This window comes from Streptomyces sp. NPDC058239 (genome assembly GCF_042882185.1).
Taxonomy (GTDB): domain Bacteria; phylum Actinomycetota; class Actinomycetes; order Streptomycetales; family Streptomycetaceae; genus Streptomyces.
Map to the genome: position 1 here is coordinate 54,270 of NZ_JBHVWS010000012.1, position 56,386 is coordinate 110,655.

A 56,386-nucleotide genomic window follows, 5' to 3' on the forward strand; every position below is an offset into this window, starting at 1 on the left:
CTCTGCCGCACCACTGCTCCGCGTGAATGCGCCTTCCGCGACCTCAACGACGGCGCGACCACCTCCAAGAACTTCCTCGGGGTCTCCTACGGCACCGACAACGGCGGCGTCCACCTCAACTCCACGATCTACTCGGGTGCCCTCTGGGACATCCGTCAGGACCTGGGCGCCGACCTGGCAGACAAGATCGCGTACAAGGCGCTGGTCGAGTACATGACGCCGCTGGACGGCTTCACCCAGGGACGCAACGCCACGATCGCGGCGGCCAAGGCACTCGGCGTGACCTCCAAGCAGCTCGCCGTCGTCACCCGTTCGTTCAACGCCCATGGCATCGTGCCCGGTTGGGAGCAGGCGCTCGGCGTCGACTCCGACAAGCTCCTGGGCAGGCTCAACACCTACTCCACCGGGACCGGCGCGGGTGGCGGCTGGTGGGCCGCCTCCCGGTCCAACGACGACGGATCGGAACCGTTCTCGGTCTGGGCGGGCAGGACCACCGGCGGCGGCCTGCGGATGATCAGCTCCAACGACGGAAACTTCAACGTCTACCCGGCGACCGACGGCAAGACCGTCGTCTGGGCCTCGTACGGCACGTCGAGCATCGATGTCTACACACGGCCGATCTCGGGAGGGCTCCCGAAGAAGGTCTGGTCCTCCTTCACCTCGCTCAGCGGGCTGAAGATCGACGGCGACATCGTGGTCTTCGAGGAAACCGACCCCTTCGGCCGCCGACACGCCGGATACGTCAACATCAGGACCGGCCGGCAGGCCTACGTCGACGGAGGCTCGTACTCCAAGAGCTCGGCGCTGCCCTCGGTCAGGGGCACGACCCTCGCATACGGAAAGGTCTGGCCGGACGCGTCCGGCTACCACCTGGGCATCGAGACCCTCGACCTGTCCACCGGCAAAACCACACTGATGCCCGGCATCGACCAGGCACAGTCGATCGGCGGGACCGGCCTCGACGGTACCCATGTCGTGTGGCTGGCGGACGACGACGCCGACGGCACGCTGGCGGTCCGCCGGGCCCGCTACGACGGCTCCAAGCTGCTCGACCTGACCCCCGAGTCGGGCAACGGCGCGCTCTACGCCTTCGACCTGACGGTCAGCGACACCTCGGCGACGGTCACCGCCCAGGTGCCGGACACGGTCTGGCGCAACGAGTCGCTCTCGAAGCTCTGGCAGGTCCCGACGGACGGCACGGGCCCGGCGGTGCGCGTCTCCTGCAACCGCGGGGAGCAGCTCTACGCGGCAGCCGACGGCGGGCAGCGGGTGGTGTGGATCGACGGGACCACGGGCTACACGGACCTGGTGACGCGGGAGCGTCCGGCGGGCCGGTGTGCGTGAGCAGGTAATGGCCGGCATGTAGTGATGGCCTGTATTACGGGCATGGCGGAGCCCTCTACGCGTCCTCGCGTCGGGGGCTCCGTCATGCCGCGGCCCGTGATGCCGGTTCAATCGTTGGCCCGGGCCAATCCGGCCCCGTACGCACGTTGCTTGTCGTTTGAGTCCCCACCCGCTGGGAGGCCCGGACTTCCGGACATGAACGACGACGGCCCTGAGAGGAGCGGCCAGAAACGCTTCGGAGGGTTCGCGGAGATCGACGGGATGCCGGTGGTTCTGCCGAATCAGGGCTGACAAGGGGGCGAATTCACGGGCCGACCCCCGTGGACCGCGCCCCGGCCTCACCTTGCCTTACCGGCGGCCACTGGCGGAACGTCGGGGTTAATCCCGCCGCCCTGCATGACTATGCCGCGCCATCGTCGCCCCCGCACTGCTTGCCAAGGAGGTACTCCCTGATGAGCCGCCCCAGAACATCCCCCTCATGGGCGCGTTCGTTGAAGACGGCTCGTCGGAAGGCGTCGTGCTCCTCGCGCTCCAGGAAGGCCACCATGTGCTTAGTCTTCGGGTGCTGGTAGCCGCAGCACATCAAGCGGGTACAGACGTTCCGAGACGTGCCGAGCTTCGGTGTGCGCCAGGGATGGTGCGGGTACCCCCGCAACTCCGCCTTGCAGCGTGCAAGGATCTCGGACAGCTCGGTCTTGTTCTGATGCCTCTCATCCCCATAGTGCTGGCGGAACCACTCGCGGCGATCCATGTCCGCTATCTCCCGCTGCACACGCTCCACACGCCTCGTGATGCCAGCGTAGACCGCGGGCCGCATAGCCCGCGTTGCAAAGCCCGCCTTCGGATACCTGTGGTGCAGGTCCATGTCCGCCGCCCAGCGTCTGGCGCTGCGGCCCTTCTTCCAGCGATTGCAGTCGTCGCAGGCCGGAACGAAATTCCACCAGATGTCCGCTCCCCCGTCAGCGATGGGCTCTTCGTGGTCGATCGTCGTAGCAGCCGACCGGCCACAGTAGGTACACAGCCCGCGCTGCGCTGTCAGGACCATGAGCCATTGCCAGGTCTTCTGCTTACCCCGCTCGCCGCGACGGATTACGTCCACCACACGCCCTCCCTCTGCTCAATCGCGAGGATCGTAAGGGGAGGCACTGACATTCGACGCGCGTGCAGGCTGTCGCAGGCCCTGTACGAACTCGGTCCAGGTGCTTCGTTGGACGGCGATTCGCGGCCCTTGGGGCTGCTTCGAGTCGCGTACACCGATGGCGGATATCAGGTCGGCGACCTCGACGCACTCGGTGCCGCTACCGCCGCTGTAGGACGACTTGAACCAGTGCGTGCGTTCGTGATCCATCAAAGCTCCCCACAGACCTGGTCCAGGAGCGCGGCAGACAGGTCGATATCCAACGCCTGCGCACGCAGGTACTCGAACGCCAACTTATAGCGTGCGAGTTCTTGCGGCTTCTCCATGAAGAGTCCGCCACCGATGATGTCCACGTACACGACGTCGAGTTCGGGTGCGGGGCCGCCGAGGACGACGAAACTGCCCACCGCAGCGGCGTGAGCACCCGCTTCGAACGGCAGTATTTGAACGGTGACGTGGGGCTGGGTGGCCTGTGCACTGAGATGCTTCAACTGCTCGCGCATGACGGCGCGGCCACCCACGATGCGTCGGATGACCGCTTCGTCAATCACTGCCCAGATGTGCGGAGGTTCGACCCGAGCGAGGAGCTCCTGCCGCTTCATGCGGATGTCCACCATGTGGTGGATTTCCTGGTCCGTACACCGCATCTCTGAGGCGCGATGAACCGCTTCTGCGTATGCGCGCGTCTGGAGCAGGCCAGGCACGTACATACAGGCGTAATGGTCTTCACTGACCACTTCGTCTTCAAGAGTCAGCATGAGATTCATCGACTCGGGGATTGGATCCGCGAGGGACCGCCACCACCCCTGGATCCGTGCGCCCTTGGCCAGCTCGACCAACGAGGCACGTTCCTGATCCGAGGCGCCGTACTCACGACAGAGGGCGTCGACTGCTGGCCACTTGACCGTGCCTTCCTTCGTCTCGTATCGACTCAAGGTTGCTTTGGAGATGCCGACCCGTGCCCCGGCCTCTTCCAACGTGAGGCCCTTGTGCTCGCGGAGGCGGCGCAGATCCGCGCCGAGTTGGCGTCTACGGGTGGTTGGTCCGACTGGCATGGCTGTGGTCCTTCACGTTGATCCCCAAGAGCGTGCATCGTGCGGGGTGCATCGAGCAAGACAGCGCACTCCGGGGGCGTGCGCCAGTTCGTGTGCTCCCGTTGCTTCCACATGAGAGTTCCATTTTGAGAGTTTCACTGCCACCGTATGAGAGAGAGCGGGCACACACAGTGACCAACTGATGGTGGAGGAGTGGTCGGCTTGGATGAGTGTCGTTTCGGCGTGGACAGAAAAGCTTGGGATCTGGCGTTTCTGGCAGAAGCGGAGGAACTCGCCGGCCTGCGGCGAGTGATGCGGTTACATCTGGAGCTCTGGGGATTGCCGGGAGTCGTCTACGCGGCGCAGGTCTGCGTTACGGAGCTAGTCACAAATGTGGTCAAGCATGTAGGCCCCGGCACCCCGTCGTGTCTAGCCGTATCCATGAACGGAGACCGTCTTCGCATCGAGGTAAGCGATCCCTATCTGCAAGCGCTCCCTACGCTCATCACGGCAGCGGGGGAGAGTGAGACGGGGCGGGGTATGGCCCTTGTGGACGGTATTGCAGATCGCTGGGGCGTCATCCTGCGCGGTGACTCCAAGGTCACCTGGTGCGAGCTGGCCACCGGCCTCCGGTCATCAAACGATCACGTCGATGGTCCCCAAGTCGCGAAGGCGGAAGCACTGCTGGGGCTTTGCGGACTCGGCGGCCTCCCGTCGAACTCCCGTCGTGAGCGGCTGAGCCTGACCTTGGGGAAGGAGATGGCGATCGATCTCATCGTCGACCTCCTCCATTGGCTCCGTGCTCACGGCTGCGATCCGGACGACGCTCTCGACCGCGCACAAACGCACTTCGAAGCCGAGGTGGCTGATCCGGCGTGAAGCAGCCTTCGCCTGAGGAACTTGTTGAAATCGCCGAAGAGCTGGATGACTTGGAGGGGGACTGCGACTGGACAGAGTCGTACAACCTGTGGTGCCTCGTGTGCGCTGCACAGCATTGTGGCCTCTTGCCCGGAGTGTCGGTGTACCAACTGATGCCCCTCGGTCGGCGGGACGACTTCTTTCTCATCACTGTTGAGGTGACGCCGACGATCGTGTTGGCAAGGGCCCCCATCCACTGGCGTGAAATCGAACCTCCAGGTCCGGGTATGGGGGCAGAGGCAATTAGCCATCTGTTGGCGAGGATCGGCGAAGAGTGTTCGAAGTTGCTCGTGGCCTTTCACGAGAACGCTGCGAGTCGTTCCAATGGGTAGTCAAACTGATCGCCGATCTCCCTACTGGATGTGCTCGCGGCCATGGCCTGGACTAGGTGCCGGACCAGGCTCGGTAGGTGGTCATCTTTAGGCCAAGTGTAGGAAGAATTCAGCCACTTAGCACCACGAAGTGGCAGGAGTGATCGAAAATGATCGAATGGCCGGAAGTATGTTCGCATGGCTGCGTACAGAGCTTCCTTCGGGCATGTGGATGAATTTCTTCCGGGCGTCCATTTTGAATCACGGCAAGCTGTCAAGGATGCCAAGCTTCACAAAGAGCGCGAGGCGGGCATCTCGTGGGGGCTTGATGCCGACGGGGAGAGAGCTGCCGATGCGATCGTGCTGAATCAGGGCTATGAAGATGATCTCGATGAGTGGGATGAGGTCATTTACACAGGTGCTGGTGGTCGGGATCGCAACACTGGTCGGCAGATGGAGGATCAGACTTGGGAGAACCATGGGAACGCGGGTCTCCGGAGAAGTCGGATATTGGGCAACCCTATACGGGTCATCCGGGGCAGTAAAGGTGAGCGAGATTATTCGCCTGTAAGCGGGTACCGGTATGACGGCCTTTACCAGATTGTCGAAGAGTGGACCGAAGGCGGTAAGGCCGGCTTCCAGATCTGTCGGTTTAGGCTGCGTCGCCTCCCAGCTGAAACGCAGGAACTTACGCCCGTTGAGCAGCAGGTCCGAGACATCCTCGACCGGCAAGACCAAGGCGCGGCCGATGAGAACAGTGCTGGCGTGCCTGAGGTGGCTACGCAGCGACGGAAGGCCACGGTCGAACGTATCGTCCGTGACACGGCTGTTGTCCGTCGGGTCAAGCGGTGGCACGAGTACACGTGTCAGATCTGTGCTCTGGCGCTGACAGTGGGGGCCGGGGGTAAGAGCTATGCCGAGGGAGCGCACATACAAGCACTCGGGGGCTCGGCAGGGGGCCCCGATGTCGAAGGGAATGTGTTGTGTCTATGCCCTAACTGCCACGTGCGACTTGATCGTGGTGCCCTTTATCTGACCGATGATTTCCATGTTGTGGATCGCTATGCAGAAGGTCTGACCTCGCGGACGGTTCCGTTGAGGACGGTGGAGCAGCATCGCATTGGGAAGCGATTCCTGCGAGCGCACCGTCGCTTCTGGCGTATAAGTAATCTGGATCGCTAACCCGCAGCAATCGTTGAGTAGGTCCATACATCAGCAGGCATCTCATGGCGGAGCTTCCATACAACGCCCATTGGCTTGCTGCCTTGGTGCTTCTCGTACTCGGCGGGGCCAAGAAGTATCCACGGCTGCGGCCCGCCGATATCCGTCTTCTTGTAGCGGCGAACGAAGAGTAGGACGTGAGTGTCCTTCTCCTTGTGGGTCTGGTAGCGGATGCCGGTGGGGGATGCCTCGGAGGTCTGGTTCTGGGATTCCCAGTGGAACAGGGACTCGTTGAGGGCGTAGTCCTTGTAGCGAGTCTCTGGCGAAAAGTCCTTCTCGTCCTTTTCGAGGGTGATGAGTAGCGCGTCAGTCTGGATGTTCTCGCACCACTTCACACCTTCGCGGAAGTGTCCCGGCATGAAGCCGCCCACATGGGACTGCCCCAGCGCAGGGAGGATCTCTTCGCGGCTGTACGAGGAGTGCACTGTCAGCGGCAGGCTTGCATGCCTGCCGAGCAGCGGGACGGGTACGTGGTCGGCCTGGTCCAGGGCGTGAGCGAAGACCTGGCGGAGCTCGTCGCGGAAGGCGTACTGAGGGCGAAGGGTGTTGAAGCCGTCCTGGTAGCTGTTGAAGTCGCCGCCCAACGGCCACAGGCAGAAGAAAAACATGCGGGCATACGCCTGTTCCTGCTCGCTGAGGTCGTCGTATGTGGGGGCCTCGTCAGCGAGGAGCTTGCTGTACGCGGCGACTCGGAGCGGATCATCGACGTGAAGGAACGCCGATACGCGCTTCAGCAGCGAAGCTTCTCCCTCCGGCCCGGTCTCGGGTAGGAGCTTGGCCCGGCGGAGCAGACCCGTCCATGAGTTCCCGTTGCCCCGGTAGAGCTCCTTGAGCTCGCGACCGCTCTCCTTGAGGTAAAGGGCGAGCCGAGGTTCGGCGTAGGCGGCGACCTCGCGTGCAAGCTGAGTGACGTTGACGCTGATCTGGCTGCGGATGTTGTCAATGATCAGCTCTTTGGCCTTCGACTCAAGGATGATCTGGCAGCCAGATGGCAGCTGCGGAAAGTCATGCTCGATGTTGGCGAGCAGGCGATTGCGAGTGAGGTTGGTCAGCGCGCGGAACTGCTCCTCGAAGCGGAACTCCTTGCGGTGCTGACCGATGAAGTCCAGGACAGTGAGGACGGCCTTATCTTCGGTCCGACGCAGGCCTCGTCCCAGCTGTTGGAGAAACACTGTGGCGCTGGAAGTAGGGCGCAAGAGGAGCAGGGTGTCGACGTCAGGGATGTCGAGACCCTCGTTGAACAGGTCGACAGAGAAGATGACCTGGAGCGCGCCTGTCTTGAGCTGATCTAGGGCGTCCTTGCGCTCATGACGTGAGGTCTCGCCGGACAGGGCGACCGCGTTGAGGCCGGCTCGACGGAAGAAGTCGGCCATGAAGATGGCATGCGTGACTGAGACGCAGAAGCCCAAAGCGCGCATCGAGCCCGGGTCGGCAATCTTGTCCTTCACGGCTTGCACGACGAGCCTGGCCCGAGCGGCATTGCCAGTGAAGAGATTACTGAGGGCCGTGGCGTCGTACGACCCTCGCTTCCAGGAGATGGCGCTCATGTCGGTGTTGTCGGTGACACCGAAGTAGTGGAATGGACTGAGCAGGTCGTTCTCCAGGGCTTCCCAGAGACGCATTTCTGCGGCGATACGGCCCTCAAAGAACTCGTCCTGGATGTTCAGCCCATCCATGCGTTCTGGGGTAGCGGTGAGTCCCAGCAGTTCCTTTGGCTCGAAGTGATCCAGAATCCGGCGGTACGTGGGGGACGTGCCGTGATGGAACTCGTCGATCACGATGACGTCAAAGTGATCTGGAGGGAAGCGGTCCAGCACACGTGAGTTGAGCGACTGGACGCTGGCGAACACATGCGTCCAGCTATCAGGGATCTCCCCACCGACGAAGAGCTCGCCGAAGTTCGCGTCAATCAGCACGTTCTGGTAGACGCGCAGAGACTGCTCCAGAATCTCCTTGCGATGGGCGACGAAGAGCAGCCGCGGGTCACGGCCCAGCGTCCCCCGCAGACGCTTGAAGTCCAGAGCTGCCATCACGGTCTTGCCTGTGCCGGTCGCGGCAACGAGGAGGTTGCGGTGCCGATCGTGGACGGTGCGTTCCACTTCTAGGCGCTCCAGCATGTCGCGCTGGTGCGGATAGGGGCGGACTTCAAGTCCGGAGAGCGTGATGGTGGTGCTGCCGTTTTGGCTGGATCCGCCAGCGTGAGAGAGCGCATCGTCCAGTCGTTGCGCGTCGATGTCGGGGTCGTATGGCTCGAAGGAACGCTCACTCCAGTACGCGTCGAATGTCGCCTCGAACTTGCGTAGGACTGATGGCGTGGCAACCGACGACAGTCGAACGTTCCATTCGAGCCCGTCAAGAAGCGCGGCCTTGGACAGGTTCGAGCTGCCGACGTACGCCGTGTCGAAGCCGCTCTCGCGACGGAAGAGCCAGGCCTTGGCGTGAAGGCGTGTTGAGCGGAGTTCGTAATTGACCTTTACCTCGGCACCGAATTCGCGGACGAGGCGATCTAGCGCGCGACGTTCTGTGGCTCCGATGTAGGTCGTTGTCAACACACGGATGGGTACGCCGCGATCGCGTGCGGAGGAGAGCGACTGCTCAAGGACTCGGAGTCCGTGCCACTTCACAAAGGCACAGAGGAGATCAACACGGTCCGCTGTAGCCAACTCGGCGCGCAGCTCAAAGCCCAGGCTCGGGTCGTCAGGCGAGTTGGTTATCAATGCTGTCTCGGAGAGGGGTGTCGCCGGGCGAATTGCGTAGACGCCAGGAGCTTCTTGCTCCGCGACTGCGAGCAACTGTCGAGGGCCCTCGATGACGAGATCGACCCACTCGGTCGCACCTTCGATAGTGTTGAGTGAATCCAGGATGTGGTTGGCGGCGACCACCTGCTCCGCAGGTGAGAGGCCCTGGAGGACCCGCCGCACGACACTCCCGATGTGCCGTGACAGCACGTGAGGTACAGATTCAGGGCCGACCATTTCATCGATGGAGCGCCAGCCCGTGGAGTCGAGTTGCTTCATTCGCTCTTCGAGACGATGGGTGATCAGCGTCTCGTAGAGCCCAGCAACCGGAGCTGCTTCGCCTGCAAAGTCGTTGGGCATCGCCGAGTCCCCCTCATCTCGCCAGCTATGCGTGCAGTTCTATCAAGCGGGGCTGACAAAGCCGCTCTCGCATACGCCTGCCCGTGTTGGGGGGAGGGGCTTCAGAAGGGCGTCGTGATCAACTCAAGACTGCAACCGCCGACGGCCGCACTCCACGCCCGGCTGCCGAAACCCGCCCGAAGCGCCTCAAGTAGAGTCACGACATCGCCCTCGCAGCGTAGGGATCGAGTGTCCACTCCGCTGGGGAGCTTCACCGGGTGGAAACACCGCACTTGAAGGAATCGCGAGACATGAGCGACAACCGCACCATCACCAACTCTGCCGGGCTGCACGACCCCACCCCGTTCGGTTACAGCCACGCCGCTTCCGCACCCGGCGAGCTGGTGTTCATCGGTGGGCAGTACGCCTCCGACGACGCCGGCCAGGTCGTACCCGGTGACTTTGCCGCACAGGTCGAGCGGTCCTTCGGCAATTTGCGCATCGCGCTCGCCGGTGTCGGTCTCGGCTTCGAACATGTCGTACGGCTCGGCACCTACATCGTCGACCATGACCTGGAGAAGCTGGAGATCCTCGGCGAGGCGCTGCACGGCGCCTGGGGCGACCGGCTGCCCGCCCAGACGCTCAGCGGGGTCGCCTCGCTCGCGCTGCCCGGGATGCTCTTCGAGATCGACGCTGTCGCGGTCCGTCCGGCCGACGGGCCCGAAAGTTAGCCACAGCCGGGATCCGCCGGAACAGGGTTCGTCTGCCGCGCAACACCGTTACACCCCGCGCTCGCACCCGCGTTCCTCAGAGCTCGGCGCTCCCTCGGGCCTAGCCCGTAGTGCTCCGTACGTAACCGAGCGCCGGGCGGTCGTTCAGCAGGAGTTCTTCTCCGGTGGGGACGAACCCCGTACGGGTCAGGACCGCGCGTGAGGCCGTGTTGTCGAGCGCGGCTGCCGCGCGCAGTGCGGTCAGGCCGTACTCGGTGGCGGCCAGGGTGCAGATCCGGCGGACGGTGGCCGTGGCCAGGCCTCGGTGGGTGGCCTTTTCGGCTATACGGAAGCCCAGTTCGGCGGAGCCGTCCGCGACGTCGACCAGGTTGAACCGGCCCAGGATCTCGCCCTCGCCGTTGGAATCGGTGTCCACCAGGACGTGGAAGTGGCAGACTCCCGCGGCCTGTTCGGCGAGCAGCGCGGCGAGCCGGGCTTCGAAGTGGGCGAAGTAGTCGTCGCCGCGGTCCGGTACCGACGCGGCGAAGAAGGCGCGGTTCTCCTGCTCGAACGCGAGCAGGGCCGGGACGTGATCGGCGCGGAGGCGCTGGAGTTCGGGCATGGGAGAAGGGTACGGGGGGCTGGGGCCGGAGGTCCTGCCGTGGCGGGAAGGGACGTGGACCTGCGATCGGGGGCCCTGCCGTGGCGGGGCCCCCGATCGGCCGGGGCCGTCACGCCGCCCCGTGGCACTCCCGGTAGGTCCGTCCCGATCCGCACCAGCAGGGCGCGCTGCGGGCCGGGGGCCAGGGGACCGCTCGGCCGCGGGCGGCGAGGGTGGTGGCGTACTGGGGGAGGAGGTCCGGATCGGCCGGGGACGTGGCTTCCGAGGCGGCGAAGGCCTCGTACGACGGGACCGTGCCCGTCACGATGCCGAGGTTCGGGGTGCCGGCCTGGTGGAGGTCGCGGAGGGCGGCTTCCAGGCGGGCCAGGTGGTCGGCGTGGGAGGGGTACTCGCTGCGCAGGACCGGGTACGCGCTGAGGAGTTCGTCGAGTTCGGTGGCCGGCCAGTGCAGCACCGCCACCGGGAACGGGCGGGACAGCGCGGTGCGGTACGTGCCCAGTTCGGCGCGGAGGCGGGTGATCTCGGCCCGGAGCTCGCCCGGGTCCGAGGAGCCGAGCGCCCACAGGCGCTTCGGGTCGTGCAGCTCGTCCAGCGGGACGGAGGCCGCGTGGACGGTGTCGGCCAGCTCGTCCCAGACGTCGTGCTCGACGCCCATCAGCCTTCGCACACGGTGGCGGCCGATCAGCAGCGACTGCGTGGCGTACGGGACCTCCTCGCCCGGTGTGAGGAGGAGCGTCAGCGCGGTCGTGAAGTAGTCGTGGGCCGCCTCCAGCTCGTCGTGCGATTCGAGGGTCTCGGCCGCGATCACCCAGGGCGCCGGGTCGAGCGGGCCCGCGGCACGGATGCCGTCGATGATCGCGCGGGCCTCGGCCTCGTGGCCGTACTCCCACAGATTGGCCGCGTTCAGGGCCTTGACCAGGTGCGGGTGGTCGAGGTCGGGGGAGCCGAGCAGTTCGTCGTAGAGGGTGGTGGCGCGGGCGCGGTCACCGGCGAGCTCCAGATGGGCCGCGGCCTGGAGGAGCAGCGGCTCGCGGTCCTCGGGGTACTGCGCCGCGGTGCGCAGCAGGCGCTCGGCTTCGGTGATGTGGTCAGCAGGCGTGTCGGGGCGCATGAACCACACCGTACTGCTGTACGGCACCTGGACGGAGGGTTGTTCCGGCCCTGGAGAGTTACGGCACATGGCCCTATCGTGCGGGCCGTGCGGGAGCGGATACCGGTCGTGATGCAGCGGAACTCGCGAGGGCGTCGGGTCGCCGCGCGCGGGTTGTGGACGGGCGCCGAGGTGGTGGTGACCCTGGGCGTCGTCCTGTTGTTGCTCGTTGTTCATCAGCTGTGGTGGACCAACCGGCAGGCCCGCGCCGACGCCCAGCACAAGGTGCAGGCCCTTCAGAGGGAGTGGGGAGAGCCACAGGGGCAGCCACAGGAGCAGCCGCCACAGCCACAGGGGTCGCAGGGCGGTACGGAGAGCAGTGGCGGGTCCGGCCGCGGGGCTCCCGGCGGGGGTGCGTCCGGGGGCCGCACCGCACCGACCGCGCCCCGCTGGGATCAGGCATACGCCGTCATCCGTATCCCGCGGCTCGGGCTCACCGCCCCCGTCGCCCAGGGCATCAGCAAACGCGGCGTCCTCGACAAGGGGTACGTCGGGCACTACCCGCGCACCGCACAGCCCGGCCAGGCCGGGAACTTCGCGCTCGCCGGGCACCGCAACACGCACGGCGAGCCCTTCCGGTACATCAACCGGCTGCGGCGCGGGGACCGGATCGATGTCGAGACCCGGGACGCCGTCTACACGTACACCGTCGACCGGACGCTCGGGCAGACCAGCGCCCGTGACAGCGGTGTCATCGCGGCCGTCCCGCGCAGCAATGTGAAGCCGTACGCCGGGTACAGCACGGCCGCCTCCTATGTGACGCTCACTACGTGCACGCCCGAATTCACCTCCCGTTACCGGCTTGTCGTATGGGGGAAGCTGACGGGGGTCCGGGCGCGGTAGCGGTGCCGCACTAAGGTTCCCTGACGTGCTCAGACGACGTCCGCAGTTGTTGTGGTTGCTGGTCCCCCATGTCCTGTACCTGGGGGTGCTGCCGTTCGTGAACCGGGTCCATCCCGTGGTTCTCGGGCTGCCGTTCCTCTTCGTATGGCTGCTCGGGGCGACCCTGCTGACACCCGTCGCCGTATGGCTGACCCGACGGGGGGACCGCCGGTGAACGCCGCAGTCGCGACCTCCGTCTTCGGGTTCTTCATGGTCGTCACCGTTGCCCTCGGGCTGCTCGCGATGCGCGGGCGGCGGAGAGGGAGCGGGGACGGTGGCGGGCTCGCGGAGTGGTCCGTGGGCGGGCGCAGCCTCGGGACCGTGTTCATCTGGGTGCTGATGGCCGGCGAGGGCTACACCAGCTTCAGCTACCTGGGCGCCGCGGGATGGGGCTACAACTACGGGGCGCCCGTGCTCTACGTGGTGGCGTACATGTCCTGCGGTTACGCGCTCGGCTACGTCGTCGGGCCGACGCTCTGGGCGTACGCACGCAAGCACGGGCTCGTCGGGATCACCGACATGGTGGCGCACCGCTTCGGACGGCCCTGGCTCGGTGCGCTGGTCGCCGTCCTCGCGACCCTCTTCCTGCTGCCGTACATCCAGCTCCAGATCACCGGCATGGGCGTGGTCGTCTCGACCATCTCCTACGGTGCCATCAGCCTGAACTGGGCCTACTTCATAGCCTTCGCCGTCACCACCGGCTTCGTCGTGGTGAGCGGGCTGCGCGGCAGCGCATGGGTGTCCGTCCTCAAGGACATCCTCGTGATCGCCACGCTCGGCTTCCTCGCCATCTACGTACCGATCCACTACTTCGACGGCTACGGGCCCTTCCTCGACCGGCTCGTCACCGAGAAGAGCCAGTGGCTGACCTTCCCCGGGCACGGGGACAGCGGGCTCGGGCAGGCATGGTTCATCACCACCTCGTTCCTCAACTCCCTCACCGTGGTGATCTTCCCGACGACCGTCGCCGGCTATCTCGGCGCGAAGAACGCCGACGTACTGCGCCGCAACGCGATGTGGCTGCCCGCCTACAACGTGCTGCTCTTCGTGCCGATGCTGCTCGGTATGGCCGCTCTCTTCGTCGTGCCGGGGCTCGTGGGCGCCGAGTCCAACCTGGCGCTCTTCAAGCTCGTCGTGGACTCGCTGCCGGCCTGGGCGGTCGGCGTCATCGGTGTGGCGGCGGCTCTGTCGTCGATCGTGCCGATGGCCGTCTTCATGCTGGTCATCGGAACGATGTGGGGGCGCAGCGTGCTGTCGCTCGTGCCGCGGTGGGAGCGGCGGCAGAAGGGCGCCGCCCAGACCGTCGTGGTGGCCGCGGGTGTGATCGCGCTCGTGCTCACGTACACCGCGCCGAACACCCTCGTACGGCTCTCCCTCATCTCGTACGAGGGGATGGCGCAGCTGCTCCCCATGGTGCTGCTGGGGCTGATATGGCGGCGGCTGACCCTGCTCGGGGCGATGAGCGGGCTGGTCGTCGGCGTGGGCGCGGTGTGCGGGTTCGTGTTCACGGAGAACGATCCGGTGTGGGGGATGAACGCGGGCATCGTGGCGCTCGGCGCCAACCTCGTCGTCGCGCTCGCCGTGACGTACGCGGGCCCGCGCGAGCGCGACGACCGGCCGGACAGCGAGGTGCTCGCGCGGGACGAGATCGGGTCTCCGGAGGAGGACGCGGAGCTCAGCGGCGTTCCCGCAGGAACAGGACACTGACCGTCGCCGGCAGGGCCGGGCCCACCGACAGCAGGCCGCGCCCTGCTCGCGCCGCACCGACTGCTGCGGCCGCTGGAGACCGATCGCGCCTGAGCGCGGACGGGTGTGCCGGACCCATCGTGTATAACGGCTGGAGAGCCGAACGCACACCTGCGCGAAAAGTGCGGCTGCGTGAGCCCGGCCGTCAGGCCGCGAAGGGGAAGAGGGGAGGGGCCGATGAGCGGTGACGTGAACCGTCTGCGCGGTGGCCTCGCCCGGCTGCTCCGCCCCGTGGGGCTGTTGCTCTTCCTCGTCACCGAAGTCCTCCTCGCCGAAGGCGGCAGCCTCTCCGCCGCCGTCGCGCTCGCCGCCACGGCGGCCGCCGGCTCCGCGCTCGTCGCCGCCTCGGTCATCAGCGCCCGCTGTGCCGTCCCCGTGCCCCGCACCCGGGTCCGTACGGCCATACGCGACCGGGAGAAACGCACCGCGTTCCTGCCACAGCGAGACCCGGACGCCAAGGGGCGCAGACGCCCCCGAGCCCCCGGCCGCGCCCTCCCGACGGCCGCGTAGGGGCTCACACCAGTAGTAGGCACCCCTCGCGGTTCGTCATGCCGAGTTCGCTCCTCTTCCCGGCAAGACGAGACCCCCGGAGGGCTCACCCATGTCCGTCTTCATGTCCGCATTCGCCGACCTGGTCGGTGCGCTGGCCGATGTGCTGCACCCGCTCTTCCAGACCGCGTCCACCGCCGCCGCGATCGTGCTGTTCACGGCGCTCGTGCGGCTCGCCGTGCACCCCCTGTCGCGGGCCGCGGCGCGCGGGCAGAAAGCCCGCACCAGGCTCCAGCCGCAGATCGCCGAACTGCGCAAGAAACACGGCAAGAACCCCGAGCGCATGCAGAAGGCGCTCATGGAACTGCACAAGGAGGAGAAGGTCTCGCCGCTCTCCGGCTGCCTGCCCAGCCTCCTGCAGATGCCCGCCTTCTTCCTCCTCTACCACCTCTTCTCCAGCCAGAAGATCGGCGGCGACCCCAACGCGCTGCTCGGCCACCAGCTCTTCGAAGCCCCGCTCGGCGAGCGCTGGCACAACGCGCTCGCGCACGGCGGGCTGTTCGGGGCGCAGGGCATGGTCTACCTCGGCCTGTTCGCGATCGTCGCCGCCGTGGCCACCTTCAACTTCCGGCGTACGAAGCGGCAGATGGCCGCCAACCCCGTCACCCCGACGACCGGCCCCGACGGACAGCCGGTCCCGGGCATGGGTGCGATGACGAAGCTGATGCCCCTGATGTCCTTCGCCACCCTCTTCACCGTGTCCGTCGTGCCGCTCGCCGCCGCGCTGTACGTCGTCACGAGCACCACCTGGACCGCGATCGAGCGGGCCGTCCTCTACCGCGACATGCCGGCCGCGGGCGCCGCCATGGCCACCGCGGCGTAATCGGGGCGGCGAGTGCGCCGGTCCAGTGTGTGAACAGGGTCTTGCGGAGTGATCGGATGTCTTGGACGATCGGACAAGCCTGCGATGGCCGCCACCCATCCGACGGGCCCGATCTCGACCAAGGGGAGATAGACCGTTGAAGCTGCTTCGTGTGGGTACGGCAGGCGCGGAACGACCAGCACTGCTGGACGAGGACGGAACCCTGCGTGACCTGTCGGGAATCGTCACCGACATCGACAGCGCGCTGCTCGCCGACGAGTCCGCGCTGGCCCGGGTACGGGCCGCCGCGGCCGCGCCCGGCGAACTGCCCGAGCTCGACGCCGAGGGGCTTCGGGTCGGGCCGCCGCTCGCCCGGATCGGCAAGATCGTGTGCATCGGGCTGAACTACCACGACCACGCCACCGAGACCGGTGCGGCGATTCCCGCCGAGCCGATCCTGTTCTTCAAGGCGCCGGACACCGTCGTCGGGCCCGACGACACGGTGCTGGTGCCGCGCGGCAGCGTCAAGACCGACTGGGAGGTCGAGCTCGCGGTCGTCATCGGGCGCACCGCTCGCTATCTGGAGTCCGCCGATGAGGGGCTCGCGCATGTCGCCGGATACGCGACGGCGCACGATGTCTCCGAGCGCGAGTTCCAGATCGAGCGCGGCGGCACCTGGGACAAGGGCAAGAACTGCGAGACGTTCAACCCGCTGGGGCCATGGCTGGTGACGGCGGACGAGGTCGCCGACCCGCAGGCGCTGCCGCTGAAGCTCTGGGTCAACGGTGAACTGAAGCAGGACGGCACGACGGCCGACCAGATCTTCCCGGTGGGCGAGGTGGTCCGGTATCTCAGCCACTTCATGACGCTGTACCCGGGCGATGTGATCAACACCGGGACGCCGGCGGGGGTCGCTCTGGGGCAGCCCGAGCCCAAGCCGTATCTGAGGGCGGGGGATGTCGTGGAGCTGGAGGTCGGGGGGCTGGGGCGGCAGCGGCAGGAGCTCAAGGACGCGTAGCGGTGGTGTCGGGTGGGGCGGTCTGCCGGGGCGTCCGGGGCCGCTCTGTCCTCAAGCGCCGGACGGGTTTGATTTGACCGGTCGCAAAGATCGGAGGGGTGGGGTGCTGTGCAAGCAGCACCCCACCCCTCCTTCCCGTCACGCGCCGATCGTCGTCGCGAAGTGTTCCAGCGCCTCGACCACCAGGGCGTGGTCCTCCGCCTGGGGCAGGCCCGAGACCGTCACCGAGCCGATGACGCCCGCGCCCTCGACCGCGATCGGGAACGAACCGCCGTGCGCGGCGTACATGTCCGGGTCCAGGCGCGAGGACTCGTCGAAGGTCGTCCCCTTCGACCGGAACCGGGATCCGACCAGGTACGAGCTCTCGCCGTACCGTTCCACGACCTTGCGCTTGCGGTCGATCCAGGCGTCGTTGTCCGCGCTCGATCCCGGCAGCGCGGCATGGAACAGCTGCTGCGCGCCACGGCGGATGTCGATCGCGACCGGGGCGTGCCTTTCCCGGGCCATCGAGACGAGCAGGCCGCCGAGCGCGTACGCGTCGTCGTAGCTGAAATGCGGCAGCGTCAGTCGGCGCTCCTGAGCGATGAGCTCGGAGATGGTCGGAGCGGTGGGGTTCATACGGTCTGCTCCTCGGTATCGGTATCGGCGGAGGCGGACGGGGTTGCGGCCTTCAGGGACACGGTGACGCCCTCGCGGGCCGAGCGGCGCGCGGCCTCCAGTACGTCCAGGGCAGCGGCGGCCTGGAGGGCGGTCACTGGATTGTCACCCTTTCCGCGCAGTGCGTCGGTGACCGCCGCGTAGTACGCGGGGTAGTCGCCCGGCACCGTACGGACCGGGGCGCCGCCGCCCGTCAGCGGGGACTCGCCCGAGCCGATCCGGCCCCACAGCTCCTCGGGCTCCTCGCCCCACGGCCGGTTCGCCGTCGGACGCGCGCCCGCGCGCAGGTCGGCCTCCTGCGGGTCGAGGCCGTACTTCACATAGCCGGCGGTCGAGCCGAGCACCCGGAAGCGCGGGCCGAGCTGGGCCGTGGTGGCGCTGACATAGAGATGCGAGCGGACCCCGTTCGCATGGGTGATCGCGAGAAACGTGTCGTCGTCGGCGGCGGCGCCGGGGCGGCGCACATCGGACTCCGCGTACACCTGTACCGCGGGTCCGAACAGGACGAGCGCCTGGTCGACGACATGGCTGCCCAGGTCGTACAGCAGCCCGCCGATCTCCTGCGGGTCGCCCGACTCGCGCCAGCCGCCCTTCGGCTGCGGGCGCCACCGCTCGAAACGGGACTCGAAGCGCTGCACGTCCCCCAGCTCGCCGTCCGCGAGCAGGCGGGCGAGAGTGAGGAAGTCGTTGTCCCAGCGGCGGTTCTGGAAGACCGAGAGCAGCAGCCCGCGCTCCTCGGCGAGGGCCGCGAGCTCCCGCGCCTCGGCGGCCGTACCGGCGATCGGCTTGTCCACGACGACCGGCAGACCGGCCTCGATCGCAGCGGTCGCGATCGGGACATGGGTCCTGTTCGGCGACGCGATCACGATCAGATCGAGTTCGTCCGCGCGCCCCCACAGCTCCTTGGGCGACGCGGCGAACCGTACGTCGGGGAATTCGGCGCGCGCCTGCGCCCGCCGCTCCTCGTTCGAGGTGACGACCGTGTCGAGGACGAGGCCCTCGGTCGCGGCGATCAGCGGGGCGTGGAAGACGGAACCCGCCAGGCCGTAGCCGACGAGTCCGACGCGCAGGGGGGTCTCGGACAGCCCGGGCGTCTCGTGAGTCGCGTTGCCAGTCATGGCTGCCACTTAAGCAACGCTGTTGCCAAAGTGCAAGCGACAGGGACAATGGGGCTGTGAACAGGAGTAATAGCGGCGCGAACCTGCCGACGCTGCGCAGCCACAATGCGGCGTTGGTGCTGGATCTGCTGCGTGTGGCGGGCGAGCGCGGCATCAGCAGGCTCGAACTCGCCGAGCGTACGGGGCTCACGCCGCAGGCCGTCAGCAAGATCACCGCTCGGCTGCGCGCCGAGGGCCTGGCGACCGATGCGGGCCACCGGGCCTCCACCGGGGGCAAGCCGCGCACCGTGCTGCGGCTGGTGCCGGACGCCGGGTACGCGGTCGGCATGCACCTGGACCGCGACGAGCTGACGGTGGTGCTCGTCGACCTGGCCGGCGCGGTTGCCGCCAGCCGTACCGCCCCGCTGGACTTCGGCGCCCCGGCGGACGAGGTGGTCGCGGTGGCGGCGTACGCGGTCGCGGCGGTACAAGACAGGGGCGCACAGCCTGTGGACCTGCCGGTGCTCGGGGTCGGCGTGGCGGTGCCGGGGCCGCTCGATCACCGGGGCGGGGTGCTGCACCGCGTCACCGGGTTCCCGCAGTGGGACGGGTATCCGTTGCGGGACGCGCTCGCCGCGAGGACCGGGCTGCCCGTCGTCGTCGACAAGGACACCAACGCCGCGGCCCTGGGCCTGGCCCTGCGTGCGGCGGGCGCGGGCGATTTCGCGTATCTGCACCTCGGGACCGGGCTCGGCGCCGGGCTGGTCCTGGGCGGGGGGCTGCATCGCGGGGCCCGTACCGGGGCCGGTGAGTTCGGGCACCAGACCGTCCAGCTGGACGGGCCGGTGTGCAGCTGCGGGGGGCGCGGCTGCATCGAGGCGCTCTGTCTCGCCGCCGTCGCCCGCGGTGATGTCGCGGAGGCTGCACGGGTGCTCGGAACCGGCGCCGCCAACCTCGTCGGGCTGCTCGACATCGACCGCGTGATGCTGGGCGGCCGTACCGTCGCCGCCGACCCCGATGCGTACGTACGAGGCGTCCGCGCCGTGATCGAGGAGCGCGCCCGGCGGGGCGGCATCGACGCGCCCGTGCCGGTCACCGCCGCCGGGGGAGGGGACCGGCCGGTCGCGGAGGGGGCGGCGCAGCTGGTCCTGGCCCCGCTGTTCGGGCGGGTCGCAGGTGTGGACGTCGGAGGTGCGGACGGGGGCGCGGTCCTGGTCCCGTGACCGCCCGGCGGCCGAGGGCGGCGGGTCCGGCTTCGGTCCGGTGCGCGCCCGGCGGCCCGGGGCAGAAGCGCGTACGCGGGGCGCACTGAGCCGATCGAGCGGTTCCGGGCCGCCGGCCGGGCGGCCCCGCGGCATGTCGGTGCCGGTCGCCTCGCGCGCGCGTGGCAGCGTCGCGGCCCAGAACCGGTGAACTCCGGCGCACGGGGCGAGCCGACCGTCTCGCGAGCAGCGAAGGGTGCCCCCACATGCCCCCCACACCGCCCCCGTCCGGCAGTCCTTCCGCTTCGAACCCTGAACCCATCCCCGCGGCCGGTCCTGTGCCCGTCCCTCTGTCCGCCGCCGCTTCCGTTCCCGCATCCACCGCCCCGGCACATCCCCCTTCGCCCCCGCACCCGCTCCCCGGGCGTACGCCGCACCGGCTCGCGCTCGGGCTGGCGGCGGCGAGTGTGGTCCCCGTCGTCCTCGGCGGCGCATCCGCCGCACCCGCCTCTGCCGCACCTTCGGCCACCCCGGTCTCGAAGCCGGACTCCGCCACCGCCGACCAGCAGCCCACCTGCGGTGATCCCGAGGCGAGCGACTTCCCGATCAGCACCCGTATCCACGGTGGCCCGGACACCTACGCATCCGGCGGCGGCTACAGAACCTGGTTCCTGGACCTCACCAACACCACCACCGAGTCGTGCCGGGCCATCCATCCTGTGCTGGTCCTCACCGACGAGGACCGGAAGCTGACTTCCGACCAGATCCAGTTGGAGTTCTCCGAGCCGAGCCGTCCCGATGTGGAGTACCGCGTCATCTGGGAGACCACCGACCAGGACGAACACATCGGCGTCTTCGGCGGCGACGGTGCCGACTCCTTCGACGGCTTCACCGTCCCCGCGGGCCGTACCGTCACCGTCCAGGTCCGGATGGCGTTCACCTCGGACACCAGCCCGGGCCGGATCACCGCCAACGCCGCGATCGTCCAGCGGCAGGGCGCAGCGAGCGGCGGGACCGGAAAGGACGACGGGGTCTGGGTCGGCGAGTCCGGCGAATACCCCTTCGCCGTCGTCGACGACAGCGGCGAGACCGGAGAGATCGACGAGCCGGGGGAGGTCGACGAGCCGGGAGAGATCGACGAGCCCGGGGAGGTCGGCGGGACGGGAGAGGTCGGCAGGGCTGGGGAGGTCGGCAGGGCTGGGGAGGTCGGCAGGACGGGGGAGGTCGGTGGGACCGGGGAGGTCGGCGACACTCCCCGCGACACCCTGCCCGACGAAGCCAGGTCCAGCGCCACCGCCGGCACCGGTGACACCGCCGGCACCGGCACCGGTGATGCTCCGCGGCCGCTCGTACCCGGCCGGGCCCCTGCCGGCAGCCACCTCCCCGAGCTGGCCGCAACCGGCCCGGCCACCGGTCCGTACCCCGGCATCACCGTTGCCGGGTTCCTGATCGGTGGCGGGGCCATGGTGGTCTGGTCCCGCCGCCTGCGCCGCCGCCCCCGCCCCTGAACCGCCCCTTCCGCACCCGTCGCCAGGCCCCTCCGCGCCTGGGCGTTCACAGGTGTTCATGTCCGTCTGCCACCATCGGGCCGTGGACTACCCGTACGACCAGACACCTGGCGCACCCATCCGTTCCGGCATCCCGGAGCACGGCCGTATCCCCAAGTACTACGCCGTCAAGGCTCATGTATCCCTCCTCATAGAGGAGTTGGGTGAGGGCGGCATGCTGCCCACCGAACGCGATCTGGCCGAGCGCTACGAAGTCTCGCGCGAGACGGTGCGCCAGGCACTGCGCGAACTCCTGCTGGAGGGGCGGCTCGCCCGGCAGGGGCGCGGCACCGTGGTCGCGGGCCCCAAGCTGGAGCAGCCGCTCTCGCTGGCGAGCTATACGGAAGGCGTACGCCGTCAGGGCCGCACCCCCGGCCGTCACCTCATCGGTCTGGAGCGGTTCCCCTGCCCCGAGGCGCTGGCCGCCGACATCGGGGTGGGGCGCGGCGAACCGGTCTGGCACCTGGAGCGGGTGCTGCTCGCCGACGACGACCGGGTCGGTCTGGAGAGCACGTACGTCTCCGTCGCCCGCGTGCCGGATCTCGACAAGGGATTCGACCCCGACTCGTCCTTCTACGCCTACCTCCGCGACCGGCTCGGGATCTCCTTCGGCGACGCGGACGAGCGGATCGAGACCGTGCTCGCGACGCCGCGCGAGGCGCTGCTCATCGGTACGCCGCCCGCACTGCCCATGCTGCTGATCCACCGGATCTCGCGCGATACGGGCGGGAAGCCGCTGGAGCGCGTACGGACCCTTTTCCGCGGGGACAGGTTCTCCTTCACCGCACACCTGGGCGCCCAGGGCGGACGCTGAACGACCCCGGACGGCAGCCGTCGATCGACTCATCATGATAACGAGAATGTAACGGGTCTAGTCCAAGTTTGGGGCCCAGTTCACCCTCCCGTTGCCGTGCCGATCCGTGCGGGTCACCGGCCCCGAGGAGCGTAGCCGTCGTGAGAGTCATCGTCGTAGGAGCCGGCGTGGTGGGAACCATGCACGCCTGGCACGCAGTGAACCGCGGCCACGAGGTCGTACAGATCGAGCGCGAGAGTGAGGCGCGCGGGGCATCGCTCCGCAATTTCGGACAGATATGGGTCAGCGGCCGGGCCGGTGGCGAGGAGCTGGAGACCGCACTTCGAGCCCGTGAGTTGTGGGAGGGCATCGGGGCCCGGGTCCCCGGCCTCGGTTTCCGGCCCTGCGGCTCGCTCACCCCGCTCCGCACCGAGCTGGAGACCGCCGTCGCAGAGGCGGCCGTCGCCCGCCCCGACGCGGCGGCCCGCGGCTACAAGCTGCTCACCGCCGACGAGGCCCGCGCGATCAACCCCGCGCTGCGCGGCGGCTTCACCGCCGCCCTGTGGTGCGAGCGGGATGCGGCGGTCGAGCCGCGCACCGCCCAACTGGCACTGAAGCAGGAGCTGTTGAAGTCCGGGCGGTATACGTACCTCGGCGGGCGTGAGGTCCGCGAGGTGATGGGTGCCGCCTCCGTCCGCGACGACCACGGCGATGTGCACACCGGTGACGCCGTGATCCTGGCCACCGGAGCCTGGCTCGGCGGACTTGTCCGCGAACTGGCCGGCCCCGATCTGCCGGTGCGTCGCGTACGCCTCCAGATGATGCAGACCGACCCGCTCGGCGAGCCGCTCACCACCTCCGTCGCCGACGCCGACAGCTTCCGCTACTACCCGGCGTACCGGAGCGAGGCACTGGACACCCTCAACGCCCGGCAGGCACAGGCGCCGACCGCCGCCGAGCACAGGATGCAGCTCCTTATGGTGCAGCGCCGCGACGGCGGACTGACCATCGGCGACACCCACGAGTACGAGCACCCCTTCTCCTTCGACACCGTCGAGGAGCCGTACGAGCACCTCACCGGGGTCGTCGAATCCTTCCTCGGCCGCCCGCTGCCGAGGATCCGCCACCGCTGGGCCGGGGTTTATGCCCAGTGCACCGACACCGGCCGGGTCGTCCACCGCCAGCAGGTGCGAGACGGCGTCTGGCTGGTCACCGGACCGGGAGGCCGCGGCATGACCTGCTCACCCGCAATTGCCGAAACGACCGCCGACGAACTGGGCTGGTGAAGAAGTTGACCTCGCAGAACCCCCTCAACCTGATCGTGCTCGACATGGCCGGCACCACCGTCGCCGACGGCGGCCTCGTCGAGCAGGCCTTCTCCGCCGCGGCCCAGCGCCTCGGCGTGGAGCCCGGCTCCGCCGACCACGCCGGGAAGCTCGACTACGTACGCGCCACCATGGGCGAGTCCAAGATCTCCGTCTTCCGCCACCTCTTCGGTGACGAGGACCGGGCCCAGCAGGCCAACACCGCCTTCGAGGAGGCGTACGGGGAGCTGGTCGACGGCGGCCTCATCGCCCCGGTCCCCGGCGCCCGCGAGACGATCGAGGAGCTGAAGTCGGCCGGCCGCACGGTGGTCCTCACCACCGGGTTCGCACGCGTCACCCAGGACGCGATCCTCGCCGCACTCGGCTGGCAGGACCTGGCCGACCTGACCCTGTGCCCCGCCGACGCGGGCGGGCGCGGGCGTCCCCACCCGGACATGGTCCTCGCCGCTTTCCTGCGCACCGGTGCGGTGGACGGCGTCCAGCAGACCGTGGTCGCCGGGGACACCTCGTACGACATGCTCAGCGGTATACGTGCCGGGGCCGGGATCGTCGCGGGCGTGCTGACCGGCGCACACGACGAGGACCAGCTGACCCGCAACGGGGCCACGCACGTCCTTCGTTCGGTCGCCGGGCTGCCGGACCTCATCGCCCGGGCGGAAGCATGACCGGCGGGGCCACCGGCGGGATCCGTTTCGATCAGGTCAGCGTCGCGTACGGCGGGAACACCGTCCTCGACCGGCTCGATCTGACCGTCGAACCCGGCGAGGTCATGGCGCTGCTCGGGCCCTCCGGGTCCGGCAAGACCACCGCCCTGCGCGCCGTCGCCGGATTCGTGCAGCCCGCCTCGGGCCGGGTGTACCTCGGCGACCGGGATGTCACCGGGCTGCCGCCGCACAAGCGCGGCATCGGCATGGTCGTCCAGCAGTACGCCCTCTTCCCGCACATGCGGGTCCAGGACAACGTCGCCTTCGGACTCAAGGCCCGCAAGGCGGCGAAGGCGGAGATCCCCGAGCGGGTCGCCGAGGCCCTCGAACTCGTCGGCATGGCCGCCTACGCCGGGCGCTACCCGCGCGAACTCTCCGGCGGCCAGCAGCAGCGCGTCGCCATCGCCCGCGCGCTCGCCATCCGCCCCGGCGTGCTCCTGCTCGACGAGCCGCTCTCCGCGCTCGACGCCCAGCTGCGCTCCGGAATGCTCGCCGAACTGGCGCGACTGCACCGGGAGCTGCCGGACGTCTCCATCCTGTACGTCACCCACGACCAGGTCGAGGCGCTCACCCTCGCCGACCGGATCGCGGTCGTGGACAAGGCGCGGCTGCAGGACTGCGGCACCCCGCAGGAGCTGTACCGCCGTCCGCGTACGGAGTTCACCGCGTCGTTCGTCGGCAATGCGAATCTGCTGCCGGTCACCGTCGCCGACGCCGCCGACACCGTCGACTTCGCGGGGCGCGCGCTCGACGTACCGACCGGCGAAGCGGCCGGCGGTGCCACCGCCACCCTGTGCGTCCGGCCCCATCTGGTCGGGCTCGGCGACGGGCCCAACGCGCTGAGCGGCACGATCGCCGAGGTGCAGTGGCGCGGCTCCACCCACCGGCTGTACGTCGACGTCGAGGGGCACCGGGTCAAGGCGGATCTCCGCGAGCTGCGCGAGACGCCGGTGCTCGGAGACACGGTGACGCTGCACTTCGCTGCGGAGGATGCGGTGCTGCTGCCTGCGGGCACGGCACCGGGAGCCGGGGGAGGGGCGCATGCCTAGCGCGCTGACCGCGGACGTCCGCCCGGGACCGTCCGGCGGCCGCTCCGTCCTCAAGCGGCGGACGGGCTTGACCGCCGGCCCGCGCAAGCCGGTCGAGGGCCCGGACCGGGGTGCGGGCGACCGCCGAATCCCCCGCTTCGTCTGGGCGCTGCCGCCCGTCGCCGTCCTCGCACTCGTCTTCCTCTACCCGCTGGCCCTCGTCGTTCAGCAGTCCGTCAGCCCGGACGAGGGCGGCACCTCGCTCGCCCCGTACGGTGACGTGTTCGCCTCCGAGTCGTTCCGCTCCGCGCTGACGACCACCGTGTGGCTGGCGGTCGGTTCGACGGTCGGATGTCTGGTGCTGGGCTTCGTCCTGGCCATGGTCATCGCGTTCGTGCCGTTCCCCGGAGGCAGGGCGGTCGCCAGGTTCATCGACGTCTTCCTCTCCTTCCCGTCGTTCCTGATCACGCTCGCCCTGCTGTTCATCTACGGCAATGTCGGCATGGCCAACGGCCTGTGGACGGACGTCACCGGGGCGTCTGGCGGGCCCTTCGACTTCCTCACCACCCCGTGGGGTGTGCTGCTCGCCGAGGTCACGTACTTCACCCCGTTCGTGATGCGCCCGCTGCTCGCCGCGTTCTCGCAGCTCGACACCGCGCAGCTGGAGGTGGCGTCCTCGCTGGGCGCCAGGCCGGCCCGGATCGTGCGGCAGGTGATCCTTCCCGAGGCGCTCCCCGCGCTCGCCGCGGGCGGCAGCCTCGTCCTCGTGATGTGTCTCAACGAATTCGGCATCGTGCTGTTCACCGGCGCGAAAGGGGTCACGACCCTGCCGATGCTCGTCTACAGCAAGGCGATCCTGGAGTCCGACTACCCGGCCGCCTGTGTCGTCGCCGTCGTCAACATCGCGATCTCCGTGGGTCTCTACAGCCTGTATCGGATGGTGAGCCGCCGTGTTGGTGCATAGCCGTACGGGGAAGTGGGCCGCCTGGGCCGTGTTCTTCGTGCTCTTCGTCCCGCTGTTCGCGGTGCCGCTGCTGGTCATCCTCGCCGCGTCGTTCACCACCAACTGGTCCGGCGCCTTCCCCTCGGGGCCGACCACCGAGCACTACGCGGCCGCGACCGGCGGCGACTCCCTCCAGGCCCTGACCACCAGCCTGATCACCGCCGTCAGCGCCAGTCTGCTCGCCCTCACCGTCGGCTCCTGGGCCGCGCTCGCCGCCGCCTCGCTGCGCAGGCGCGGCAGGAGATTCCTCGATGCGCTGTTCATGCTGCCGGTCGCCGTGCCGTCGGTCGTCGTCGGCCTCGCCGTGCTCGTCGCGTTCAGCAAGCCGCCGATGCTGCTGAACGGGACGCGCTGGATCGTGATCCTGGCGCACACGATTCTTGTCACGGCGTTCGCCTATTCGTCGGTTTCGGCAGCAATAGTGCGTATCGACCCGATGTACGAACAGGCGGCGGCCAGTCTCGGCGCCCGACCCTCGTACGTCCTGTGGCGCATCAAGCTACCGCTCCTGCTGCCGGCCCTCACGGCGGCCGCAGGGCTCTGCTTCGCGCTGTCCATGGGCGAGTTGAGCGCCACGATGATGCTCTACCCGCCGGACTGGACACCGCTCCCGGTGCAGATCTTCGCGGCCACCGACCGTGGCTCGCTGTTCACCGGAGCGGCCGTCGCCGTGGTCCTGATGGGAACGACGCTGCTCGTGCTGCTCGGCGTCGCCCGAATCCGCACCAGGGCCTCGTACCGCTGATCCGTGGATCGGCCGATACCCCCGTACCGACTCCGGCCGGCTTCCGGCCGACATCCAGGAGATACGACTGCCATGCGCAAGAACCACCTCAAGCCCATAGCCGCCGTCACCGGCTGCCTCGCCCTCGCCGCCACCCTCTCCGCCTGCGGCGGCTCCTCGGCCGCCTCCGACGAGAAGGTCGTCACCGTCTACAGCGCGGACGGCCTCAAGGGCGAGAACGGCGACGGCTGGTACGACAAGGTCTTCAAGGACTTCGAGAAGAAGACCGGCATCAAGGTCAAGTACGTGGAGGGCGGCTCCGGCGAGATGGTGCAGCGCGCCGTCCGCGAGAAGTCCAACACCCAGGCCGATGTGCTGGTCACCCTGCCGCCGTTCATCCAGCAGGCCGACAGCAAGGGCCTGCTCACGGCGTACGCACCGGCCGGTTCCGACAAGGTCGACGGCGCCGACAAGGCGTCCGATTCCAAGTGGACCTCCGTCGTCAACAACTACTTCGGCTTCATCTACAACAAGAAGGAGCTGAAGTCGGCACCCACCACCTGGGAGGAGCTGCTCGACGGAAAGTTCAAGAACAAGATCCAGTACTCCACCCCCGGAGTCGCCGGTGACGGCACGGCCGTACTGATCAAGGCCATGCACGACTTCGGCGGCAAGGAGCCGGCGATGGAGTACCTGAAGAAGCTGCAGGCCAACAACGTCGGCCCGTCCGCCTCCACCGGCAAGCTCGCCCCCAAGGTCGACAAGGGCGAACTGCTCGCCGCCAACGGCGACGTCCAGATGAACTACGCACAGTCCAAGGACATGCCGAACCTCGGCATCTGGTTCCCCGCGAAGGAGGGCGGCAAGCCCACCACCTTCGCTCTGCCGTACGCGGCCGGCCTGGTCGACAAGGCCCCGCACAGCGCCAACGGCAAGAAGCTGCTCGACTTCATGCTCTCCGAGCAGGCCCAGAAGGACGTCAGCGCCGTCGGCGGCGGCTTCTCGGCCCGCAAGGACGTCGAGGCCACCGACGCCAACGCCACCGAGCTCGCCGAGCTGATGGACGGCGTGGAGATCTTCGAGCCCGACTGGTCGGACATCGGCACCAACCTGGACACGTACGTCGAGGCCTGGAAGTCGGCCACCGGCAGCTGACCGGCGGCCGGCGATTCACCTTGAGGGAAAGGGACTTCGGCGGATCATCGCGCAAAGGTAACGGGTCTGGACCGTCCCGAAGGCGGCGCCGGGTGACCCGCTGCCGGTGATCCGGCACCGGGTGGTCTCGGTACCGGGCGTTCCGGCCGTATCGGCTGGTTGAACGGACGGCCTAAAATCGGGGATGTCGGCGCTGCACAACGCGGTGCCGCCGGCGTCCCCGCACACGGCGTACGGCAGGAGTCCCACATGGCAGAGCGCAAGCCGATCTCATCCTGGCTCACCGACATGGACGGAGTCCTGATCCACGAGGGGACGCCGATCCCCGGAGCGGATGCCTTCATCAAGCGGTTGCGGGACTCGGGGCTGCCCTTCCTGGTCCTCACGAACAACTCGATCTACACCGCGCGCGACCTCCACGCCCGCCTGGACCGCATGGGTCTCGACGTGCCCGTGGAGAACATCTGGACCTCCGCCCTGGCCACCGCCCAGTTCCTGGACGACCAGCGGCCCGGCGGCACGGCGTACGTCATCGGAGAGGCCGGGCTCACCACCGCCCTGCACGACATCGGCTACGTCCTCACCGACCACGAGCCGGACTACGTGGTCCTCGGCGAGACCCGCACGTACAGCTTCGAGGCGCTCACCAAGGCGATAAGGCTGATCAACGGCGGCGCCCGCTTCATCTGCACCAACCCGGACGAGACAGGCCCGTCCGCCGAGGGTCCGCTGCCCGCCACCGGATCCGTCGCCGCCCTCATCACCAAGGCCACCGGCAAGGACCCGTACTTCGCGGGCAAGCCCAACCCGCTGATGATGCGCACCGGACTCAACGCGATCGGTGCCCACTCCGAGTCCAGCGCCATGATCGGCGACCGGATGGACACCGATGTGCTGGCCGGCTTGGAGGCGGGGATGCAGACGTTCCTGGTCCTCACCGGTCTCACCACAGTGGCCGACATCGACAAGTACCCGTTCCGGCCGTCCACGGTCGTCGATTCCATCGCCGATCTGGTCGACCTCGTCGACGCGGGCTGAGCACGGCGGGGCACCGGCCCCAGGGGGCGGGGGAGCGTTCCGGGCGGTCCTTGCCGGCCCGCCCCCGTGCTCCTGCGGATGCGAAAAGCCCGGGCAGGCGTGAACCTTCCTTAAGGAGGTTCACGATGCGTTTGATACCCCTCACGTTCTGTGCCGTCGCGGCCGTCGCGGCGACTCTGGTGCCGGCTTCCGCCGCACTGGCCGAATCCGGGTCCGACCAGACGGGCTCGGACTCCCGCACCACACTCTCGGTGACCCCGCCCTCCGCCGCCCCGGGCGGCGACGTGGCCCTCAGGCTGGACGCCTGCGGGGGCAAGGAGGCCAAGGGCAATTCCGACGCCTTCGTCTCGGAGGCGCGCTTCTCACCCGCCGCGGACGGGGGCCTCTTCGCGCAGGCCCGGATCAGCTCGGACGCCTCCCCGGGCGACCACGACATCCAGATCGTCTGTACGGACGACAAGGGCACCAAGACATCCGGCAGGGTCACCGTCATCGACCGCGACCAGGCCACGCCCCTCGCGCCGGTCAGCGCGGGAGGCGGCGGCACCGCCGTCCTCACCGACAAGGAAGCCCATCAGAACGGCCCCGGCGTCGTACAAGCGGTGATCGGTCTGGCCCTGGCCGCCGTCGCGGCCGCCGCCGTTGCGTTCCGCAGCGTGCGCCGTCGCCGTCCGGCCGAGGACTGATATGTCCGCCCCCGACCGCCCCGAGGGTCACGGTCGGCTGCTCACCGGAGTGGCCTGGGCCGTCCTACTGATGGGCCTGTGGCTGTGGGGCCGCGACATCGCCGACGGCTCCGGCGCCAGCTCAGCTCCGACCACCGGCGACATCGCCGCAGTCGGGCGCCCGCTCGGCGTCCCGCTGCCCCCGGCTCACGACCCGATCGAGGGCGCCGCGCCGGAGCGGGTCGAGGTCCCGTCGATAGGCATCAAGGCGCCCGTGGTCGCCCGCGGCCTGGACAAGGACGGGGCGATCGAACCACCTCCGTTCGACACGCCCCAGACCGTCGGCTGGTACGGCAACGGCATCGAGCCCGGAGCGAAGGGCCCCGCCCTCTTCGTCGGCCATGTCGACACCGAGACCGAACCGGCTGTCTTCTACGGGCTCAGCGCGGCCCGCCCCGGTGCCAAGGTCGAGGTGATCCGCGCGGACGGCAGGGTCGCCGAATTCACCATCGACGACGTCCAGGTCTTCACCCGGGAACGCTTCAACGCCGACAAGGCGTACGGCCCCCGCAGGAACGGCCGCGCCGAACTCCGCCTGATCACCTGCGGCGGCACCTACGACCGGGCGTCGCGCTCGTACGACGCGAATGTGGTCGTCTCGGCCTACCTGACCGGCGAGAAGTCCGGGGGGAGCGGCAGCGACTGACGACGGCGGTATCCGGCCCGGCCGGCAGCCCTCTTCCCCCGGGGCGCCGACCGGGCCGGTCCTCGACCGCGGCGGGCGGGTGCGGGAGTAGCCGGCGCCGACACGGGAGGCCAGGGGTGGACCGTGCCCGACACTCTAGGGCGGCGAACCGCCTTGGCCCAGAGACTTTCTGACGCACCGTCGGTAATCGGTCACTCTCGGCTTCCGGGTGAACGGACAGAAGCCCTGTGCCAGGATGAAGGGGACGCGGCAGTGCACCGCCGTCGCACCCGAGGGGGAGTGGATGTACGGCAGCTACAACGGCCGGTCGGGCATGAGACGGGCGGGCGCGGTGGCCGCGGCCGGGGCCGTTCTGTTGCTCGCGGGATGCTCCGCCTCGTCCGGCTCCGGCGGCGCGGGTTCGTCCGGCTCGTCCCCCGGCTCCGGCGGCGCGGGGAAGAATGCCGGTGCCATCGGTCAGCATCCCCGGGGCAGCGACCCGTACTGGGTCAACCCGGACGGGAACGCGGCCAGGCAGGTCGCCGCGTACACGAAGGACGGCGACGGGGAGAACGCCGGTCTGATCGAGAAGATCGCGCGGCAGCCCGTCGGCGAGTGGATCGGCCCGGACGATCCGGAGGCCGAGGCGAAGGGCTTCACGCAGGCGGCCGAGAAGGCCGGCCGGGAAGCGCTGCTGGTCCTCTACAACATCCCGCACCGCGACTGCGGGCAGTTCTCCAAGGGCGGCGCCGCCGACGGCAATGCGTACCGGGCCTGGCTGGAGGGCGTCGCCAAGGGCATCGGTGACCGGCGCGCCACGGTGATCCTGGAGCCGGACGCGTTGCTGCACATGGTCGACGGGTGCACGCCGCAGGAGTTCCACGAGGAGCGGTACGACCTGCTGAAGGGGGCCGTCGAGCGGCTCAAGCAGCAGCCGGACACTCGCGTCTACATGGACGCCGGCAACGCAGGCTGGCGCACCCCCGACGCGCTCTTCCAGCCGCTCCGGCGGGCGGGCATCGAAGCGGCCGACGGATTCGCCGTCAACGTCTCCAACTTCCGTACCACGGCGGACAGTACGGACTTCGGCAAGCAGCTCTCGGCGAAGATCGGCGACAAGCCGTTCGTCATCGACACCAGCCGCAACGGCAACGGCCCGTACAACGGGGGCGCGCCCGAGGAGAACTGGTGCAACCCGCCCGGCCGCGCGCTCGGCGAGACGCCGACGACCGACACGGGTGACGAACTGGTCGACGCCTACCTCTGGGTCAAGAGGCCCGGCGAGTCCGACGGCGACTGCAAGGGCGGTCCGAAGGCGGGCGATTGGTGGCCCGAGTACGCGCTGGGGCTGGCCCGGGCGACGAAATAGGGTGCGGGGCGCCCGGAATCACCGGACGCCCCGCGGAACCCGCACCTACGGCACCTCGACCCACATCCCCTCGGACGGCGTCCCTCTGCCGTCCGTCACGAACAGCATGTACCACCCCGACGGCACCAACGCGCGGTTCCCCGGCACCGTCACCGTGATCCCGCCCGCCGTCCTCTTCAGGCCCAGCGCCACCGACCGCTGGTCGGTGTCCGTGACATGGGTGACCGCACTCGGCCGCATCAGCTTCGCCGAGGTGATCGTCGACCCGTGCGCCGTCGTGAACCTGCCCGCACTGCCGCGTCGGATGCTCTTCGGCCCGGCCGTCAGCTCCGGGCGCGAACCGCGGTACAGATACGGCGGCGTGTAGATCTCGATGCGCTGCTCGAAGACGCCCGGCCGGGTGTTCGCCCGGTCCGCGTAGAGCGAGTCCGAACCGAAGACCATGACCCGGCCGTCGGGCAGGAGTACGGACCCCGAGTGGTAGTTGCGGCCCACCGACGGGTCGGCGACCCGCTCGTACGTGTCCGTCCCCGGGTCGTACAGCCGGGCCTGCAGCACATTGGACCCGCCGCGCCCGCGGTAGTCGTCGGAACCGCCGGTGACCAGCAGCGAGTCGTCGGGGAGCAGGGAGGCGCTCGGATAACGGGTGCCTTCCTCCAGCGAGGCGCCGTCCCGGAACCTCGGGGCGGGGTCCTTCAGGTCGACCAGACGTGACTTCGCGCTCGACCTGTCGGACTCGCCGACCCCGCCACCGCCGATGACCACGAACTTCTCGTCCTGGGCCGGGGGCAGCCGTACCGTCGCCGAGGTCTCCATCTCGTCGGCGTCGCCCAGGCCGGGGATCTTCCTGAAACTGTTCGTCGCCAGGTCCCAGATGCCGGGCTCGCGGCCGACATCGGCGGGGCCGTATCCGGCGTTCGAGCCGGAGTAGAAGAGCCTCCCGTCGTTCAGCAGGAAGACCGCGGGGTATGTGGGGAACCTCCGGACGATGCCGGTGTACTGCCACTTCCTGGTCTTCGGGTCGTAGATCTCGTCCTTGCCGGGGACGATCTGCCCGATCTCGTCCAGCCCGGAGAGGGCGAGGACCCTGCCGTCCTGGAGGGTGGTCAGCGTCGGGTACCAGCGCGCCTCGTTCATCGGGTCGACGGTGATGTACTTCTCCGCCACCGGGTCGAACTCGAAGGCTTCCCGGATGCCCTGGAAGTCCTTCTTGTCGAGGGCGAGCTTCTGCGCGATTCCGTACACGTTCCGCGCGTCGGAGCCGGTCAGGCCCGCGATCCGGTAGCTGTCCTCGGCGCCCGTCCCGTACTCCGTACCGGATTTCCGCGCCTCTACATAGATCCGGCCGAGGCCGGCGTCGTTGCGCAGGAACGCGCCGGTCCTCCTGTCGAAGACCTTGGTGGCCCTCTCGATCAGCACAGGGTCCTTGGAGACGAACGTCCTGCCGTTCGCACTGCCCGTGAACCGGGTGCCCGCGGGCAGGGTGATCGGCTTGTCCGGGTCCTCGTTGTGGACGGTCATCAGGCCGCCGGCCTTGGTGACATCGCCCTTGAGCTTCTCGTAGCGCCTGGTGCCGCCGGCTATGAGCAGCTTGCCGTCGGGCAGCTGGGTGTGACCCGAGCAGAACAAGTCCTTGGGCGTGGGCACGTTCTTGAACTCATCGGTCTTCGGGTCCCACAGCACCGACCGGAAACTCTTCGCGTCGAAGTTCTCCCGGTTGTTGCCGGAGCCCGCGACGAGCAGCACCTTGCCGGTGTGCAGCAGCGCCGCGTGGATCGTATTGATCCGGTACCCGGAGGGGATGTCCAGGATGTCCCAGTGGCCGTTCGCGGCCTTGTAGTCAGGCTTGTTGATCGTGTACTCGTGGTAGCGCTCGCTGCTGAAGCGGTACACCCACGGCCCGTTCGCTCCCGAGAGTGCCAGAACCACCGCCGTACTGATCGCCATGCGGCGGGTACGGAGGCTCGGACGGTACTTCATCGTTCACGTCCCCCAAGAGCGATCTGCATGGTCTGCCGGTCGTCGGCCCGCTCGGGACCGGGCCGTATGTGTGCCGGCTGCGAGTGCGGTGCGGCGCGGCGCTTCCGCTTCTCCGTGCGGGCGGTGTACTGCCAGCCGAGGATCGGTGCCGCGGTGATCAGCAACGCCATGGCGGCCCAGGTGAGCATCGCCGGATGGCTGTGTCCGAGTACGAAGGAGGCGGCGATGGAGCCGCCGAAGACCAGGACGAAGAAGAGATGGATCCGGAAGGTGCCGAAGAGGGTGTCCGGGCTGGACGAGTCGCCCTTCGGCGTCACCACGAACGAGCTCTTGCGGCGCAGCACGGCATCCAGCAGCGAGCGTGCGTAGACCGGGGCGGAGAGCGCGGACATCATCATGCCGGCCAGGCCGCCGGAGCCCTCGGGCTCGTGCGGTGAGACATTGTGCCGCCGGTTCCAGATGTACAGGCCGATCTGGAGCGCCGAGGCATTGCCGTACAGCATCATCCAGACCGTCGGGTCGATCTGCACACCCGAGGCGCCCATCCCCAGGAACAGTGCGCAACTCAGTGCCGCGAGGATCCAGTTCAGGGCGGACATCGGGTAGAAGATGATCATCATGGTGTAGTTGAAGAGCTTGCCCACGGGGAGCGAGAAGAAGCCCTTCCAGTACTGCTTGAGGATCGTCTCGTACGTCCCCCGCGACCAGCGAAGCTGCTGGGTGAAGAAGTCCGTCCACGCGGTCGGGCCCTCGCCGACGGCCAGCACGTCAGGGGTGTAGACCGAGCGCCACTTGCGGCCGGTCCGCGGATTTCGGGCGCGGTGCATCTCGAAGCCGGTCGCCATGTCCTCGGTGATCGAGTCGTACAGACCGCCGATCTGCTTGAGGGCCGAGATCCGCACCGCGTTGCTGGTGCCGACGAACATCGGGGCGCCGTAGCGGTTGCCCGCGCGCTGGATCAGCGCGTGGAAGAGGAACTGCTGGGACTCGGCGGCCTTCGTGACGAACGTGTCGTAGTTGCCGTAGACCTGCGGGCCGATGACGAAGCCGACGTCCGGGTCGCGGAAGTAGCCGAGCATCCGCTCCAGATAGTTGGGCAGCGGTACGTGATCGGTGTCGACGGAGGCGAAGAAGTCGTACTCGCCGCCGTGCGCGTCCAGCCAGGCGTTGTAGTTGCCGTGCTTGGTCCTCGCGCGGTGCGCACCCTCGGGACGGTTCCAGCGCGCGACGCCCTTGCGGGTGAAGTGGTGCACCCCGAGCCGGGCGCAGACCTCCTTCACGGCCGGGTCGTCGCCCTCGTCGAGCAGCCAGACGTGCACCGTCCCGCGGTGCCGGATGCGGACCGCGGCCTGAAGGGTCTTCGTCGCCATCTCCAGGGGTTCCTTGCCCGGGACGAAGGAGGTGAGGAAGGCGACCCTGGTGCCGGTTTCCGGTACGACCGGGACCGGGTCGCGCGCGACCAGCGTCGCGTGCGCGTTCGACAGGACGTTCAGTGTGCGGAAGAGCTCGATCAGGCCGATCGAGACCAGCATCACGATGTCGAGGACCAGCAGCGTGTCGTTCTTGGGATTCGGGTCGCGCCGCGTCCAGTGATCCGGCTGCATGAGCCAGGCGAACAGGCCGAGCGAGACGAGGGGCGCGGCGCCCAGCAGGAGCGCCGCGCGGATTCTGTGCGGCTCCTGCGAGAGCAGCGAGCGGTACTGCACCCGGTACGGTCTGCCCGGACCGGGCCGGGTCAGTGGGCCGGCGAGCCGGCTGTAGTGCTCGTAGTCGTAACGAGGCAATGCATCCCTCGGCTGCCGCCGTTGTTCCCCGGTCCTCGGCTGCGCCGGAATCCGGAGCTGAGTGGTCCGGGAAAGGTCGTTGTTCTGTTGCCGGGCGCCTGTCGGCGTCGACGTCATGGGCCATCCCCCTGCACGCATGGTCAGTGCGTGACTGGTCGGTCGTCTCGGCCACGGCGATTCCCCGTCGGTCGCCGCGGACGACATCAATGGCGGGCGACCTTCCGCTCAGATACGGAACGGCGCCCTTCCGGCTGTCTGATGCCTCCCCGACATCTGTCCCCGAGCGGGGCCCCCACCCCACGTAGCGGACAACCGGAACTTCCCCCTCTGCATCCCCCAACTGGACGGCGCATCAGCCTGGTTGGAGCTGACGGCCCCTAGACAGGTTGTCCGACCCCGGTCCCGATCGCAAGGGTGAAAAGGGTGGGTTGCCAGTCATACGTGCGATTTGTGGAACCCTTGCGGAGGGGGCGCGCGGAGACGTATGCAAGGGCTCTTCGAACCTCTGAGTGACGAAGCAATGACCGTGTGACAGCCATGTGCCGCCCGGGCCCGGCCCGTGAACGAACAAGGCCCCCTCACGCGTGGTGAGGGGGCCTTGACTCTGCGTGCGCCGCCAGGGACTCGAACCCCGGACCCGCTGATTAAGAGTCAGCTGCTCTAACCAACTGAGCTAGCGGCGCCTGCTGACCCGGAGAACTCTACCTGAAGGCGAGGTGTGCTCCTGACCATTTCCCGTCCATCACGGCCTGTCGGATGGTCGTTTTTTCTCTTCTGTCCGTCAAAATGCGATATGTCAGGAGAGTTGAGACACTGGCGCCCGTGCGGATGCGCCCAAAGATCTTGACGAGTGCGGAGGGGAATCGCATGACTGTGCCGGCTTTCGAGGAGTACGTACCCGCCAGCGACTGCACCTGCGCGGGGTGCGCCGCGCAACGGCGCACCGCCGCCGGCGCCTTGCCCATGCGGTTCGGAGGTCATCCGGCCGCACATGGTGCGCGCCGCGCGCTGGTGCTGGTCACCACGGCCGGAGTGGTGCTGAGCACCGGCGTGGCCGAGGCGGCGAGCGCGCCGGGCGACCGGGCGGCGGAGGCGGCCGGAGCCGCCCGTACGGACGAGACGGCGGTGTCGGTGGACCCGGAGACCCCGGCCGACGAGGGCGACCCGCTCACCCCGGCCGAGCCGGATACGGACAGTCCGCAGGGCGGGCCGGGGCCGCTGCGGGGCGCGGGGGCCTCGGGCCCGCCCTCGTCCACCGGGACCACCACGCTGCGCAAGACCAGCCGAACCGCGATCGTCAGCCGTGCGAAGAAGTGGGTGTCCGCGCAGGTTCCGTACAGCATGAGCAAGTACTGGTCCGACGGTTACCGGCAGGACTGCTCCGGCTATGTGTCGATGGCCTGGAACCTGCCCGGCAACGAGTGGACCGGCAGCCTCGCCAAGTACGGGCAGAAGGTCGCGCGGGAGAAGCTGCAGCCCGGCGACATCCTGCTCTTCCACAATCCGGCCAACCCCTCGAAGGGCTCGCACGTCACGATCTTCGGTGGCTGGATCGACTACACGCACACCCACTACACGGCGTACGAGCAGACGAAGCCGCACACCCGCAAGCAGACGACGCCCATGGCGTACTGGACCAACTCCGGCAAGTACGTCGCGTACCGCTACAAGGCGCTCAGCAGCGGAAGCGGAGTGTCGACGAAGGCGTTCCCGGGCGCCGGGAAGTTCGGCCCCGGCGCCAGCAACGAGCACGTCACCCAGCTCGGGAAGATGCTCGTGGACCGGGGTGGCAAGCGCTTCTACAAGGTCGGACCCGGGCCGGGCTGGGGCGATGCCGACCGGCGCGCGACCCAGGCGTTCCAGAAGGCCCAGGGCTGGAAGGGCAAGGAAGCGGACGGCGTCCCCGGCCCCTACACCTGGCATCACCTGGCCAACGGGACCGGCCGCGACATCCCCGCCACCGGAAGCGGGAGCGGTAGCGGCCAGGGCGATTCGAACGCGGCTTCGAAGTTCCCCGGGCGGGGCCATTTCCGGCCCGGTCGGTCAAACAGCCATGTCGACAAGCTCGGCAAGCAGTTGGTGAAGAAGGGATACGGCAAGCACTACCTGTCGGGACCGGGGCCCCGGTGGACCGAGGCGGACCGGCGCAATGTCGAAGCTTTCCAGCGGGCCCAGGGCTGGCGGGGCGGAGCGGCCGACGGCTACCCCGGCCCGGAGACCTGGCGACGGCTCTTCGCGTGACAAAACAGACATGACGGAGGCGGGAATGGGATCCACGGTGTCGGACAGCTCCGGAACCCCGGAGAACGCGGGGGAACGGGAAGGGGAGCAGGAGCAGGGGGAGATGTCGGTGCGGGTGTGGAGTCCGGACCGGGCGAAGGCGCGCGACGGGGCTGGGGGTCCGGGCGAGGGGACAGCTCTGGATTCGGGGAACGGTGCAGGCCCGGGGGCGGCATCGGGTTCGGTCAGCGGTGCGGGCCCGGAGGAGCCGGGTGCCGGTCCCGACTCGGTGGTCGACCTTGTGCTGGACCTGGTCCCGGGTGAGGACGTGGACTGCGCAACCCTCGGCGCGACCTCGGCCTCGGTATCGGTCCCGGCTGTGGACGCCGCACCTGTCCCGGACGCCGCGCCCGTCCCGGCCTCGGCCGGCCACCGCACCGGGCCCGGTTCCGGCACCCCGTCCCCACCCTTGCCTCCGTCCCCGTCCCCGTCCCCGCACCGGACCGCCCCCGACGCCGCCCCCGACGCCGTCTTCGACTCGCTCCCCGTCACCGGGGGCGCCGGGGCCGAGCAGTCCGGCGACGCTCCGTGGAGGACCGGGCGGCATCGCGCGGTCATTGCCAATGAGCGGACCGCCACCATCCCCGTACACCTGCTCTTCCGCGAGAATCCCGAGAACCCCGAGAACCCCGAGCACACCGACGCGGCCGCGCTCCCCGCCGGTGACCAGCCGGCGGTGTCGGGGGTGCGTCGGCCGCCCGTGCCGAGCGGGCCGCAGGTGCAGCCCTCGACGCGGCCGGCGCCGGTCGGTGATCCACAGCTTGCCGAGCGGTCGGGGCCCGCGCTGCCCGGCTGGGTGGCGCTGCTCGCCGGGCTGGCCGGGATCGTTGCCGGTGGCGCCGTCCTCTGGTGGGTCGGCGCGCTGCCCGCCGTCGTGCTCGCCCGGTTCGGGATCGGCTCGCGTCCGTACGACGGGATCGGTTCCGGTGCCTGGGCGGCGCTCGCCGCGCTGGTGACGGCGGTGCTCTTCACGCTCGGCGGCCTGAGCCGCGGACGGGTCGGGTACGCCTGGGTGCTGACGCTCTTCGGCGAGTACCGGGGAAGTGTGCGGCGGACGGGGTTGATGTGGATCAGCCCGCTTCTGCTGCGACGCCGGGTCGACGTACGCCTGCGGCACTGGCGCAGCGAACCGCTCCCCGCCGTGGATGCCAACGGTACGGCGCTGCGCGTCGTCGTTCTCGTCGTCTGGCGGATCAGGGACACCGTACGGGCGACGCTCGGGGTCGCGGACCACGAGGCGTATCTGCGTGAGCAGGTCGAGGCGGCGATGGCCCGGGTCCTCTCGCAGTTGCCCGCCGACGCCTTCCACGAGGACGCGCACACCCTGCGCAACGCGGAGGCCGTCGGTGACGCGCTGACCCGGATGCTGAAGGCGGACTGCGAGCCCGTCGGCATCGAGGTGTACTCCGCGCAGCCGACCGGAATCGAGTACGCACCGGAGATCGCCGCGGCCATGCAGCGACGCCGGATCGCAGCCATCGACGCCAAGCACCGCGACAGTGTGCTGACTTCGGTGGTTGACGCGGTGGACGACACTGTCAACCGGCTGACCGCGAGAGGGCTCGTGGAGCTGGACGACTACGAACGGAAGGCGCTGGTCAAGGACTTGACGGTGGCCTTCTACACCGGACGCAGCGGCGGGGAGGGCGCCTGAGAGCTTCGGAGGGCGCTCCGGCGGCGAAGCGGAATCCAACTCCCATTGGTCTGGACATGTTCATATCGCGTCAATAATCTAAGGCTTGGTCTAGACCGCAGCACATGCGCGCAGCAGGGCTCATGGAACCTCCCCCACGTTCTTGAGGAGCGACAGCAATGCGTAAAAGGGCAAGCGCGGCCGTAGTCGGCCTGGCGATAGCGGGCGTCTCGATGTTCGCGACGGGCAGTGCCGGTAGCCACGGCTACACCGACAACCCCATCAGCCGCCAGAAGCTCTGCGCCAATGGCACGGTGACGGGCTGCGGCAACATCCAGTGGGAGCCGCAGAGCGTCGAGGGCCCCAAGGGCTTCCCGGCTGCAGGTCCGGCCGACGGCCGGATCTGCTCCGGCGGCCACTCCGAGTTCGCCCAGCTCGACGACCCGCGCGGCGGCAGCTGGCCCGCCACCAATGTCACCGCGGGGCAGGGCTTCAGCTTCCGCTGGCAGTTCACCGCGCGCCACGCCACGACGGACTTCCGCTACTACATCACCAAGAACGGCTGGGACCCCACCAAGCCCCTCACCAGGGCCGACCTGGAGCCGCAGCCCTTCATGACGGTGCCGTACGGAGGCAAGCAGCCCCCGGCGACCCTGACCCAGCAGGGCACCATCCCCACCCAGAAGACCGGGAAGCACATCATCCTGAGCGTCTGGACCATCGCTGACACGGCGAACGCGTTCTACGCCTGCTCCGATGTTCAGTTCTGACGCATAGTCAGTTACCGTGCGGCGCCATGGGGAGCGCAGGCACCGTCGCGGAGCTCGTACAGCGCCAATGGGGCGACCACCGGCCCGGACTGAGATCTGAGGGCACTGTCCTCAGCCATCACCAGGTCGCCTCGGGCGCTGCCGCACGGGCCGCGCTCCTGGCGGATCTGCTGTCGGCGGGCAGCGAACCGCACCTCGGGGTGCTGATGGACAACACCCCCGAATTTGCTCTCTGGTTGAGTGCGGCGGCCCTGGCCGGGGTCGCCGTCGCCGGTATCAACCCCACCCGGCGCGGCGCCGAACTGGCTCGCGACATCCTGCACACCGACTGCCGCGTCCTGGTGACCGAACGCGCGCATCTCTCGCTGCTCGACGGCCTGGATCTTCCGGGTGTACGGGTGCTGGTCACCGACACCGATGCGTACGCCGAACTGCTCGCCCCGTACACCGGAGCGAAACCGGGCGACACGGTCCTGGCCGAAGTCGGGCCCGGAACCCGGATGCTGCTCTACTTCACCTCGGGTTCGACCGGTGCACCCAAGGCAGCGATCTGCTCCCAGGGGCGGCTGGCGGCGGCCGGGCGCTCCCTCGTCGATCACTTCGGCGTCCGGCGCGAGGACGTCCACTACATCTGCATGCCGATGTTCCACGGCAACGCGGTGATCGCCGACTGGGCGCCCGCGCTGGCCGGCGGCGCCGCGATCGCGCTGCGCCGCCGATTCTCGGCCTCCGGATTCCTCGACGACGTACGGGCGCACGGGGCTACGTACTTCACCTATGTCGGCCGCGCCGTGCAGTATCTGCTGGCCACCCCCGAGCGCCCCGACGACCGCGAGCACCCGCTGCGGCTCGGCTTCGGAACCGAAGCCGGCGCGGTGGACGTGGCCCGCTTCCGGGAGCGGTTCGGGGTGCGGCTGATCGAGGGCTACGGCTCCTCCGAGGGCGGCGCGGCGATCCAGCGGACCCCGGACACCCCGGAGCGCGCGATCGGGAAGGCGGCGTCGCGCGACGATCTCGCGGTCGTCGACCCGGAGACCGGCGAGGAACGGGCCGCCGCAGTCTTCGACGAGTCCGGAAGACTGGCCAACGGGGCCGATGCGATAGGGGAGTTGGTCAATCGTGGCCGTACGCCCTTCGAGGGGTACTGGCGCAACGCGGCGGCGGATGCGGACCGGGTGCGCGGCGGCTGGTACTGGACCGGGGACCTCTTCTTCCGTGACGCCGACGGCTTCCTCTACTTCGCGGGCCGTACGGACGACCGGCTGCGGGTGGACAGCGAGAACCTGGCCGCCGCGGTGATCGAGAACATCCTGGCCCGCTGGGAGGACGCGGCGGCCGTAGCGGTGTACGCGGTGCCGGACCCGGTGGCGGGGGACCAGGTGATGGCGGCGTTCGTGATGCGGGAGGGGGCTGCGTTCGACCCGGACTCCTTCGCCGCGTTCCTGGCGGCCCAGCCGGACCTGGGGACGAAGATGGCGCCCCGCTTCGTACGCATCGTCCCGGCGATGCCGGTGACGGCGACGAACAAGGTGCACCGGGTGGGGCTGCGCCGCGAGGGGTTTTGGTGCGGGGGATCTGTGTGGTGGAACGCTGCCCGGGGCGGGTACGAAGCGTTCGGCGATGAGCAACTGGACGCCCTGCTGGGCGAGTTCAAGGGACACGGGCGAGACGGACTTCTGCCCTCGGTCACCGGACGGGCTTGAAGATCAAGCCTGTCCGGTGATCGGGGGCAGAGGCGGCAAGGTGGGTGGGCCCGCACTAGTTCGTCAGGGCCGGCTCCTCCCGCGCCGCCACCGCGGACCTCCGCCGCAGCAGCGTCACGGCCAGTACCGCCCCCGCCAGCAACAGCGCGGCCCCGGCCACCGAGGCGTACTGCATGCTGTGCACGAATGCCTCCCGTCCGACCGAGATCAGCGAACCGTCCCCCGTGGCCACCGCGCCCGGCAGCGTCTTGCGGGCCGCCTGTGGTGCCGAGCCCGGCATGTCCGCGGTGTAGACCGCCGTGGCCACCGCACCCAGCAGGGCCATCCCCATCGCGCCGCCGAACTCCTGGCCCGTCTCCAGCAGCGAGGCCGCCGAACTCGCCTTCTCCGGCGGGGCGGTGGACAGTGCCAGGTCCGAGACCAGCGCCATCACGGTGACGATGCCGCAGCTCATCACGGCGCAGCCGCCGAGCAGCAGCCACAGCGAGTCCGTACCCGTCAGGGCGAGGACCGCGAAACCGGCGGCGGCGATGACGAAACCGGCGCAGACGACTCGCGTGCGGTCGGTCCGCTGGGCAATCGCCGTGGCCGTCGGGGCCGCGGCACCCACCGCCAGTGACGGGGCCATGCTCCACAGCGCGGCCTCCATCGTGCCCATGCCGAGCACCGACTGCAGATACTGCGTGGTGAAGAACGCCGAGCCCATCATGGCGAAGGCGGCCAGGGAGTTCAGGCCGATTCCCGCCGCGAAGCCGCGGTCGCGGAACAGTTCCCGGCTGATCATCGCGTCGCTGCGGTTGCGCTGGCGGCGGACGAAGAACCAGCCGACGAGGAGCCCGGCGGCGACGGTCAGTCCGTATCGCAGATCGAGCCCATGGGCGGCGCTCTCCTTGATCCCGTAGACGACGGGCAGCACGGCACCCATCGACAGCGGCACGCTCAGGAAGTCGAACCGACCGGGGTTCGGGTCCTTGAACTCCGGGACCAGCACCGGCACCAGGACCAGCAGCAGCACCATCGCCGGCACATTGATCAGAAAGACCGAGCCCCACCAGAAGTGCTGCAGCATGACGCCGCTGAGCACCGAGCCGAGCGCGATCCCGCCGGCCATGGCACCCGACCAGATGCCGACGGCCCGGCCGCGCTGCCGCTCGTCGCGGAACATGTTCCGCACGAGACCCATCGTCGACGGCATCAGCGTCGCACCGCCGATCCCGAGCAGCGCGCGGGCCGCGATCAGCATCTCGGGGCTGGTGGAGTACGCAGCCGCGACGGACGCGGCACTGAACGCGAACGCCCCGAGAAGCAGCAGCTTGCGGCGGCCGATCCGGTCGCCGAGCGAGCCCATCGTGATGAGCAGGCCGGCCAGGGCGAAGGCGTACACATCGAAGATCCAGAGCTGCTGGGTGGCGCTGGGGGCGAGGTCCCGGTCGATGGACGGGATCGCGAAGAAGAGGACGGAGACGTCCATGGAGACGAGGAGGAGAGGCAGCAGGAGGACCACGAAGGCGGTCCATTCCCGGCGACCGGCGAGGTGGCCGGGCTCGGCGGTGGTGCTCGTAGCGTTCGTCATGCCAGGAAATGTACGAGCGTTTAAAACACTTGTCTAGTACGGATGTGTAAAACGTTCGTACATCTCGATGAGCAGTAAAAAACGCACTGGGCGGTTCACGTGTGTACGTGAACCGCCCAGTGCGTTGTCTGTGCGCCGCCAGGGACTCGAACCCCGGACCCGCTGATTAAGAGTCAGCTGCTCTAACCAACTGAGCTAGCGGCGCCTGCTGACTCGAAAATAATACCTGCTCCCGAGGGTGCTGATGACACTCGGGCAAATGGGATGTGTCGTTCTAAATTAATTCTGTCCGGAAAAATCGGTCTCATTCGGCAAAGTCGAGCCCGTCCAGCAAGATCAAGCCCGTCCGGCGATCGAGGGCAAAGCCGTCCCGGGGTACCTCGGTGGGCCTCGCCGAACCCTCACTCTCTAGAGCGCCAGCGACAGAAGCACGGGCGCCGCCCGCCGATTCAGTGTGGCCGCCGCCTCGCGCAGGCGATGCGCGTCCTCGACCGGCAGGGACAGTGCCAGGCAACCCGCCGATGACCCGGCCGTCAGTGGTACCGCCGCGCACACCGTGCCGACCGCGTACTCCTGGAGGTCGAGCACCGGAACCGTCGCCGGCTGGCTGTCCAGCTTGGAGAAGAGCACCTTCTCGTTGGTGATCGTCCGTGATGTGAGTCGGGCCGTCTTGTGGCGCGAGAGGTGGTCGCGGCGGCCGTTCTGGTCGAGCTGGGCCAGCAGGCACTTGCCGACCGCCGAGGCGTGCGCGGAGGAACGGAAGTCCACCCACTCGTTGACCGCGGGGGTACGGGGGCCGTCGGCGTACTGCGTGACGCTGATCTCGCCGTCGACGTACCGGCTGATGTAGACCGCCGCACCGACCGAATCGCGCAGCTGTGCAAGCAACTGCTGGAGCTTGGTCTCCAGGGCCTGTCTGCGGGCCGCGCCGGAGCCGAGGAGCAGCAGCGAGGAGCCGATGACATACGCGCCGTCGGTGATCTGCTCGACGTATCCCTCGCGGCGCAGCGTCAGCAGCAAAGAGGTGAGATGCCCTATGGGCAGTCCCGTCTCCCGGGAGATCTGGGTGTCCGTCACACCGTTGCCGTGTTTGGAGACCGTTTCGAGAACACGAAGTGCGTACTGCACCGAATGGAACGGTGTGGTCGGTTCGGGCTTCAATGTCACGGTTTCCCCCACCAGGTTGTGACCGCAAGCTCTGCCCTCACGATAGCCGCCAAGAGCCCATTCCGGGGCGGCTGTTGGCGACTTGTTGGGGCGCCCCGGCGCCGTAAGCTGGGGCGCACCCGTCTGGCATATGCCAGAGTCATTGGCGTACGAAGAGTGGCGAGGTCACAGCACCGCGGTGAGGAACTCGCGTGTGCGTTCGTGTGCGGGATCGGTGAAGATTTTTTCCGGTGATCCCGACTCGACCACGCGTCCAGCATCGAACATCAGTACCGTCTCCGAGACGTCCCGGGCGAAGTTCATCTCGTGGGTCACACAGAGCATGGTGATGTCGGTGTTCCTGGCGATGTCGCTCAGCAGCTCCAGCACGCCCGCCACCAGCTCCGGGTCGAGCGCGGACGTCACCTCGTCCAGCAGCAGGATCTCCGGCCGCATCGCCAGCGCACGGGCGATCGCCACCCGTTGCTGCTGGCCGCCGGAGAGCTGGGAGGGGTGTGCGTCGACCTTCCCCGAGAGTCCCACCAGATCGAGCAGTTCAAGGGCGCGGGTCTCCGCCTCGTCGCGGTCCATGCCCAGCACACTGATCGGGGCCTCGGTGATGTTCTGCAGCACCTTCATATTGGGGAAGAGGTTGAACTGCTGGAAGACCATGCCGATCTTCTTCCGGGCCTCGCGCAGATGCTTCTCCGACGCCGGCCTCAGTGAGCCGTCGGGCGCCTTGGTGTGGGACAGCGGGGCGTCGTCGACCCAGATCACTCCGTCGCTGACCTTCTCCAGCGTCATCAGCAGCCGCAGGATGGTGGTCTTGCCCGAGCCGCTCGGCCCGATCAGGGTGACGTTTTCGCCACGCCGCACCGAGAAGTCCAGCCCGTCGAGGACGACATGGTCGCCGTACCGCTTCACGACGTTGTCGAAGCGGACCAGCGGATGGCCGGTCTGCGACGTGGCGGGGACCGGGGCGATGTCCACGGGGGCCGCGGCCACCGTCTTCTGCAGGGGGAGAGGTTCAGTGGCCAAGGCGCTTCTCCAGCTTTCTCATCAGCAGCGAGGTGGGGTAGCTCGCGACCAGGAAGACCAGTCCGGCGAGCGTGAATGCCTCGGTGTAGGCGAAATGATCGGCGCCGTACTTACGGGCCTCGAAGACCATTTCCTGCACCGTGATCACGGCGAGGAACGGGGTCTCCTTGAACATCGAGATCGCGTAGTTGCCGAGGGCGGGCAGCACATTGCGCACCGCCTGCGGCAGGATCACGGCCTGCCAGGTCCGCCGCGGGGAGAGCGAGAGCGCCCGGCAGGCCTCCCACTGGCCCTTCGGTACACCGTCGATCCCGGCGCGGTACACCTCGGAGGTGTACGTGGCGTAGTGGATGCCCAGCACCACGATGCCGATCGTCAGCGGTTCGACAGAGGTGAACAGGGCTGCCGCGCCTACCAGTTGGACGAGCAGCGGAGTGGAGCGGATGAACTCCATCACGACCCGCACCGGCACCGTCACGAACCTGCTCGGCGCCCGTCCGGCGACCGCGATGGCGAGCCCGAGGACCGCGGCGACGAGCGTGCCGAGCACGGTCGCGAGCAACGTGACCTCGAAACCTTCGAGTACCAGGGGAAGGACGTCCCGGGCGGCGTTCCAGTCGAAGCCGTTCACCGGGCACCTCCGGCCGTCGGTGCGACGGCTTCCGCGGCGCTGCGGCTGCGCAGCAGCGAGCCCGCACCGGTCTGCAGACCGAGTCGCCGTTTGGCGCTCCGCTCCAGCAGATTCATCAGCAGGGTCAGCGCGTAGGCCAGGACGAAGTAGGCCACCAGCAGGGTCATGTACGCGGTGAGTGTCTGGCCGGTACGGTCGCGCAGCTGCTGGATCACGGTCATCAGGTCGGCCGCGGAGATCAGCCACAGCAGCGGGGTGCACTTCAGCAGCTGGATCAGCAGATTGGTGAAGGACGGGATCATCTGCACCCAGGCCTGCGGAAGGATCACCTTCCGCATCCGGTGCAGTGGCGTCATGTTCAGCGCGACGGCCGCCTCGTACTGGGCACGCGGTACGGAGTTGATCGCCCCGCGCACCACCTCGGAGCCGTACGCCCCGTAGTTGAGACCGAAGGCGACGACGCCGCAGAGCAGCGGCGTCAGTTCGTACCCCGTCAGCGGCGGCATCGCGTAGTAGAGCCAGAACAGCTGGATGTAGAGCGAGGTGCCGCGGAAGAACTCCACGACCACGCGTGAGACACCGCGCAGCACCAGCAGCCGGCTGCCCGACATCAGACCGAGGACGAACGACAGGAGCAGGGCGAGCAGCGCGCCCAGGACGGTGGCCTGGAGGGTCACCCACAGCCCCGAGCGCAACTGCGGCAGATCGTCGAAGAAGGCGGAGAAGAAATCACTCATGCGGTGCGTTCCGTCCCCGTCAGCCCTTGCACAGATCGGCCGTCTTCAGGGTGGCCGGCGGGAGCTCGGTGGCCCCGAATCCGTACTCCCGGAGCAGGCCCACATAACGCGAACTGTCCGAGACGATCTTCTTCAGCTCACGGTTGAAGGCGTCCCGCAGATCCTCGTTGCCCTTGCGGAAGACGGCGCCGCCGGGGCTGTACTGCTTCTTGCCGTCGAGTTCGGGCAGGAAGGCCTCGGTGACCTCGGTGTCGGGGTTCGTCCTCGCGAGCCAGCGCAGTGAGATGCCGGTGAGCAGGAACGCGTCGATCCGGCCGCCCTTGACCGCGTCGGCGCCGTCCTGCGGCTTCTGCAGCGACTTGATCCTGTCCTTGGAGATGCCGGCACCCTCGGCGTACGAGCCCTCGACGGCACCCGACATCACGCCGACGGTGATCCCGGCGGCCTTCGCCGATGCCAGGTCGGTGACCTTCTTCGGATTACCCTTCCTCACCATCAGCGCGGTCGGCGAGATGAACTCGGGCTCGGAGAAGATGGCATTGGCACAGCGCTCCGGCGTGATCGCCATGCCGGCGCTGACCACGTCGTACTTGCCCGCCTGCAGCCCGGGGATCAGACCGTCCCATTCGGAGAGCGTGGGCTTCAGTTCGTCCACGCCGAGCGCCTTGAAGATCTCCCGGTGCAGGGTGGGTGCCTCGCCCTTGAGCTGCTTGCCCTCCAGATAGCCGTACGGGGCCTCATTGGCGTACGCGACCCGGACGAAGCCCTGCTTGCGGAGCTTGTCGAGCGCCCCCGCGCCGTCCGCGGAACCGGCGTCGGTCTTGCTGCAGGCGGAGAGGAGACCGGGAACGACGAGCAGGCCACCCACGGCCGCCGATCGGTTGAGAAAGCCCCGGCGGGACAGGTTCGGGAAGTCAGCCATGGTTCGCAATCTCCTGGAGCGGTCGAACAGTCCGGACAGGAGGTGCGCCTGCCCGATCCCGTACGTCTATGCAGGAAGAGGCCTCCTGTGATCGAACGGTGACCGGAGTGCGACCTTCCCGTGTCCCGTTGCGGGCGGAGTGCGACAGTCGGTAGGCAGGGCGTATTTCCCTGCGTGGAAGGCTCCTTGACTGACCGTCATGCGGAGATGTCCGTGACGGGCGGGTGAAGTGGCCGGCGGACCCGGCCGGTCGAGGTCACTCGCTCCGGTCCCGGACGGGAACGTACCCGCGCTGCTTGTCCACCACGTTCGGCAAGGGCTCCCCGGCCGACCAGAGTTCGTACATCTCCACGAACTGCTCGCCCAGCCGGTCCCGCCAGCCCGCCGTGTCGCCGCTCATGTGCGGCGACACGATCAGATCCGGTACGTCCCAGAGCGGGCTCTGCGGCCCCAGCGGTTCCTGCTCGAACACATCGAGCGCCGCGCCCGCGATCCAGCGCTTGCGCAGCGCGGCGACCAGATCGTCCTCGACGACCATCGGGCCGCGCCCCACATTGATGAACCGGGCCGACGGCTGCATCAGCCCGAAGAACCGCGCGTCGAACATGCCACGGGTCGACTCCGTCAGCGGCGCCGCGCAGATCACCCAGTCGGCCATGGAGGCCAGCCGATCCAGCTCTGCCACGCCGTGGATGGTGCGCCGCGCCCGGCGTCCCACGAGCGCCACCTGGACCCCGAGAGCGATCAGCAGCCGGGTGATCTCCCGCCCGATCGGGCCCGCGCCGACGACCACCGCACGGCTGCCCGCGACCTGTGTGCTCTCCCTGTGGCGCCACAGCCGCCGGTGCTGGAGCTCCAGCGTGCCCGGGAGATCCTTGGCGAACGCCAGCACCAGGCCCGTCACATACTCGGCGATCGGTCGCTCGAAGACGCCCCGCGCATTGGTCACCACCGTGTCGGAGGCCGCCAGCTCCGGGCAGAGCAGCCGGTCCACGCCCGCGCTCGCCGTATGCACCCATGCCGGGCGTGGTCCGTCACCGGGCCAGGCGGCCCGTACCGCGTCGGAGGTGAAGTCCCACACCAGCAGTACGTCGGCCTCCGGGAGCTGTGCGGCGAGTCCGGCCTCGTCCGTGTACCGGACAGCGGCCCGGCCGGTCAGTCGGCCGAGACGCGGCGACGGGTCGGTGTCCAGGACGAGCAGGGTGGGCTCTGACATGAGAGACGGTCGCTCCGCTGCGTCTGTGATGTGCGGTTCGACCACGCTCGCACCCGCGCCCGGCTTCGTCAACATGTCGCAGTGGGGGTGGCGACGGATGGGGGAATACTGGGGGAGAGGCGGGCGAAAACGGTCACGGGTAGGGCCTACCCGGAGCGTCCGGCCCCCGAATGCCCGTCCAGGCATCCGCAGGAACAGGAAGGGTGGACATGACGACCCTCGGTTTTCTCTACCCGGGCCACCACTTCGCGGAGGACGACTTCCCGCGGATGGAGATCCTGCTCGACGCCGTCAGACTGGTCGTGAACCACACCGACGTCGACGAGGACGCCTACGGGATCGACGCGCTGGTACGGACCGGCACGCCCGAACGCCTGGCCGCCGGGGTGGCGGAGCTGCAGCGCGCCGGTGTCGAGTCCGTCGTGTGGGCGAGCAGCGGCGGCAGCTTCCTGTACGGCTGGGAGGGGGCCCATGAACAGACCGCCGCCCTGGCCCGGGCGGCCGGCGTGCCCGCCTCCAGCACCTCCTTCGGCTTCGTCCATGCGGTGCGGGAGCTGGGCGCCGACCGCGTCGCCGTCGCCGCGACCTACCCCGAGCACATCGCCGCACTGTTCGCCGACTTTCTCCGGTCCGCGGGCATCGAGGTGGCCGCCACTCACGTCGCCTCTCTCTCCTCCGCCGCCGAGGCCGCCGCCTGGGACCTGGACCGGATGAAGGAACTCGTCACGGCCGCGGACCGGCCGGAGGCCGATGCGATGCTGCTGCCCGACACGGCCCTGCACACCGTCTCGCACGTGACGGAGCTGGAGAAACTCCTCGGCAAGCCGGTCCTCACCGGGAACCAGGTGACGGTCCGGGAGGGGCTGCGGCTGGCGGACCGCCGGTCCTGGTCCCCGAGGCTCGGCAAGATCTTTGCCGAGCGCGAGGCGCCCCCGGCCCCGGTGGCAGCATGGGGCGCGGGCCGGGAGCGCGCGCACAGCGGGAAGAAGGGGTGGCCCGGAAAGCAGACCCACCCCGGCTGGTGAGCCAGGGGACGGCCGGTGAGCCAAAGGACGGCTGGTGAGCCAAGGGACGGCTGGTGAGCCAAGGGACGGCCGGCGAGCCGGGAATAAACGGAGACCACCTCCTGTTGTGCTCTCGTGGACGTATGAGCCGGACGTAGGCGCAACACCGGAGAGGCCAGGACGTGGACAAGACTCGAGGCGACGAGATCCGTGGCAAGACGGAGGGGACGGCCACCGTTCCGCTCTCCGTGCTGGACCTGGTGACCGTGGGCCAGGGCCGCACCGCCACCCAGGCGCTGCGTACGAGCGTGGACATCGCGCAGCTCGCCGAGCGCCGCGGATTCCATCGCTACTGGGTCGCCGAACACCACTCCATGCCCGGCGTCGCCTCCTCCTCACCCGCCGTGATCCTGGCCCACCTCGCCGCACACACCGAGCGCATCAGGCTCGGCTCCGGCGGTGTGATGCTGCCCAACCACGCACCGCTCGTCATCGCCGAACAGTTCGGCACCCTGGAAGCCATGGCCCCCGGCCGCATCGACCTCGGTCTCGGGCGCGCCCCCGGCACCGACGGCGCGACTGCGGCCGCCCTGCGCCGCACGGACCGGCTGGGCGAAGGCGCCGACGACTTCCCGCAGCAGCTCGCCGAGCTGACCCGGTTCCTGGACGACGACTTCCCCGACGGCCACCCCTACGCCCGTATCCACGCCGTCCCCGGACCGGTTCAGGCCACCGCCGAGGGCGGGGTCCAGTCCGCTGCCCGCCCGCCGATCTGGCTGCTGGGCTCCTCCGGCTTCAGCGCCCGGCTGGCCGGCGTACTCGGCCTGCCGTTCGCCTTCGCCCACCACTTCTCGGCCCAGAACACGGTGCCGGCCCTGGACCTGTACCGGGAGTCGTTCCGGCCGTCCGCGGTGCTCGACGCCCCGTACGCGCTGATCGGCGTCTCGGCCCTGGCCGCCGACGACGAGCGCGAGGCCCGCCGCCAGGTGCTCTCCGGCGCCCTGTCCATGGTCCGCCTGCGCACCGGGCGCCCCGGCCTGGTCCCGACACCCGAGGAGGCGGAGGCGTATGCCTTCAGCCCCATGGAGCGGGAGTTCGTCGACAACTGGCTGGTCAACATCGTCCACGGCACGGCGGACGAGGTCCGTACGGGCCTCGACGACCTGGCCAAGCGCACCGGCGCCGACGAACTGATGATCACCGCCAACGCCCATGGCGGTGAGGCCCGGCTGCGCAGCTACGAACTGATCGCGGACGCGTACGGGCTGCCGACGGCCTGACACCGTCCGCCGGGGTTCAGACCGTCAGCCTTCCGCTGCCGATCAGCTCGGCGATCCGCTCCGGGGCCACCGCGCGTGAGTACAACCAGCCCTGCCCGGTGTCGCAGCCGATTCTGCGCAGCCGTTCCGCCTGGCCTGCCGTCTCCACGCACTCCGCGGTGACGGTCAGGCCCAGGCGATGCGCCAGTTCCACCATCGCCTCGACGATCGTCTCGTCGGCGGGGCTCGGGCGGTCGCCGTCGTCGTGGCGGAATCCGCGTACGAACGAGCCGTCCAGCTTCAGTACGGAGACCGGCAGCCGGCTCAGATAGGCAAGGTTCGAGTAGCCGGTCCCGAAGTCGTCGATGGCGATCCGTACGCCCATTTCGCTGAGCGACTGGAGGGCCTGGAGCGGGCGGCCCGCCGAGCCCATCACGGCGGACTCGGTCAGCTCCAGCTGCAGCAGTCCGGGATCGAGGCCGGTCTCGGCGAGGATCTCCGCGACATCGGTGACCAGGTCGGAGTCCCAGACCTGCCGCACGGCGACATTGACGCTGATGAACAGCGGCGGTTCGGCCGGGTGGTCGAGCTGCCAGCGCCGGGCCTGGCGGCAGGCGGACTGCAGCACCCACCGGCCGAGCTGGACGATCGAGCCGTCCTCCTCGGCGATGGCGACGAACCGATTCGGCGAGAGCATGCCGAACTGCGGGTGGTTCCAGCGGACCAGCGCCTCCACCCCGCGTACGACTCCGTCGGCCATGCCGACCAGCGGCTGGTACTCGATGGTGAACTCACCGCGTTCGACGGCGGGCCGCAGATTGGAGGAGAGCGTCTGCCGGGTCATCCGGTGGGCGTTGCGCTCCGGGTCGAAGACCGTCCAGCGGGCCTTGCCATCCGCCTTCGCCCAGTACAGCGTGGTGTCGGCGGCCTGCATCAGACCGGTCGCCGAGGTGCCGGCCATGGCCCGTTCCACCACTCCGATCGAGGCCGACACGGAGAGCCGCTGCCTGCCCAGGTCGAAGGGCTTCTGCAGCGCGGCGAGGACCGCGCGGGCCAGGTCGGTGAGCTGCTGCGTACCGGCGGAGTCCTCGACCAGGATCGCGAACTCGTCGCCGCCCAGGCGCGCCACGAGATGTGAACCGGGGCGGTGCGGGCCGTCCTGGGCCGCACAGTCGGTGAGCCGTGCGGCGACGGCGGCGAGCAGCCGGTCGCCGATCCGATGGCCCATCGTGTCGTTGACGGCCTTGAAGCCGTCGAGATCGAGATAGCAGAGCCCGATACGGCCGTGTCCGGGGACGCTGTCGTCCTGGTACGGCGGGGTCTCCAGGGCGGCCGAGAGCCGTTCGAAGAACAAGGTCCGGTTGGGCAGCCGGGTCACCGGGTCGTGCATCTGGAGGTGGCGCAGCCGCTTCTGCAGCTCACGCCGGTCGCTGATGTCCGCGACGGAGAGCAGCACCCGGCCGGGCCCGGGGCCGTCGGCCCTGCCGGCCTCCGGTTCGGGCATGGGTACGACGGTGATCTCGGCCCACATCGAGCGCCCGTCGGGGTGCTTGAGACTGCGGGTGCAGCGGAAGCGTGAGCGCCGGCGGTGCAGCACCTCGCGGTACGCGTGCCAGGTGCGGCCGTCCGCCACGAGGTCGAGCAGATCGGCTGCGGACTGTGTGGTCAGTGCCGCGGCGGGGAAGCCGAGGAGGCCGCCGAGGGCGTCGTTGGCGGCGACGACCAGGCCCTCGTGGTCGATGACGGCCATCGGGAGCGTGGCGGCCCGGAAGGCGGCCCGGTAGCCGTGCGGCTCGGACCCTGCGGCTTCGGCAGGGGACCGCAGAGGGTGACGCTCCGTGACCGAAGGTCCTGCGGAATGGAGGTGTGTGCCCACCGCAGGCCTCGGCCCTTCGGAGGTTCCGCTCACCGTTCGCTCCCGCCGTGCAGTTCTGTCCTGAACAGGTGTGGCCGGACTGGCCCGCCGCGCGGGGCGCCGTTTTCGGAGGCGGAAACCACGCGGGAAAGCCTGGTGAAGCATAGAGGTTGGTGAGTCGGCCGTTCCAGCGCCCGCCCCCTCCGCGCCCCGCGTTCGCCCCGCATGGGTCAGTCACGCGCTGATCCGCTTTGCCCGCGATTGATGGTTTCTGAGTGGTTCCGTTCTCTCGCGATGCCCTGGTGATCGATTGTGACCGTCCGTGAGGGTGAATTTCGCGGCCGACTGCTGACTCGACTGGGGCAGCTCAACAGGACGAAAGCCTCAAATCATCACAGGGTGGGTGGGTGACTGCATCTCGCACCCGGAGGTAGATGTGCCGCGTCAGCACAGAACCGCGGGAGTGGAGAGGCCGAGCCTGCGAGGTGTGGTCGCGGCTGCGACCTCCCTGCTGGCGCTCGCTGCCACCTCCCTCGTTGCCGGGCCCGCCGTGGCGGCCACCGGCGAAGCGGGTCCGTGCGCGCTGCCCCGGACCGAGGCGCACCACTCGCTCGGCGTGGGGGACTGGAACGACGCCTACCCGCGCCCCGACCACTCCCTCGACGCGGTCATGGTCTTTCTCTCCTTCCCGGACCACCGCCCCGCCCACACCCTCAAGGAACTCACCGCCGACCACTTCCCCGCCACCACCCAGTTCTTCCAGCGCGCCTCGTACGGGAAGTTCACCCTGCGCCCGCACCCGCTCCAGCGGTGGATCCAGATGCCCAAGGCGTCCGACTGGTACGGCATACAGCGGGACTGGAGCAACGAGCGGCGCAGCGCCTATCTGCGCGACGCCATCGCCGTGGCGGACCCGAAGGTCGACTTCTCCCGGTTCGACATCGTCTACCTGGTCGCCGACCCGGATGCCCCGGGCGTCGACTCCGACGCCACCAAGGTCGTCAACTTCGACCAGCCGCTGCACGCCGACGGTACGGACATCCGGCGTGTCGTCACCGTCTTCGAACAGCACCCGCCGGACCACAATGTGCTGGCTCACGAGACCGGGCACGTCTTCGACCTGCCGGACCTCTACCACCGGCCGTCCGACGGCAAGGGCGACTGGGACACCTATGTCGGCGACTGGGACGTGATGGGCAGTCAGTTCGGGCTCGCGCCGGACCTCTTCGGCTGGCACAAGTGGAAGCTGGGCTGGCTGGACCGCAGACAGGTGGTGTGCGTCCAGCACAGTCAGGACATCACCCTGGAGTCGATCGATGCCGTGCCCGCGCGCGGGGCCTCCATCGGCACCCGGCTCGCGGTGATCAGGACCGGTGAGGGCAGCGCCGTGGCCATCGAGGCCCGCAGCGCCACCGGCAACGACCGGACGACCTGCACCGAAGGCGTTCTGCTCTACCGGGTGCGCAGCGCAACCCCGTCCGGCGGCGGCCCGGTCGAGGTCATCGACACCCACCCCCGCACCGACGCCTGCTGGGACCTGTCCGTCTACGCGCCGCTCGCGGACGCCCCGCTGCGGGTCGGCGAGACGTACAGCATCCCCGGCGCGCACGCCAGGGTCGAGGTCGCCGACCGGACACCGTCGGGCGCCTGGACGGTCCGGATCACCACGGGAACGTAGGTCCCGCAACCACGAAGAAGCCCCCTCGCTCTCGCGAGGGGGCTTCTTCCGTCTGTGCGCCGCCAGGGACTCGAACCCCGGACCCGCTGATTAAGAGTCAGCTGCTCTAACCAACTGAGCTAGCGGCGCCTGCTGACGTCGTAGACATTAGCATCCTGATCGGCGGGAGGAAAAATCGAATTCCTGGCCGCCGACGAGGGCGTCGACCTGGCCACCCGTACGCAGGCCCAGAGCAGTACGTCCGGCCCCGGCAGCCAGGGGCTGCGGGTGTCGGGGGCGACCACCCAGCGGGGCCCGGGGGTGGAGGAGGCGCAGGTCAGGGGCGGTACGGTCACCGCGTCCCCGATGCCGTGGCAGAGCAGGGGCGGGACCTTGCCGTCGACGCCGCCCCGCCCCTGCGCGCCCCTGCCGGTCCGCGGTCCGTGGCCGCCGCCCCACTCCTCCCAGTCGAGCAGCGACGGCAGCCGCTGGGCGGTGCCGGGGGAGGCGAAGAGCAGCATCCGTCCGCGGTGAGTGGCGACGGGGCCGGAGCCCGGGCCGTCCGCCCACAGGTGTTCCAGCATCCGGCGCCCGAAGAGGGTGGGCACATTCACCACGTCGAAGGCCGAACCGCACGGCAGCACCCCGGGCGAGGAGGGGTGGGCCTCCCACTGGGTCAGCGTGCTGCGCGGATAGGCCGCGGCGCCGGCGAGCCAGGCGGCGCCGGCCGCCGTGACCTGAGCCGTCTGATTCGCGGCCCGGTCCCGCAGGAGGGCGAAGATGTCGGCGCCGTGGTGGGGGCCGTCGCCGTGATGCAGGGGCGTTTCGTCTGGCAGCCATGCGCTCATGGGCCCATGTCTACCGGGAGTGATCAAGTGGATTCCGAGAGTTGCCGGAAACCGGGACAGCTTGGGGTGGGGAGGAGTATCTTGCGCTCGGGCATATGCCACTGGTTGTACCCGCTGTCAGGACCTGGCGTGGACGGGCGGTCCGGACGGATCGATGCGATGGCGGGCCGGGGCCCGTGGCAGGCCCGGTGGGACCGGTGCGACGGTCGCGTCGGGGCCGGTACGGCAGTCAGGGCGCGGAGCCGCCCAGCAGGCTCCGGCCGAACTCGACCATCTTCTTGGCATAGTCCTCGGTCCACTCCGCACGCTGCGCGATGTCCGCGGTCGTCAGCCGGTCGAACCGGCGCGGATCGGCGAGCTGAGCGGCGGCGATCGCCTGGAACTCGACCGCACGGTCGGCCGCGGCACGGAATGCCAGGGTCAGCTCGGTGGCGCGGGACAGCATCTCCTTCGGATCGTCCATCGACTCCAGGTCGAAGAAGTGCTCAGGATCGGCGACTGCCGCCGACGGCTCGAAGAGCAGGGGCGCGGGGCGCAGCCGCTGCTGCTCGTTCCGCTCGGGTTGTGCCATGTGGTGTTTCCTCCTTCGGTGGGCCCGACGGCCACCCTCCATTGTCCAACGCCGCGCAAGTGGGCTCCGCGGACAGCCGGAAGCGGGGCTGCGGCCTGCCGGGACCGGGTGCCCTCACGCCTCCCACCGCACCCGGTGCTCGCCCAGATGTGCCAGCACCGCGTGGTTCGCCTCCCAGCCGTCCGGGAACTTCACCGTGACCCCCAGCTGCACCGGCTCCGTCGACGGGTGCTCGTCCAGCAGCTCCGCGACGCCCGCCCGGCAC

52 protein-coding genes and 3 tRNA genes (2 of these 55 only partly in view) are annotated in these 56,386 nt (G+C 69.0%); 31 read left to right on the plus strand and 24 right to left on the minus strand.

Going from position 1 to position 56,386, the window contains the following annotated elements; translation table 11 throughout:
- On the plus strand, nt 1-1,344 hold the final stretch of the coding sequence (locus ACFVYE_RS16250) for a M4 family metallopeptidase (RefSeq protein ID WP_389605979.1). 1,437 nt of this gene lie to the left of the window's left edge; 1,344 of the gene's 2,781 nt are visible here — the last part of the coding sequence; its start codon lies off the left edge, out of view; it ends in the stop codon at nt 1,342-1,344.
- Between the two features lie 400 nt (nt 1,345-1,744).
- On the opposite strand, the gene ACFVYE_RS16255 is transcribed toward ACFVYE_RS16250, so the two are convergent.
- From ACFVYE_RS16255 to ACFVYE_RS16265, 3 genes are read right to left on the minus strand one after another with little or no spacing between them, the layout of a single operon-like run.
- Complete coding sequence (locus tag ACFVYE_RS16255; protein ID WP_389605981.1) at nt 1,745-2,446, minus strand: HNH endonuclease; 702 nt, start codon at nt 2,444-2,446, stop codon at nt 1,745-1,747.
- A gap of 15 nt (nt 2,447-2,461) precedes the next feature.
- Complete coding sequence (locus ACFVYE_RS16260) at nt 2,462-2,692, minus strand: DUF397 domain-containing protein (protein ID WP_389605983.1); 231 nt, start codon at nt 2,690-2,692, stop codon at nt 2,462-2,464.
- Nucleotides 2,692-3,537 carry a helix-turn-helix domain-containing protein gene (locus ACFVYE_RS16265; protein WP_389605985.1) on the minus strand — a complete coding sequence of 282 codons (846 nt, stop codon included), beginning with the start codon at nt 3,535-3,537 and terminating at the stop codon, nt 2,692-2,694. The genes ACFVYE_RS16260 and ACFVYE_RS16265 overlap by 1 nt, the downstream gene beginning before the upstream one ends.
- Nucleotides 3,538-3,729: 192 nt before the next feature.
- Between ACFVYE_RS16265 and ACFVYE_RS16270 the strand changes: the two genes are divergently transcribed.
- From ACFVYE_RS16270 to ACFVYE_RS16280, 3 genes are all read left to right on the plus strand, one after another.
- A complete protein-coding gene (locus ACFVYE_RS16270) occupies nt 3,730-4,395 on the plus strand; it encodes an ATP-binding protein (protein WP_389605987.1) in 666 nt (221 codons plus the stop codon).
- A complete protein-coding gene (locus ACFVYE_RS16275) occupies nt 4,392-4,766 on the plus strand; it encodes a hypothetical protein (RefSeq protein ID WP_389605989.1) in 375 nt (124 codons plus the stop codon). The genes ACFVYE_RS16270 and ACFVYE_RS16275 overlap by 4 nt, the downstream gene beginning before the upstream one ends.
- A 177-nt stretch (nt 4,767-4,943) precedes the next feature.
- Nucleotides 4,944-5,927, plus strand: a complete 984-nt coding sequence (locus ACFVYE_RS16280) for a YDG/SRA domain-containing protein (RefSeq protein ID WP_389605991.1) — start codon at nt 4,944-4,946, stop codon at nt 5,925-5,927.
- Here the strand turns inward: ACFVYE_RS16280 and ACFVYE_RS16285 are convergent.
- Nucleotides 5,924-9,064 carry a DUF3427 domain-containing protein gene (locus tag ACFVYE_RS16285; RefSeq protein ID WP_389605993.1) on the minus strand — a complete coding sequence of 1,047 codons (3,141 nt, stop codon included), beginning with the start codon at nt 9,062-9,064 and terminating at the stop codon, nt 5,924-5,926. The two genes, ACFVYE_RS16280 and ACFVYE_RS16285, sit on opposite strands and share 4 nt — an antisense overlap.
- A 290-nt stretch (nt 9,065-9,354) precedes the next feature.
- Here ACFVYE_RS16285 and ACFVYE_RS16290 point away from each other — a divergent pair, with 290 nt between their 5' ends.
- Complete coding sequence (locus ACFVYE_RS16290) at nt 9,355-9,774, plus strand: RidA family protein (RefSeq protein ID WP_389605995.1); 420 nt, start codon at nt 9,355-9,357, stop codon at nt 9,772-9,774.
- Between the two features lie 100 nt (nt 9,775-9,874).
- On the opposite strand, the gene ACFVYE_RS16295 is transcribed toward ACFVYE_RS16290, so the two are convergent.
- A complete protein-coding gene (locus tag ACFVYE_RS16295; RefSeq protein WP_383961363.1) occupies nt 9,875-10,375 on the minus strand; it encodes a GNAT family N-acetyltransferase in 501 nt (166 codons plus the stop codon).
- A gap of 109 nt (nt 10,376-10,484) precedes the next feature.
- Entirely contained in the window at nt 10,485-11,486 is a 1,002-nt protein-coding gene (locus ACFVYE_RS16300; protein ID WP_383961365.1) for an SEC-C metal-binding domain-containing protein, read from the minus strand.
- Between the two features lie 111 nt (nt 11,487-11,597).
- Here ACFVYE_RS16300 and ACFVYE_RS16305 point away from each other — a divergent pair, with 111 nt between their 5' ends.
- The 6 genes from ACFVYE_RS16305 to ACFVYE_RS16330 all read left to right on the plus strand — a co-directional run bounded on the left by ACFVYE_RS16305 (nt 11,598) and on the right by ACFVYE_RS16330 (nt 16,522).
- Nucleotides 11,598-12,368 (plus strand): class E sortase, encoded by a 771-nt coding sequence (locus tag ACFVYE_RS16305; RefSeq protein WP_383961392.1) that lies wholly within the window; start codon nt 11,598-11,600, stop codon nt 12,366-12,368.
- Between the two features lie 55 nt (nt 12,369-12,423).
- Nucleotides 12,424-12,582, plus strand: a complete 159-nt coding sequence (locus tag ACFVYE_RS16310; protein ID WP_383757032.1) for a DUF3311 domain-containing protein — start codon at nt 12,424-12,426, stop codon at nt 12,580-12,582.
- Nucleotides 12,579-14,114 carry a sodium:solute symporter gene (locus ACFVYE_RS16315; protein ID WP_389605998.1) on the plus strand — a complete coding sequence of 512 codons (1,536 nt, stop codon included), beginning with the start codon at nt 12,579-12,581 and terminating at the stop codon, nt 14,112-14,114. Before ACFVYE_RS16310 ends, ACFVYE_RS16315 begins: the two co-directional genes overlap by 4 nt.
- A 216-nt stretch (nt 14,115-14,330) precedes the next feature.
- Nucleotides 14,331-14,663: a DUF6412 domain-containing protein gene (locus ACFVYE_RS16320; RefSeq protein WP_383961370.1), complete on the plus strand. Its 333-nt coding sequence runs from the start codon at nt 14,331-14,333 to the stop codon at nt 14,661-14,663.
- 91 nt (nt 14,664-14,754) lie between these two features.
- On the plus strand, nt 14,755-15,525 hold the full coding sequence (locus ACFVYE_RS16325) for a YidC/Oxa1 family membrane protein insertase (protein WP_383961373.1): 771 nt from the start codon (nt 14,755-14,757) through the stop codon (nt 15,523-15,525).
- Nucleotides 15,526-15,661: 136 nt separating this feature from the next.
- Nucleotides 15,662-16,522, plus strand: coding sequence for a fumarylacetoacetate hydrolase family protein (locus tag ACFVYE_RS16330; protein WP_383961376.1), 861 nt, complete (start codon nt 15,662-15,664; stop codon nt 16,520-16,522).
- A 138-nt stretch (nt 16,523-16,660) separates the two neighbouring features.
- Here ACFVYE_RS16330 and ACFVYE_RS16335 read toward each other — a convergent pair whose 3' ends face one another.
- Both ACFVYE_RS16335 and ACFVYE_RS16340 read right to left on the minus strand, forming a co-directional pair.
- On the minus strand, nt 16,661-17,140 hold the full coding sequence (locus ACFVYE_RS16335; RefSeq protein ID WP_383968346.1) for a heme-degrading domain-containing protein: 480 nt from the start codon (nt 17,138-17,140) through the stop codon (nt 16,661-16,663).
- A complete protein-coding gene (locus ACFVYE_RS16340; protein ID WP_389606002.1) occupies nt 17,137-18,297 on the minus strand; it encodes a Gfo/Idh/MocA family oxidoreductase in 1,161 nt (386 codons plus the stop codon). Before ACFVYE_RS16340 ends, ACFVYE_RS16335 begins: the two co-directional genes overlap by 4 nt.
- A gap of 56 nt (nt 18,298-18,353) precedes the next feature.
- Between ACFVYE_RS16340 and ACFVYE_RS16345 the strand changes: the two genes are divergently transcribed.
- The 13 genes from ACFVYE_RS16345 to ACFVYE_RS16405 all read left to right on the plus strand — a co-directional run bounded on the left by ACFVYE_RS16345 (nt 18,354) and on the right by ACFVYE_RS16405 (nt 31,514).
- Nucleotides 18,354-19,499, plus strand: a complete 1,146-nt coding sequence (locus tag ACFVYE_RS16345) for an ROK family protein (RefSeq protein ID WP_383968341.1) — start codon at nt 18,354-18,356, stop codon at nt 19,497-19,499.
- Nucleotides 19,500-19,816: 317 nt separating this feature from the next.
- A complete protein-coding gene (locus tag ACFVYE_RS16350) occupies nt 19,817-20,986 on the plus strand; it encodes a hypothetical protein (RefSeq protein ID WP_389606004.1) in 1,170 nt (389 codons plus the stop codon).
- A gap of 82 nt (nt 20,987-21,068) precedes the next feature.
- Nucleotides 21,069-21,839 carry a GntR family transcriptional regulator gene (locus ACFVYE_RS16355; RefSeq protein ID WP_383968335.1) on the plus strand — a complete coding sequence of 257 codons (771 nt, stop codon included), beginning with the start codon at nt 21,069-21,071 and terminating at the stop codon, nt 21,837-21,839.
- Nucleotides 21,840-21,979: 140 nt separating this feature from the next.
- On the plus strand, nt 21,980-23,104 hold the full coding sequence (locus ACFVYE_RS16360; protein ID WP_383968332.1) for a TIGR03364 family FAD-dependent oxidoreductase: 1,125 nt from the start codon (nt 21,980-21,982) through the stop codon (nt 23,102-23,104).
- Nucleotides 23,101-23,808 carry a phosphonatase-like hydrolase gene (locus ACFVYE_RS16365; RefSeq protein WP_383968329.1) on the plus strand — a complete coding sequence of 236 codons (708 nt, stop codon included), beginning with the start codon at nt 23,101-23,103 and terminating at the stop codon, nt 23,806-23,808. The genes ACFVYE_RS16360 and ACFVYE_RS16365 overlap by 4 nt, the downstream gene beginning before the upstream one ends.
- Nucleotides 23,805-24,896: an ABC transporter ATP-binding protein gene (locus tag ACFVYE_RS16370; RefSeq protein ID WP_389606007.1), complete on the plus strand. Its 1,092-nt coding sequence runs from the start codon at nt 23,805-23,807 to the stop codon at nt 24,894-24,896. The genes ACFVYE_RS16365 and ACFVYE_RS16370 overlap by 4 nt, the downstream gene beginning before the upstream one ends.
- Nucleotides 24,889-25,839: a 2-aminoethylphosphonate ABC transporter permease subunit gene (locus tag ACFVYE_RS16375; RefSeq protein ID WP_383968323.1), complete on the plus strand. Its 951-nt coding sequence runs from the start codon at nt 24,889-24,891 to the stop codon at nt 25,837-25,839. Before ACFVYE_RS16370 ends, ACFVYE_RS16375 begins: the two co-directional genes overlap by 8 nt.
- On the plus strand, nt 25,826-26,623 hold the full coding sequence (locus tag ACFVYE_RS16380) for an ABC transporter permease (RefSeq protein ID WP_389606009.1): 798 nt from the start codon (nt 25,826-25,828) through the stop codon (nt 26,621-26,623). The genes ACFVYE_RS16375 and ACFVYE_RS16380 overlap by 14 nt, the downstream gene beginning before the upstream one ends.
- A gap of 72 nt (nt 26,624-26,695) precedes the next feature.
- Complete coding sequence (locus tag ACFVYE_RS16385) at nt 26,696-27,757, plus strand: 2-aminoethylphosphonate ABC transporter substrate-binding protein (protein ID WP_389606011.1); 1,062 nt, start codon at nt 26,696-26,698, stop codon at nt 27,755-27,757.
- A 249-nt stretch (nt 27,758-28,006) separates the two neighbouring features.
- Nucleotides 28,007-28,795, plus strand: a complete 789-nt coding sequence (locus ACFVYE_RS16390) for an HAD-IIA family hydrolase (RefSeq protein WP_383968315.1) — start codon at nt 28,007-28,009, stop codon at nt 28,793-28,795.
- A 125-nt stretch (nt 28,796-28,920) separates the two neighbouring features.
- Nucleotides 28,921-29,481 (plus strand): hypothetical protein, encoded by a 561-nt coding sequence (locus ACFVYE_RS16395; RefSeq protein ID WP_383968313.1) that lies wholly within the window; start codon nt 28,921-28,923, stop codon nt 29,479-29,481.
- A gap of 1 nt (nt 29,482) precedes the next feature.
- Nucleotides 29,483-30,166 carry a class F sortase gene (locus ACFVYE_RS16400; RefSeq protein WP_383968310.1) on the plus strand — a complete coding sequence of 228 codons (684 nt, stop codon included), beginning with the start codon at nt 29,483-29,485 and terminating at the stop codon, nt 30,164-30,166.
- Between the two features lie 283 nt (nt 30,167-30,449).
- On the plus strand, nt 30,450-31,514 hold the full coding sequence (locus ACFVYE_RS16405; RefSeq protein ID WP_389606073.1) for a glycoside hydrolase family 6 protein: 1,065 nt from the start codon (nt 30,450-30,452) through the stop codon (nt 31,512-31,514).
- A 45-nt stretch (nt 31,515-31,559) separates the two neighbouring features.
- Here ACFVYE_RS16405 and ACFVYE_RS16410 read toward each other — a convergent pair whose 3' ends face one another.
- The 3 genes from ACFVYE_RS16410 to ACFVYE_RS16420 form a co-directional block, all read right to left on the minus strand.
- Complete coding sequence (locus ACFVYE_RS16410; RefSeq protein ID WP_389606013.1) at nt 31,560-33,494, minus strand: galactose oxidase-like domain-containing protein; 1,935 nt, start codon at nt 33,492-33,494, stop codon at nt 31,560-31,562.
- Nucleotides 33,491-35,395, minus strand: coding sequence for a glycosyltransferase family 2 protein (locus ACFVYE_RS16415; RefSeq protein WP_389606015.1), 1,905 nt, complete (start codon nt 35,393-35,395; stop codon nt 33,491-33,493). The genes ACFVYE_RS16410 and ACFVYE_RS16415 overlap by 4 nt, the downstream gene beginning before the upstream one ends.
- A 492-nt stretch (nt 35,396-35,887) precedes the next feature.
- A tRNA-Lys gene (locus ACFVYE_RS16420) sits at nt 35,888-35,961 on the minus strand.
- Between the two features lie 184 nt (nt 35,962-36,145).
- Between ACFVYE_RS16420 and ACFVYE_RS16425 the strand changes: the two genes are divergently transcribed.
- From ACFVYE_RS16425 to ACFVYE_RS16440, 4 genes are all read left to right on the plus strand, one after another.
- The gene (locus tag ACFVYE_RS16425) at nt 36,146-37,519 is read left to right on the plus strand and encodes a peptidoglycan-binding protein (RefSeq protein ID WP_383968302.1); all 1,374 of its coding nucleotides are present in this window, start codon (nt 36,146-36,148) and stop codon (nt 37,517-37,519) included.
- Nucleotides 37,520-37,529: 10 nt separating this feature from the next.
- The gene (locus ACFVYE_RS16430; RefSeq protein ID WP_389606018.1) at nt 37,530-39,212 is read left to right on the plus strand and encodes an SPFH domain-containing protein; all 1,683 of its coding nucleotides are present in this window, start codon (nt 37,530-37,532) and stop codon (nt 39,210-39,212) included.
- A gap of 158 nt (nt 39,213-39,370) precedes the next feature.
- Nucleotides 39,371-39,961, plus strand: a complete 591-nt coding sequence (locus ACFVYE_RS16435; RefSeq protein ID WP_383968296.1) for a lytic polysaccharide monooxygenase — start codon at nt 39,371-39,373, stop codon at nt 39,959-39,961.
- 26 nt (nt 39,962-39,987) lie between these two features.
- Nucleotides 39,988-41,664, plus strand: coding sequence for an AMP-binding protein (locus tag ACFVYE_RS16440; protein ID WP_389606020.1), 1,677 nt, complete (start codon nt 39,988-39,990; stop codon nt 41,662-41,664).
- Between the two features lie 55 nt (nt 41,665-41,719).
- Here the strand turns inward: ACFVYE_RS16440 and ACFVYE_RS16445 are convergent, their stop codons facing one another.
- The 8 genes from ACFVYE_RS16445 to ACFVYE_RS16480 form a co-directional block, all read right to left on the minus strand.
- On the minus strand, nt 41,720-43,237 hold the full coding sequence (locus tag ACFVYE_RS16445; RefSeq protein ID WP_389606022.1) for an MFS transporter: 1,518 nt from the start codon (nt 43,235-43,237) through the stop codon (nt 41,720-41,722).
- A gap of 131 nt (nt 43,238-43,368) precedes the next feature.
- Nucleotides 43,369-43,442: transfer RNA gene (locus ACFVYE_RS16450), tRNA-Lys, on the minus strand.
- 203 nt (nt 43,443-43,645) lie between these two features.
- The gene (locus ACFVYE_RS16455) at nt 43,646-44,404 is read right to left on the minus strand and encodes an IclR family transcriptional regulator C-terminal domain-containing protein (protein ID WP_389606024.1); all 759 of its coding nucleotides are present in this window, start codon (nt 44,402-44,404) and stop codon (nt 43,646-43,648) included.
- A 165-nt stretch (nt 44,405-44,569) separates the two neighbouring features.
- On the minus strand, nt 44,570-45,421 hold the full coding sequence (gene ehuA, locus ACFVYE_RS16460; protein WP_383968284.1) for an ectoine/hydroxyectoine ABC transporter ATP-binding protein EhuA: 852 nt from the start codon (nt 45,419-45,421) through the stop codon (nt 44,570-44,572).
- A complete protein-coding gene (gene ehuD, locus ACFVYE_RS16465; protein ID WP_383968281.1) occupies nt 45,411-46,052 on the minus strand; it encodes an ectoine/hydroxyectoine ABC transporter permease subunit EhuD in 642 nt (213 codons plus the stop codon). Before ehuD ends, ehuA begins: the two co-directional genes overlap by 11 nt.
- The gene (gene ehuC, locus ACFVYE_RS16470; protein WP_383968278.1) at nt 46,049-46,789 is read right to left on the minus strand and encodes an ectoine/hydroxyectoine ABC transporter permease subunit EhuC; all 741 of its coding nucleotides are present in this window, start codon (nt 46,787-46,789) and stop codon (nt 46,049-46,051) included. Before ehuC ends, ehuD begins: the two co-directional genes overlap by 4 nt.
- 19 nt (nt 46,790-46,808) lie before the next feature.
- Nucleotides 46,809-47,711, minus strand: coding sequence for an ectoine/hydroxyectoine ABC transporter substrate-binding protein EhuB (gene ehuB, locus ACFVYE_RS16475; RefSeq protein WP_383968276.1), 903 nt, complete (start codon nt 47,709-47,711; stop codon nt 46,809-46,811).
- Nucleotides 47,712-47,967: 256 nt separating this feature from the next.
- Nucleotides 47,968-48,927, minus strand: a complete 960-nt coding sequence (locus tag ACFVYE_RS16480) for a D-2-hydroxyacid dehydrogenase (protein ID WP_383968273.1) — start codon at nt 48,925-48,927, stop codon at nt 47,968-47,970.
- A gap of 209 nt (nt 48,928-49,136) precedes the next feature.
- Between ACFVYE_RS16480 and ACFVYE_RS16485 the strand changes: the two genes are divergently transcribed.
- Nucleotides 49,137-49,952, plus strand: a complete 816-nt coding sequence (locus ACFVYE_RS16485) for a decarboxylase (protein WP_383968270.1) — start codon at nt 49,137-49,139, stop codon at nt 49,950-49,952.
- Between the two features lie 161 nt (nt 49,953-50,113).
- The gene (locus ACFVYE_RS16490; RefSeq protein WP_383968267.1) at nt 50,114-51,211 is read left to right on the plus strand and encodes an LLM class flavin-dependent oxidoreductase; all 1,098 of its coding nucleotides are present in this window, start codon (nt 50,114-50,116) and stop codon (nt 51,209-51,211) included.
- A 16-nt stretch (nt 51,212-51,227) separates the two neighbouring features.
- On the opposite strand, the gene ACFVYE_RS16495 is transcribed toward ACFVYE_RS16490, so the two are convergent.
- A complete protein-coding gene (locus ACFVYE_RS16495) occupies nt 51,228-53,099 on the minus strand; it encodes a putative bifunctional diguanylate cyclase/phosphodiesterase (RefSeq protein ID WP_389606028.1) in 1,872 nt (623 codons plus the stop codon).
- A gap of 409 nt (nt 53,100-53,508) precedes the next feature.
- On the opposite strand from ACFVYE_RS16495, the gene ACFVYE_RS16500 reads away from it, so the two are divergent.
- On the plus strand, nt 53,509-54,723 hold the full coding sequence (locus tag ACFVYE_RS16500; protein WP_383968262.1) for a M6 family metalloprotease domain-containing protein: 1,215 nt from the start codon (nt 53,509-53,511) through the stop codon (nt 54,721-54,723).
- A gap of 55 nt (nt 54,724-54,778) precedes the next feature.
- On the opposite strand, the gene ACFVYE_RS16505 is transcribed toward ACFVYE_RS16500, so the two are convergent.
- The 4 genes from ACFVYE_RS16505 to ACFVYE_RS16520 form a co-directional block, all read right to left on the minus strand.
- A tRNA-Lys gene (locus tag ACFVYE_RS16505) sits at nt 54,779-54,852 on the minus strand.
- Nucleotides 54,843-55,550: a hypothetical protein gene (locus tag ACFVYE_RS16510; RefSeq protein ID WP_383965993.1), complete on the minus strand. Its 708-nt coding sequence runs from the start codon at nt 55,548-55,550 to the stop codon at nt 54,843-54,845. The genes ACFVYE_RS16505 and ACFVYE_RS16510 overlap by 10 nt, the downstream gene beginning before the upstream one ends.
- 229 nt (nt 55,551-55,779) lie before the next feature.
- Complete coding sequence (locus ACFVYE_RS16515; RefSeq protein WP_383965990.1) at nt 55,780-56,121, minus strand: hypothetical protein; 342 nt, start codon at nt 56,119-56,121, stop codon at nt 55,780-55,782.
- 114 nt (nt 56,122-56,235) lie between these two features.
- Nucleotides 56,236-56,386, minus strand: the end of a protein-coding gene (locus tag ACFVYE_RS16520) for an AAA domain-containing protein (RefSeq protein WP_383965988.1). Its footprint extends 1,184 nt past the window's final position; 151 of the gene's 1,335 nt are visible here — the last part of the coding sequence; its start codon lies beyond the right edge, outside the window; its stop codon occupies nt 56,236-56,238.

Excerpts from the sequence above, each read along its gene's own strand:
- ACFVYE_RS16430 (WP_389606018.1), top strand. The coding sequence starts at position 37,530 with ATGACGGAGGCGGGAATGGGATCCACGGTGTCGGACAGCTCCGGAACC.
- ACFVYE_RS16285 (WP_389605993.1), bottom strand. The coding sequence starts at position 9,064 with ATGCCCAACGACTTTGCAGGCGAAGCAGCTCCGGTTGCTGGGCTCTAC.
- ACFVYE_RS16480 (WP_383968273.1), bottom strand. The coding sequence starts at position 48,927 with ATGTCAGAGCCCACCCTGCTCGTCCTGGACACCGACCCGTCGCCGCGT.
- ACFVYE_RS16320 (WP_383961370.1), top strand. The coding sequence starts at position 14,331 with ATGAGCGGTGACGTGAACCGTCTGCGCGGTGGCCTCGCCCGGCTGCTC.
- ACFVYE_RS16265 (WP_389605985.1), bottom strand. The coding sequence starts at position 3,537 with ATGCCAGTCGGACCAACCACCCGTAGACGCCAACTCGGCGCGGATCTG.
- ACFVYE_RS16290 (WP_389605995.1), top strand. The coding sequence starts at position 9,355 with ATGAGCGACAACCGCACCATCACCAACTCTGCCGGGCTGCACGACCCC.
- ACFVYE_RS16435 (WP_383968296.1), top strand. The coding sequence starts at position 39,371 with ATGCGTAAAAGGGCAAGCGCGGCCGTAGTCGGCCTGGCGATAGCGGGC.
- ehuC (WP_383968278.1), bottom strand. The coding sequence starts at position 46,789 with ATGAGTGATTTCTTCTCCGCCTTCTTCGACGATCTGCCGCAGTTGCGC.
- ehuB (WP_383968276.1), bottom strand. The coding sequence starts at position 47,711 with ATGGCTGACTTCCCGAACCTGTCCCGCCGGGGCTTTCTCAACCGATCG.
- ACFVYE_RS16260 (WP_389605983.1), bottom strand. The coding sequence starts at position 2,692 with ATGGATCACGAACGCACGCACTGGTTCAAGTCGTCCTACAGCGGCGGT.
- ACFVYE_RS16300 (WP_383961365.1), bottom strand. The coding sequence starts at position 11,486 with ATGCGCCCCGACACGCCTGCTGACCACATCACCGAAGCCGAGCGCCTG.
- ACFVYE_RS16390 (WP_383968315.1), top strand. The coding sequence starts at position 28,007 with ATGGCAGAGCGCAAGCCGATCTCATCCTGGCTCACCGACATGGACGGA.
- ACFVYE_RS16385 (WP_389606011.1), top strand. The coding sequence starts at position 26,696 with ATGCGCAAGAACCACCTCAAGCCCATAGCCGCCGTCACCGGCTGCCTC.
- ACFVYE_RS16400 (WP_383968310.1), top strand. The coding sequence starts at position 29,483 with ATGTCCGCCCCCGACCGCCCCGAGGGTCACGGTCGGCTGCTCACCGGA.
- ACFVYE_RS16510 (WP_383965993.1), bottom strand. The coding sequence starts at position 55,550 with ATGAGCGCATGGCTGCCAGACGAAACGCCCCTGCATCACGGCGACGGC.
- ACFVYE_RS16375 (WP_383968323.1), top strand. The coding sequence starts at position 24,889 with ATGCCTAGCGCGCTGACCGCGGACGTCCGCCCGGGACCGTCCGGCGGC.
- ACFVYE_RS16340 (WP_389606002.1), bottom strand. The coding sequence starts at position 18,297 with ATGACTGGCAACGCGACTCACGAGACGCCCGGGCTGTCCGAGACCCCC.
- ACFVYE_RS16370 (WP_389606007.1), top strand. The coding sequence starts at position 23,805 with ATGACCGGCGGGGCCACCGGCGGGATCCGTTTCGATCAGGTCAGCGTC.
- ACFVYE_RS16515 (WP_383965990.1), bottom strand. The coding sequence starts at position 56,121 with ATGGCACAACCCGAGCGGAACGAGCAGCAGCGGCTGCGCCCCGCGCCC.
- ACFVYE_RS16485 (WP_383968270.1), top strand. The coding sequence starts at position 49,137 with ATGACGACCCTCGGTTTTCTCTACCCGGGCCACCACTTCGCGGAGGAC.
- ACFVYE_RS16295 (WP_383961363.1), bottom strand. The coding sequence starts at position 10,375 with ATGCCCGAACTCCAGCGCCTCCGCGCCGATCACGTCCCGGCCCTGCTC.
- ACFVYE_RS16305 (WP_383961392.1), top strand. The coding sequence starts at position 11,598 with ATGCAGCGGAACTCGCGAGGGCGTCGGGTCGCCGCGCGCGGGTTGTGG.
- ACFVYE_RS16445 (WP_389606022.1), bottom strand. The coding sequence starts at position 43,237 with ATGACGAACGCTACGAGCACCACCGCCGAGCCCGGCCACCTCGCCGGT.
- ACFVYE_RS16395 (WP_383968313.1), top strand. The coding sequence starts at position 28,921 with ATGCGTTTGATACCCCTCACGTTCTGTGCCGTCGCGGCCGTCGCGGCG.
- ACFVYE_RS16440 (WP_389606020.1), top strand. The coding sequence starts at position 39,988 with ATGGGGAGCGCAGGCACCGTCGCGGAGCTCGTACAGCGCCAATGGGGC.
- ACFVYE_RS16415 (WP_389606015.1), bottom strand. The coding sequence starts at position 35,395 with ATGACGTCGACGCCGACAGGCGCCCGGCAACAGAACAACGACCTTTCC.
- ACFVYE_RS16405 (WP_389606073.1), top strand. The coding sequence starts at position 30,450 with ATGTACGGCAGCTACAACGGCCGGTCGGGCATGAGACGGGCGGGCGCG.
- ACFVYE_RS16410 (WP_389606013.1), bottom strand. The coding sequence starts at position 33,494 with ATGAAGTACCGTCCGAGCCTCCGTACCCGCCGCATGGCGATCAGTACG.
- ACFVYE_RS16325 (WP_383961373.1), top strand. The coding sequence starts at position 14,755 with ATGTCCGTCTTCATGTCCGCATTCGCCGACCTGGTCGGTGCGCTGGCC.
- ACFVYE_RS16425 (WP_383968302.1), top strand. The coding sequence starts at position 36,146 with ATGACTGTGCCGGCTTTCGAGGAGTACGTACCCGCCAGCGACTGCACC.
- ACFVYE_RS16280 (WP_389605991.1), top strand. The coding sequence starts at position 4,944 with ATGGCTGCGTACAGAGCTTCCTTCGGGCATGTGGATGAATTTCTTCCG.
- ACFVYE_RS16335 (WP_383968346.1), bottom strand. The coding sequence starts at position 17,140 with ATGAACCCCACCGCTCCGACCATCTCCGAGCTCATCGCTCAGGAGCGC.